Raw genomic sequence first — 56,797 nt, 5'->3', positions numbered from 1 at the left:
CAAAGCCTGGTCAACCTGGGCTTGGACGGCCATGAGGTGATCGATATTCAAGGCATCGATGACAATCTCAAACCGGGCCAGACGCTGAAGGTTACAGCGCTCACCAGCAAGGGCGATAAGGTCAACTTTGAGGTGCTTTGCCGGATTGATACCGGTAATGAAATCGACTATTTCAAGGCCGGCGGTATTCTGCACTATGTGCTGAGGGATTTGATTGGTTCTTAGCCGCTAACCGAAGTTGAATCGAGGAAAATGAAGCCACCTGTTTGCATCGGTGGCTTCACTCAAGCCCCGCTTATCAAGTGGGGCTTTTTAAAATGTATACGTGATGCTAATGGCTGGCGGTTGAACTGAATCGACGATACTTCTGGTTAGGTTCTCCGACCTGCTTGCTGTTGTTGTATTTTAGGTCGCGCGTTAGCTTTGAGGAAGCTGCGCAAATTTGCGCATCAACTTGCGTAAGTGTTAGGAATGTAATATCCATTTGATACTGCTATGGCTGCGAGGACGACGATGGTTTTAGGGCATGCAGGTGCGCCTTACCCTGAACATGAAAGTGACAGGCAGAGGCGAGTGAATGATCTTTGTCTTACCAGTCATGATCAGGACCCGGTCTTTGACAGGCTGGTACAGCTTGCTGCCACCTGTTTGAATGTACCCATAGCATTGGTGTCGATACTGGATAACCAGCGCCAGTGGTTTTTGGCCCACGTAGGTATGGGCGTCAGGGAAACCCCACGCAGTCAGTCATTTTGCGCTTACGCGGTTCTTCAGACGTTCCCGCTGCAGGTGACAGATGCTCTTGAGGATCCTCGATTTCGAGATAATCCGCTGGTAACCGGGCCGCCCGGAATCCGCTTTTACGCCGGAGTACCGCTGGTTACCGATGATGGTCTGGCGCTTGGCTCTCTGTGCGTGATAGATACCAAGCCGCGTGCGCAACTCAATGAGTCTGAATTGGCTATTTTGCAGCAGTTGGCAGACTTGGTGATGTCACGGATTACATCGTTGCGCGATAGCAGCTTTACTGACGCGACGACTAAGTTGCCCAATGAGGCGCGGCTTGGTAACGATATTTTCGTATTGCAGCAGCGCACCACGCAGGGCAATTTGATAGTGGTCGATGTGTTCTCGCTGCTGTACGTCAAAGACGTGGTGAAAGCACTGGGATACGCTTTCTTTAATCAGCTGCTGGTCGAAACCACGCGCACGCTGCAGGCGCTTCTGCCCTCTGGCGCTAGCCTATACAAGGCTAGCCCCACCCGCTTTGCGATTCTGCTTGAATATGCATCTGCCGAGAGCTGTGAAGCCCTGGGCTGTCGACTTTTGGATGCATTAAAGCAATCCGTTTTTTGTCAGGGTATTCCGGTTCATACGCAGGTGGCGATTGGCATTTTGTCGTTGCGCCCTGGCGTTGCTGATCACGCCAACTGGTTACGGCTAAGTATTGGTGCGGCTGATTACGCGCGTAGTCTGAGTGAGAAATGGGCTTGGTTCAGGCCGGAGCTGGATAGCGCTCATCAAAGGTCGTTCGCGTTGCTGAGTGGCATTTCCGCCGCGCTGTTGGCACGTGATCAGTTCAGCCTGGAATATCAGCCAAAACTCAATATGCAGAGCGGTCGCTGCACCGGAGTAGAGGCGCTTTTGCGTTGGAAGCATCCGGAGTTAGGGCACGTCGGCCCTGCCGAGTTTATTCCACTTGCCGAAAAGACCGCGTTGGTGAGCGCCCTGACCTTGTGGGTGATGCACGAAGCGCTGCGGCAGTTAAGCGAGTGGCGAGCCCAGGGGATCAACCTGGTTGTATCAATTAATATCTCTGCGGGAGACCTTGAGACACCGGTGTTTGCGGAGCAGTTACTGGCGCATATGCAAGGTTATGGAGTTCAGCCGCAGGAGCTAGAACTGGAGTTCACCGAGAGCGTGCTGATAAGTAATCCGCTTGCGGTTAAAGAGCAGCTATTACGCCTGAGAGGTCAGGGTTTAGAGGTTGCCATTGATGACTTTGGGACTGGCTACAGTAATTGGTCGTATCTGCGCGAAATACCCGCCACGGCATTGAAAATTGACAAATCATTTGTAGATGGTCTGCAAGAAAACGCCGTTGAGCGGCGCATGGTAAAAACCATCATCGAACTCGCACACAAGCTTGAGTACCGGGTTATCGCCGAAGGCGTTGAAACACAAAAAGATTACGACCTGCTTAATGCGTGGGGCTGCGATGAGGTTCAAGGCTATTTGATAGCCAGACCCATGCCGCCGGCCGCGCTGGTTGAATGGCTTGAACAACGAACTGAGTTGATTTGAGCCGCGAGTCAGCTTAAGGCTGTTTTCTCCTGCGGCGCGATGTCACAGGTATTTCCGGTTAATACACATTTTGTAACATGTTATGATTCTCATTCGTTATCAGATTTTCTCTGACAAGGTTGAGACTCATGCTCGTTCCCTTTCTGATCATGCTACGTGAAGGCCTTGAGGCCGCGCTGATTGTCGGCATCATCGCCAGTTATTTGCGCCAAACCGGGCGCGGGGCCTGGATGCCCGCTGTCTGGATCGGTATTTTTCTGGCGACCACATTGGCCTTGCTGGTGGGCGCTGGGTTGCAAATGGTTAGTGCCGAGTTCCCGCAGCGACAGCAGGAAATGTTCGAGGCAGTGGTCGGCTTGATTGCTGTAGGCGTACTGACCTGGATGGTGTTCTGGATGCGCCGGGCGGCACAGGGGCTACGCAGCGAGCTCACTGGCGCGCTGGACAGTGCCTTTGCTAGCGGCCACAGCCACACCTATGCATTGATCGGTATGGTGTTTCTTGCTGTAGCCCGTGAAGGGCTCGAATCGGTTTTCTTCCTATTGGCGGTATTTCAGCAAAGCCAGGGTACTGCCGCTCCGCTGGGCGCACTTTTAGGTGTCATCTGCTCTGTATTCGCGGGCTGGGCCTTTTATCGCGGCAGCTTACGCCTGAATTTAAAGCATTTTTTCAGGATCACCGGTCTGTTTATTTTGCTGGTGGCGGCAGGCCTGCTTGCTGGCTCTGTACGCGCCTTGCATGAGGCCGGTTGGTGGAATCATGCCCAGCAAATCCTGTTTGATCTAAGCAACTGGCTACCACTGGACACGCCCTTGGGTAGTGTTTTCGCCGGCGTTTTTGGCTACCAACCGGCGCCTAGCCTCAGCGAAGTAGTGGCTTATGTTGGCTTCCTGACGATCACCCTGTTGCTGTTCTTTCGCCCCCGTCGTCTCGCGCCTTCGTTGGTGCGGGTCGAGCCTGCTCGCTAAAACCCGAAACGAGTTTTTTATGTCTGATTCGTCAACTTCTTCCCGGCCGCCTTCTTCCAGGTTGCTGCGTATTTGCATGGTCTTGGCTGCTGTATTGATGCTGGTAGCGCTTGCGCTGTTCTATTTTTCATTGAGCAAGCGTTCGGCCTCAGATGAGCAGGGCACTCGCGTGACCATTACCGCTAAGGGCTGTGAGCCGAATGCGCTCAGCGTGCCGGCAGGGCGCCACCGATTTATTGTCATCAACCAATCCGAACGGGCGACCGAGTGGGAGATTCTCGATGGTGTGATGGTGCTGGAGGAGCGCGAGAATATCGCGCCACAGATACAACAGCAGATCACTACCACGCTGGCGCCGGGTGAATACCAGATGACTTGCGGTTTGCTGAGCAATCCGCGCGGCACGCTGACGGTAACGGCCGTTGAAGGCCAGTCGGCGGTTGCCAAGGTATCGGCCAAAGCCTTTATTGGCCCGCTCGCCGAGTACCGGGTTTATCTCATCCTGCAGGGTAGGCAGTTGCAAAAGGCAGTAGACACGCTGCAAAGCGCTATTGCCGAAAACGATCTGACCGCCGCGCAGCGGGCTTACCAGGAGGCTCGTACAGCAGATCAGCACATGGCGCTTGCGGTTGGGATGTTCAGTGATCTGGATCAGCGTCTGAATGCGCGGGCTGACTACTTTGCCGAGCGCGAGCGAGATGCGGATTTTATTGGCTTCCACCGTCTCGCCGAAGGGTTGTTTGTGCAGCAGAGCATCGACGGACTGGCTCCAGTGGTGCAGCAGCTGAACACCGACGTGCAGCTGCTGCGCGAACGACTCAGCAACGATGGCGTTCCTGCCTCACAGTTGGCCAATGGCATGGCGCGGGTGCTGCAATCCTGGCACGACTATCAGCAATCGCAAACCCAGCTGAGTGACAGCGAGCTGGCTGATGTACGTGGGCTGCAGCAGGGCGCTGAGAAGGTGGTGTCGCTGCTCATGCCGTTGCTGCAAGGCTCGCCGAGCGAAGCTGCGCCGCTGCAGCAGTCCGCCGTGGCGCTGGAGCTGGCCCTGCAACAAGCGAACGTGAACAGAACGGAGTTGTTGCAGCAGACCCAAGCCTTGGCCAATGCGCTGGCGAAGGTCAATGAGACGCTAACGCCAGCCTACTAAGAACGCCGCTTTTCGGTTAACACAAGGTTAGATAGATGAGCGAGTACGACGAAATTCCTTCAGGTTGCCCGTTCGGCGGGCTGAACCGCCGGCGCTTTTTGCAAGGCCTTGGCGCCGCCGGTTTGGGTGCAGCGGCAGCAGGTGTCGGTGGATCGGCATTGGCTGGGCAGGCTGGTAAAGCGGCGGAAGTCACCGACGCGCCTTCTAGCCCGGCGACTCATCAATCGCACGACTTTTTTGGTGAGCACCAACAGGGCATTACCACGCCCCGTCCCGCCGTGGGCATGTTGGTTGCCTTTGATGTGCTGGCGCGTGATCGCGAAGGCCTTGAGCGCTTGTTGCGTGTGTTGACCGAACGTATCGCTTTTCTCACTAACGGCGGTACCTATGAGCAGCGCGATGCGCGTTTCCCACCGGTTGATTCGGGCATTCTTGGGCCGACCATCGCGCCGGATGCGCTGACCATTACCTTGTCGGTCGGTGCTTCGTTGTTTGACCAGCGCTTTGCTCTGGCTGCGGCTAAGCCACGCCACCTACAACGCATGGCGGGATTTCCTAATGACGCATTGAATGCCGCACTTTGTCATGGCGATCTCTCGCTACAGTTTTGTGCCAACACCGAAGGCACCACCATCCATGCCCTGCGCGATATCATCAAAAACACCCCTGGCCTGCTGATGGTGCGCTGGAAGCAGCAGGGCACCGTGCCGGTAATGGCACCCCGTGCGGATGGCTCTACCGAGAGTGCCCGCAACTACTTGGGCTTTCGTGACGGCACGGCCAACCCACAAACTGATGATCGTAAGTTGATGCAAGACGTGGTGTGGGTTGACGGCAGCGAAGGTGAGCCTGAGTGGGCCAAGCACGGTAGCTATCAAGCGGTGCGCATTATTCGTAACTTCGTCGAGCGTTGGGATCGCACGCCGCTGCAGGAGCAACAGGCGATCTTTGGCCGCTTGCGCGACAGCGGCGCGCCGATGAGCGGCGGCGTAGAGCACGATGAGCCGCAGTACGCGAATGACCCCAAGGGTGAAATTACCGCCCTGGATTCACACATTCGCTTGGCCAATCCGCGCACCACAGACAGTCAGAGAAATCTGATTCTGCGTCGCCCATTCAATTATTCCAACGGCGCTGAAGCCAATGGCCAATTGGATATGGGCCTGCTGTTTATTGCCTATCAGGCAAACCTTGAAGCGGGTTTTATCACGGTGCAGAAACGCCTCGATGGTGAGCCGCTTGAGGAGTACATAAAGCCGATTGGTGGGGGCTATTTCTTTACCCTGCCGGGCATCCAACAAGGGGACTTTCTCGGTAGCAGCATGCTGGCTGCCAGCTAGCCATGCGCACGAGCCCTGCAATTCGTAGATTAGTACTTACCTCACCGCCTATTTCGGCAGGAGACATACAATGGCATTACCACGCACTCTCTTAATTGCCGCCAGCGCTTTTGGCTTACTCGGCCTACAAGCAACCGCACAGGCCGCGGTTGCGCCGCAGGAATTGGTCGCACCGATCACCGATTACAAACTCTATGTGCTGGATAACCTTGAGCAGTTCACCAGCCATAGCCGTGAATTTACCGATGCGATCAAGGCTGGTGATTTAGCCAAAGCTCAAGAGTTGTACGCGCCATCGCGTGTGTATTATGAGCGTATCGAGCCGATCGCCGAGCTGTTTGCTGATCTGGATGCCAGTATCGATGCCCGCGAAGATGATTACGAGAAAGGTGTTAAAGATCCGGTGTTCACCGGGTTTCATCGATTGGAATACGGCCTGTTTCACGACCAAAGCACTGACGGTATGCAGCCCTTTGCTGAACGGTTGATGAGCGATATTGAAGACCTGGATCAGCGCGTCCAGGGCCTGACCTTTCCGCCGGAAACCGTGGTTGGGGGAGCCGCAGCGCTGATGGAAGAAGTCGCCGCCACCAAGGTGTCGGGTGAGGAAGACCGCTACAGCCGAACCGACCTCTGGGACTTTCAGGGTAACGTGGATGGCGCGAAGAAAATCTTTGAACTGGTTAAGCCGCTGGCGAGTAAAGAAGATGCTGCTTTCGTGGCGCGTGTAGAAGAAAACTTCGCGTCAATGGAAGCAACCCTGTCTCATTACTATGTGGAAGAGGGCAATGTAGAGAGCGGTTTTGTTACCTATGACAAGGTCAGTGATGCGGATCGTCGTGCGCTGGTTGGCCCGGTTACCGTGTTGGCTGAAGAGCTCTCTACGCTGCGTGGTCTTCTGGGTCTGAACTGATTCTTGTGCTTGCCGGCTAGGCCGCTGGTCGAGATGGAACTCGACCTTCCATGGGATAGTGCTGTTGTGTGGCCAGCGATGCCTTAGTCGCGCACGCGGCGAATGGCGTCCAGCCAGCCGTCGTATAACTCATCGCGCTGTTCTTCGCTCATCTGAGGACTGAAGGTGCGCTCGCAGGCCCAGTGCTTGGCGATGTGCTCCAGGCTGTCGAAGATGCCTAGCTGTAATCCTGCCAGGTACGCCGCGCCCAACGCGGTGGTTTCGGTCACTTCTGGACGGTCTACGGTCACGCCGAGGATGTTCGCCAACTCCTGCACTACCCAATTATTGATCACCATACCGCCGTCTATTCGTAGCGCGGCGGTACTGTGCGCGCCATCGGCAGTCATGGCATCCAGTAGGTCACGGGTCTGGAAACAGACTGACTGCAGACCCGCGGTAACGATCTGCGCGATGCCAGTATCGCGGGTCAGGCCGAATATGGCGCCACGGGCGGCGGGATCCCAATAGGGTGCGCCCAGCCCGGTAAAGGCTGGGACCAGATACACACCGGTATTGCCACCGGCTTCGCGTGCCAACGCTTCAGTCTCACCGGCGTTTTGGATCAGCTTGAGACCGTCGCGCAGCCATTGAATTGCCGCACCAGCCACAAAAATACTGCCTTCCAATGCATAGGTGGTCTCGCCGTTCAAACGGTAGCCAACGGTCGTCAGTAGACGATTTTGCGATCGCACCGGTTGCTTACCGGTGTTCATCACCATAAAACAGCCGGTACCGTAGGTGCTCTTGACCATGCCGGGGGCGAAACAAGCCTGGCCTATCAACGCCGCTTGTTGGTCGCCGGCGATCCCGCATACGGGGATGCTGGCGCCGAGTACCGCAGGGTCTGTGGTGCCGAAGTCGGCAGCGCTGTCCATCACCTCCGGCAGCAAGCTGGCGGGGATATCGAGCAGGGCTAGCAGTTCTTTGTCCCAGCTTTGCTGATGGATGTTGAACAGCATGGTGCGCGATGCGTTGGTGGCGTCAGTGCGGTGTACTTTGCCGCCAGTCAGGCGCCAGAGCAGAAAGCTGTCTACTGTGCCAAAGCGCAGTTCACCGCGTTCGGCACGCTCGCGTGCGCCTGCAACGTTTTCAAGTAACCAGCGCAACTTGGTAGCAGAAAAGTAGGGGTCGATCAGCAGGCCCGTGAGCTCGGTTACCTTATCTTCGTGGCCGGCGGCTTTAAGCTCAGCGCAGAAGTCGGCGGTGCGACGGTCTTGCCAAACGATAGCCCGGTGCAGCAACTCGCCGGTTTTAGCATCCCAGAGTAGGGTGGTTTCGCGCTGATTGGTAATACCGATTCCGGCAACTTGTTCGGCGCTGATACCGGCCTTTTCGAGTACTTCACGGCAAACCGCCAGGGTGCTATTCCAAATATCTTCGCCGTCGTGCTCTACCCAGCCGTCTTGTGGGAAGTGTTGAGCAAATTCTTGCTGCGCAGTGAACTGGGGTTTGCCTTCGGCGGAAAAAAGTATCGCGCGGCTGCTGGTCGTGCCCTGGTCGATGGCGAGAATTGGGTTGGCCATAGCGCTGAAATCCTGTGGTTGTCGGTCTTGTTATACGAGTGTGCGCTCAGTCGCGGCAGAGCTCATTTAGCTGCGCGCTGGTGTGCTGGCGCAAATCATCGGCGGTCAGCTCTATTTCCAACCCACGGCGCCCGCCGCTGATGTACACAGTAGGCCAGTTTGTTGCGCTGGCATCAATAAAGGTGCGCAAGCGCTTCTTCTGCCCCAGTGGGCTAATGCCACCGACAAGGTAACCGGTGCTCCGCTGGGCTGCTGCTGGATCGGCCATGGCTGTTTTCTTTACCTTGGCCGCCGCAGCGAGCGCCTTCAGGTTGAGCTTGTCGCTCACGGGCACCACAGCGACCAACAGTTCGCCGGTCTCCGTTGCGGCCAGCAAGGTCTTGAACACGCGGCCGTGTACCAAACCGAGCTTGTCAGCCGCTTCAGTGCCGTAGGACTCGGCCTGTGGATCGTGGGTATAGCGATGCAGCTGGTAGCTGACGCGGGCTTTGTCGAGTAATTTTGTCGCGGGAGTCATGGCGCTTCACCAACGGGTAACGGGCCACAGATTAAACTGCGTAACGGGCTACGCCAAGCTGAGTGCTGGTTATTCGTGTGGCGCTTGCGGGCGGCGCGGCTACGTTGTAAAACAAGCGGGCGCGGGATTGCGCAGGTTTTCGGAGATGTAGATGTTGAAGCCCCATCCAGAAGAGCGTCGTATTGCCCGACCTGCAGGGCAAGCCCCGATATACGATTTGGTGGTTATTGGCGGTGGCGTGAACGGCGCAGGGATCGCCAATGATGCAGCTGGTCGCGGGCTCTCTGTACTGTTGTGCGAACAACATGACCTTGGTTCGCATACGTCCTCCGCCAGCAGCAAACTGGTGCACGGCGGGCTGCGTTATCTTGAGCACTATGAGTTCAGGCTGGTGCGCGAGGCGCTGGGTGAGCGCGAGGTCTTATTGAATAAGGCCCCGCACATTATCTGGCCGCTACGTTTTGTGTTGCCACATAGGCCCCATCTGCGGCCGCGCTGGATGTTGCGTGCCGGATTGTTTCTTTACGATCACCTAGGCAAACGTACTACCTTGCCGGGGTCCACCGGCGGCCCGCTGAACGGCCAAGGGCCGCTCAACCCCGAGATCAACTACGCGTTTGAGTATTCCGATTGCTGGGCCGATGATGCCCGCCTGGTGGTGCTCAACGCAGTGCAAGCGGCCAGCCTGGGCGCAGATATACGGCCTTACACCTGCTGCGAGTCTGCGCGCCGTGAGGGTGATCTTTGGCAGGTCGACCTGCTGGTAGGTGATGACGTCCGTGAGACCGTGCAGGCTCGTGCACTGGTGAATGCTGCAGGCCCTTGGGCCGCACGAGTGATGGAACGGGTGGTGTCCACGCGCTCGCCCTATGGTGTGCGCTTGGTACAGGGCAGCCACATTGTGGTGCCACAACTTCATCACGGGCGTCAGGCCTATATTCTGCAGAATGAAGATGATCGCATCGTGTTTGTGCTGCCCTATGAGGGCGAGTACTCATTGATCGGCACTACCGATGTCGATTTTCAGGGTGACCCTTCTCAAGTGCAACCGACGGAGGAAGAGATCGACTATCTGTTGCAGGTGGTTAATGCGCACTTCAAGCGGCAATTGAAGCACGCAGATATCCGCCATCGATTTTCCGGTGTTAGGCCGTTGATCAGCGATGCCAGTGAAGACGACCCCTCAGCGGTCAGCCGTGATTACAGCCTCACGCTGGAAGGTGCGCCAGGAGAAGCGCCGTTGCTAGCGGTCTACGGTGGCAAACTGACGACTTACCGACGCCTTGCCGAAGCGGCTATGGAGAAGCTCAAACCCTGGTTTCCTGCGGCCAACCCGAGCTGGACCGCGCGATATGCCTTGGCGGGTGGTGACTTTGAGTCGCATGACAGCCTGAGTGGTGAATTGAAGGCTGAATATCCTTGGCTTACCGATCAGCAGATTGAACGTTTCGTACACTGCTACGGCACGCTGAGTCGGGTTTTTCTGCGCGGTATACGTTCGCAGGCAGATATGGGTGAGCAGTTTGGCGCGGGGCTAACGGAGCGCGAGATCAAGTACTTGCGTGAACGTGAGTGGGCGCGCGACCTTGAGGCGATTCTCTGGCGGCGGACCAAGTTGGGGCTGCATTTGAGTGCTGAGCAGCAAGCGCGGCTGCAGGCGTATTTACTGGAATTGGCGGGTGAGATTTTAGCGGTGTGACTTGGGGATTGTTAAGGTGGGCATGGCCAAGCATGCCCCCCTAAACTCGCCTAAAGCCTACAATGCTGTCGATCTGCGTCACAAGTTTGCTTCACACTCCATGTTGAAGCGTTAATCACTGCGCTTGGCACTAACCCCTTCAAGCGTCGCAAACGACGTATCCTTGGCCGTCAGCAAAAAATCCTGCAGGTAAGACATCTCCAGCATGTCTTCACGCACGGCCGCGTAAAGCGTGCCGAATAAACCCTCTGGCCCTAGTTTGCGAGCGCTGACGTAACCCTTGTTCAGATATTCGGCCATAGCCCAGTTAGGCAAACAACAAACGCCCCGGCCGGAAGCAACCAGCTGCATCATCATTACCGTCATCTCAGCTGTGCGCAGGGTCGCGGGTTCGATACCGGCAGGGTCGAGAAATTGTTTGAAGATGTCGAGTCGCTCGCGGTCCACGGGATAGCTGATCAGGGTTTCACTGGCCAAATCCTCAGGGCGCACGTAACTCTGGCCGCTCAGCGGATGCTGATTACTCACGGCCAAGAGCGCTTCGTAAGTGAATAGCGGTACATAGCTGATGCCGGCGATATCCAGCGGGTCTGAGGTCACTACCAAATCGAGATCACCGCGCGCCAAGGCTGGCAGCGGGGCGAAAAAAAAGCCGGAGGCAAAATCCACTTCAACATCGGGCCAGGCATTGCGGAACTGGTCAATGGTTGGCATCAGCCATTGAAAGCAACTGTGGCACTCAATCGCCATATGCAAGCGCCCGGCCTGGCCACCGGCTAAGCGCTGAATATCTCGTTCGGCTTGGCGCACTTGCGGCAGCACGTTGTCGGCGAGGCGCAGCAAGCGCAGCCCAGCACTGGTAAAACGCACCGGTTTGCTCTTGCGCACGAACAGGCTCATGCCGAGCTTTTCTTCTAAATCTTTCAGTTGATGTGACAGCGCCGATTGCGTCAGGTGCAAGCGATCCGCGGCTTCCACCAAACTTTCGGCTTCGCGCAGGGTAGCAAGAGTGCGCAGGTGGCGAATTTCCAGCACGGCAGTGGCCTCTGTCTGTATGAGTAGAATTGAACTATAGCATGAGAAAGATGAGTTTGATTCAGCAGGGCTCGAGGCTCAGCATAGCGCCATTGATTCATATACAGGAGAACATCATGGCGCTGGCACACAATCTGGGCTTTCCTCGCATCGGCAAGCAACGCGAACTTAAGAAGGCACTTGAAGCCTATTGGGCAGGCAATAGTGATCTGGCAACGCTGCAAGGAGTTGGTCGCGATCTACGCAAAACCCATTGGCAGTTGCAGGCTGACGCCGGCGTGCAACTCCTACCAGTAGGAGACTTTGCCTGGTACGACCAAGTGCTGACCCACAGTTTAATGGTCGGAGCGATACCGCCGCGCTTTGAAGAGAATGCAGCGCCCAGCATGGACACCCTGTTTGCCATGGCGCGCGGTGTGAACCATGCAGGCAAGAGCACCTTCGCCTGCGAGATGACTAAATGGTTCGATACCAACTATCACTATCTTGTGCCTGAGTTTACTGCCGAGCAAATCTTCAGTCTGCAATGGACCCAGTTGTTTGAAGAGGTAGCTGAGGCGCAAGCGCTGGGCCATGCGGTTAAGCCAGTGGTGCTTGGCCCGCTGACGTATTTGTGGCTGGGTAAGGTCAAAGGCGAGAGCTTTAATCGTCTGGATTTACTGGAGCGGCTGTTACCCGTTTACGATCAGCTGCTAGAGCGTTTGGCAGATCAGGGTGTGGAGTGGGTGCAGATTGATGAGCCTGCGTTAGTGATGGATTTGCCACAGGAATGGAAAGTAGCTTATGAGCGAGCCTATAACCAACTGCAACGCGCCCCGGTAAAACTGTTACTGGCTACCTATTTCGGCGGCCTGGAAGACAACCTTGGCCTCGCTTGTGCCTTGCCGGTAGACGGTTTGCACGTGGATCTAGTGCGCGCACCGGATCAATTATTGCTGCTGCTCGATCGCTTACCCGCATACAAGGTGTTGTCACTCGGAGTTGTTAACGGCCGTAACATTTGGCGTGCTGAGCTGACTGACCTCCTGGAGCTGCTGCGTAGCGCCGAGCAGCGTTTGGGCGAGCGCCTCTGGGTTGCTCCCAGCTGTTCATTATTGCACTGCCCGGTGGATCTGACGCAGGAAGATCAGCTAGACGCGGATCAACTGAGTTGGCTGGCCTTTGCACGGCAGAAAGTAGAGGAGGTCGGTTGTCTGGCGGCTGCGCTCAATCGTTCGACGGATAGAGATTGGGAGGCGGAACTAGGCGCTTCGGCAGCGGCATGTGCGGAACGTCGCAGCTCCGCGCGTCGACATAACCCGCAAGTGACGGCCCGCCTGGCAGGCGTTACCGCAGCACAGGCTAAGCGTAACTCGGCGTATCCACAGCGGGCGGCGGAGCAGCAACGCAAACTGAAGCTGCCCTTGTGGCCGACCACCACCATCGGCTCCTTTCCGCAGACCAGCGAGATCCGCGCCAGTCGCAGCGCTTATAAACGTAAGGAATTGAGCGAAGCGGACTACGTTGCTGCCATGCAGGCAGAGATCGCAGCGGTAGTTCGTGAGCAGGAAGCGCTCGGGCTGGATGTGCCGGTGCACGGCGAAGCCGAGCGTAATGACATGGTCGAGTACTTTGGCGAGCAGCTGGACGGTTACCTGTTTACCCGCTTTGGCTGGGTGCAGAGCTATGGCTCACGCTGTGTGAAACCGCCGGTGATCTTTGGTGATATCAGCCGGCCCAAGGCGATGACTGTAGAGTGGACGCGCTACGCGCAGAGCCTCACCGAAAAGCCCATGAAGGGCATGTTGACCGGTCCGGTAACCATTCTATTCTGGTCTTTCCAGCGCGAAGATGTCACCCAGGAAACCAGTGCACGGCAGCTGGCGTTGGCCATTGGTGATGAGGTGCGTGATCTGGAGCAGGCCGGTATTGGTATTATCCAGATCGACGAGCCGGCTTTCCGCGAAGGCTTGCCGTTGCGCAAGGCTGCGCAGCCTGCCTATCTAAACTGGGCGGCTGAGGTATTCCGCCTGAGTTGTGCGGGTGTAACGGATGAAACGCAGATTCATACCCATATGTGCTACAGCGAGTTCAACGACATTCTGGGTTCGATTGCCGACATGGATGCAGACGTAATTACCATCGAAACCTCGCGCTCGGACATGGAGCTGTTGGACGCTTTCGGTGAGTTTGCCTACCCCAACGCGGTAGGGCCGGGTGTGTATGACATTCACTCGCCACGCGTGCCCGACCGCGAAGAGATGCTGCGCCTGCTGCGTAAGGCGGCGGCCGTGGTGCCAGTGGAGCGCTTGTGGGTTAACCCGGATTGCGGTTTGAAAACCCGTGGTTGGCCCGAAACCCGCGCGGCTTTGGCAGCGATGGTCGGCGCTGCGCAGCAGTTGCGAGCGGAGGCGAGCTGACCGGCGGCAGCGGTTCTCCTGTGTTTTGCTTCAACCGGAACGCTGCAGCCTGTAGAGTAGCGGCCGGTTAACGAGCGGGAGCGCGTCATGCAAGAACTGTTGCTACATTGTCGTCCAGGTTTTGAAGGGGAAGCTGCCGCAGAAATGCAGGAGCTATCAGCCGAGCAGGGTATCGCTGGCTACGCTATCGCACAGGATGGCGCGGCCGTGGTGCGCTTTGTCTGCCCGCAGGCTGGCGATGCCGAGCAGCTGATGCGCGCCATTCGCTTCAGTCACCTTATTTTCGCTCGTCAATGGGCGGTAGGCAGTTGGCTGGACGTTGACCCTGAGGATCGCATTACCCCGATCATCACCGCTTGTGCGCAGGGGCCGATTGCCTCCGAGCTCTGGATGGAAACCGCCGACACCAACGACGGCAAGGCCTTGGCTGCCTTGACCAAAAAGTTGCGCGCGCCGCTCGAGCGCTCGCTCACCAAAACCCGCTTTGTGCGCCCCAACAAAACCGATCTGCCGCGCCTGCATCTGTGCTTTGAGAGCGGGCAGCGTATTTTTGTGGGTTGGTCCTGGGCAGATAACGCCGCGCCCTGGCCTATGGGTATTCCCCGTTTACGCGTTCCTAAAGATGCGCCTAGCCGCTCGACGCTCAAGCTCGAAGAGGCGTGGCACCATTTTATTCCGCGTGACGATTGGGATAGTCGTCTGAAGGCCGGCATGACCGCAGTAGATCTCGGCGCCGCGCCGGGCGGCTGGACCTGGCAGTTGGTTAATCGCTTGATGAACGTGATCGCCGTCGATAACGGCACCATGGATCGCAAGCTGATGGACAGTGGGCAGGTGGAGCACATTCAAGCTGATGGTTATATGTACAAGCCCAAGCATATGGTCGACTGGATGGTCTGCGATATTGTGGATAAGCCCGCCCGCAGCAGCGCGCTGGTCTCCAAATGGATTGGCCAACGGCTGTGCCGTGAAGTCATCATCAACTTCAAATTGCCGATGAAGCGCCGTTATCAGGAAACCATGCAGTGCCTTGAGCACATCCAGTTCGCGCTGGATGAGGCGGGCATCAAGGCGGAAATATCCTGCAAGCAGTTATATTCCGACCGTGAAGAGGTCACCTGCCACGTGCGCGCTACCCCACGGGGCTACTGACGCGGGGCTTGATTAAACGGCAGTTGAACTTAGAGCGGTTCGAGCAGGGTAATGCGCTCTTGTTCCAGCAGGATCGGTGCAAAAGCGCCGATGCTGTCCTTGCGCGCTGCTGACTTTTCCCAGCGCTCCCAGGAATGCCGGTTCTGCCAGGTCACCGTGATAATGCGATGATTTGATTGTTCCAGGTCCTTGAAGGACTCTCCGGAAATGAATCCCGGTGACTGAATCGCCGCAGACAGCACTTTGCGCGCGACTTCTTCATAGGGGCCTTCCAGGCCTTCTGCAATAACACGTTCAATCAACACTTTGATCATTCATCATCCCTTACTGTGGACGGGTGTAGGAGTATCGTCTTTTCGACTTGCCTTGTACCACTACCGTAAGTGTTGGCCCTGCGCGCGCGTCTGGCAAGCGCCAACTGAATTCTGGATAATCGGTACTTTCTTCCCGGGGCTATGATCATGACTGAGCAAAACACTCCTCCAATGCTGGATACGCAGGGCCTGATGTGCCCGGAGCCGGTGATGATGCTGCACAATGCGGTACGTGACATGGCAGTCGGTGAGCTGTTGCAAGTGTTGGCTACTGACCCTTCAACCCAACGTGATATTCCTAGATTTTGCGCTTTTTTGGGGCATGAGTTGGTGGAGCAAGGGGAAGCTGAAGGTGTGTATCGCTATGTGATTCGCAAAGTCGGCTAGTGCGCACAGCTTTAGATATCAGGGCCAGGGCGCCGACGTGGTCTGAATTTTCTGTGTCTGAGCACCTTGGTTATATAAAGAAAGTGGATTGATAGGTTGCCGTTGGTCGCGGTTAATTACCCTGAGTTGCACCTGATGGATGGGTAGTCCATGATTCTCAATCGCAGTTTCTGCCATTTGGCCATCACCTGGTCTATTCGCAGTCAAGTAAGGCCCTTGTAAAAAAGCCAACTACCTATAATTTTGCTCAGTATCTCCCTATCGAGATCTGTTTCTGGTTGCCTCCCGCCTTCGTTGGGACGCACCGTGTGTTTTTTAATATGGCTTTTTCAATGCGTGCTCAAAAATTCAGCTGGTTCGGTTCGTGCTTTATTGCGGGTGTTTTATTCGTCGTTTTTGCCTCCGCGTGGTGGCTTCATCCGCAACATGTTATCTCGGGTTTTGCAGTCTCGGCTCCGGCCAATGATCCACTCGTTGCTGCAGCTCAAGAACCCTTCTACCGCAGTCGATTTGCCTCTTCTGATCTGGAAGAGTTTGTTCATTCTTCGTCGCTGGCGCCGCTTCCCTCCGGCGCGCTTATGGCGGTCTGGTTTGCCGGCTCACGAGAAGGCGCGGCAGACGTGCAGATTCGCGCTTCACGTTACGACCCCAGCTCAGCGGAGTGGGGCGATGAGTTAGTACTCGCCACCCGTGATTCCACCAGCAAAGCTACACAAAGACATATCCGTAAGTTGGGTAACCCAGTTATTGCCCTGGCCCCGGACAACCGACTTTGGCTGTTCTACGTGTCAGTATCCATCGGCGGCTGGGCGGGTAGTGCGATCAATGCCATGTATTCTGATGATCTTGGCGAAAACTGGTCTTCACCCAAGCAGTTGATTACCACCCCTTTTCTGAATATCAGCACGCTGGTGCGCAACGCGCCGGTGTTTCATAGCGATGGCACCATCGGCTTGCCGGTTTATCACGAGTTTTTAGGCAAATTTGCCGAGTATCTGTATATCAGCCCGGAAGGCGAGGTGGTGGATAAAAGCCGCATCAGTAAAGGCAATCATTCGCTACAGCCTACCGTGGTCACCATGGGCGAGCAAAACGCAGTGGCGCTGTTGCGTTACGCCGGAGAGACTCACCACAAGGTATTGGCGAGCCGCACAGACGACGGCGGGCAAAGCTGGAGTGAGCCCTATCCGGTAGATCCGTCTAACCCTAACTCGTCGCTGGCGGCCGTTTCCATGCCGAATCACGGCTTGCTGGTTGCCTTGAACGATCTTGAAGACGGACGTTTTCGCTTGCGACTCATGGGCACCGACGCAGGTCTGGATTCCTGGAAACCAGTCATTGACCTGGACGAGTCGCCCGATCCGCTGGGTCATCCGTTCAGTCCTGAGGTGTATCGCGAGATCATCGGCAACAAGTTTCAGCTCTCTAGCGGGCCGCGGCGTCAGGCGCTGGTCGAGGAGTTTCTGACCAACCTGGATCAGCGTGTGTGCAGCGCCAATGGCTGTGACTTCGAGTATGAGTATCCTTATTTCATCAAGAGCGTCGACGGCCTCTATCACCTGGTTTACTCATGGAACAACACCTTCATTAAACATGTGACTTTCAATGAGTCCTGGTTGACGGGGCAATTATGATGGCTGATCTGTGGTTGTCGCATCTGACGTTGGCACTGCTTGCGTTTCTTCTTACGCCGGGCTTTGGTCTTGGCGCTGTATGGCAAGCTGGTCGCTTGATGGTATTGCTGGCCCTTAGCTTTGTACCTATAGAGGGCCTTTCGCTGGCCGCTTATACGCATAGTTTTACCGGCGATGCGGCGATCACTTCATTGGTCGCTCTGCTGTATTTGTCTGGGGTACGGGTTGGGTTTGTTCCGTGTATGGAACGGGCAAGGTCAATACAGATAGTCGTCGTGATGGCTGCCTTAGGACTTTTCCTCTATCCCGCGACGTTGGGGCTCTCCTACTTTGATCCCTATCGGTTGGGATACCAGCCGCGTCATCTGATCCTTTTTATTGGCGTGATCGCCTTCGCCTTGCTGGCGCTGGGTAACCGGCTGGGCGCTTGCATGCTCGGTTTTGCCACTCTGGCCTTTAGCCTGGGCTTTAAGTCTTCGCCCAACTACTGGGATTATCTAATTGACCCCTTCATCGCCTTGTATAGCTGTGTGGCTGTGATTGGGTACCTTGTCAAGATGGCTAGGGCCGGCAAGTCTGCAAAGCGTGAAACCAGGTTGCCCGCCCAAGCTTGAGGATGTGGCAGTGGTACTTTCTCTGTTCGATAGGTTGAGGTTTGGAATGATGGGTTGGCTTCACTCGCGGCGTTTGCATTACTGGTTTGGTGCGGTAGCGATCTTGTTTGTTGTGCTGGCAGTATTGCGGGGAGTGTTTTTTATTGGCTTCTCGGGGTTTGAACTCAGCGCATTGGGTGATGTTGATACTATTCCGGAGACCCTGGGTATAGGTTTACGCTTTGACCTTCGCTTGGCGATCCTGCTGATGCTGCCGGTTGCCGTGCTCGCTTGGCTACCCGTTTGGAACCTCACACGCTCACGGACTCTGCGTTGGCTGGCGCGGTTGTACCTTGTACTGGCCTTGGCCGCGGTGTTTCTGATCTACATTTTTGATTTTGGTCATTACGCCTATCTGGGTGTGCGCCTCAACGCGACCGCATTGCGTTTTCTTGAAGACGCGCAAATTTCCACCGATATGATCTGGCAAACCTATCCGGTTATCTGGATTACGCTCGGATGGTTGCTAGCGACCGCGCTGGTTAGTTGGTTGTTGCTGCGTCTTGAACGGGTAACGCTGGACCGTGCTGCAAAACCGATTAGCCGTCTTTCGCTGGTTTGGGGAAGCGTCCTGATGGTCGTGTTGGTGTTCCTGGGTCTTCTGGGGCGGCTCGAGAATATTAATCTGGAAAACCCGGTGCCGCTGCGCTGGAGCGATGCTTTTTACTCGGGCGATAATCAGGTCGCAGCGCTGGGCTTAAACCCGGTGATCTTCCTTTACGATACCTTGAAAGTGCCACACAAGCCCTATGACCGGGAACAGGTTGCCGCTCACTATGACGCGGTCAGCCGGTATCTGGGGGTTGATCAGCCTGATGCAGAGACGCTGAGTTTTATTCGTCACCAAGCTCCGCAGCCTTACGCCGTTGCTGCTAGCCAGCCACCGAACGTTGTTTTCATTATGCTTGAGTCATTAGGCACCAGTGCGGTAGGCGCCTATGGCAACCCGTTGAACCCAACGCCCAACCTGGATCGGCTGGCCAAACAAAGCTGGTTTTTCGAGCACTTTTACGTGCCGGTTACCGGCACCGCAAAAACGGTGTGGGCCAGTATCTCAGGGGTGCCCGACGTCTCGCGTGAAGAGACCTCTACACGTAATCCATTAATCACCCGCCAGCACAGCTTGATCAATGCATTAAAGGGCTACGACAAGTACTACATGATCGGCGGCAGCTCCGGCTGGGCCAATATGAACGGCCTGATTCGGCAAAGTATTGATGGTGTTCAATTGCTTGAGGAGGGCGATTGGAACTCACCCTTGGTGGATGTGTGGGGTATTTCGGACCTGAGTCTGTTCAAGGAGAGCGATCGCATCTTGCGCGCGCAGGCTAGCGGCAAGCCGTTCTTTGCCTATATCCAGACTGCCGGCAATCATCGGCCGTTTACTATTCCAGCGGAAAACGACGGCTTTGAGGTGCGGGACTTGCCACTGGAAGAGGTGCAGAACGCAGGTTCGCGCACGCTTGAACAATACAATGCCGTGCGCCTGCTGGATTTCAACATCGGCCGCCTGATGGAGATTGCTAAAGAGGGTGGTTGGTACGACAACACAATCTTTGTGATGTTTGGCGACCACAACACGCGCATCAGCCAAATCCCTCACTTGCCGCCCGCCTTTGAAAAACTGGGGCTGGAGAGTAACGCGGTGCCTATGTTGATCCATGCACCCAAACTGCTGCAGCCAAAAGTGATTGGAGAGGCCGTTGGCCTAGCCGATCTCCTGCCAACCGTGTTGGGTATGGTGGGTATGGCATTTGATAACGGCGCGATGGGTCGTGATATCCAACAGCCTGCCCCAGAGGGAGAACGTGTGGTCCCGCTCGTGCTGCGAGAGGGTACGTTCCCGCTGATCGGCGGAGTGACCAAAGACTTTCTGCTGCAGATGCAGCACGATGGCACTCAGCCGACATTGCATGACCTTGCATCGCAAACACCCTTGGACGATGTGGCTGACCAGCATCCTGAGGAGTTTAAGCGCATGGAAGAGTTGACGCGCGGGCTGCATGAGACCTCGCGATTGATGCTCTACCAGAACGTCCGAAAGGATTGATTCGCCCAGCGGAGGAGTGGGGGCTTGAGCCTTCAGCCCTCTGTTGTTGTTTGCCAACCGCTTTGCCCTGGTTGTGACTCGCATGCGCCCAGCAAGTCTTGCCAGGCCTGCGTGTGCTTTGTCAGCGCAGCCTGATACTCCTCCCAAAGACTGTTTTGTTCGCCGGCCAGGCGATCCAGCGAATGTGCTGTGGCATCTGGAATGTTGGGCACCGCGCGCAGTGCAATCACAGCCTCGGCCCAGGGCTGCCCCAGGCGTTGTAGCTGCGCCAGGTAGGGTTGGATCTCACCGGCATAAAACAGCACAAACACGTTCAGTAGAATCTTTGAGCGGGCAGAGGGCGCCTGCATGGGGCAAAGCAGTCGAGAGTCTGTCGCCTGCAGCATTTGTGTGGCTTGCTGCAAGCCGTGGGTGGTTTGCGCAAAGCTGGTGATCAGTTGGCTGCTGCGCTGGCTTTGCTGCAGCGCTTGTAACAGTGCATCAATGTGCGCTCTGTCTGGCGGTAATTGCTGGGGTAGTGCAGCGCCAATTTCAGTCAGCTTTCTCAACGCTGCAACGGCGTCCTGATCTGTTATTTGGCTGCTACTGATGGGTAACGGTTGATTGGCAAAGCGCAGATAATCTTCAAACTCCTCGCTGGCGTTCAAAGCATTCCAATAGGTTGCAGACAGGGTGGCGCGTTTGCTGGCTGCGAGGGCGGTCAGTTGCTCGCCAAGCGCTGGTTGATCCTCTTGCTGGTTGAGCAGGGTGGTGCAATGTTCCAGCGCCCTCAGCAACTCGCCATCATAGGCAAGTCGATGACTCCAGGGCATGACCTTGCCCAGCAGGCTGTTGCGTTCGCTGATGCGTTGCTGCAGCAGGCGGCAGTCGTTGGTATCCACAATCAGATCGAGCAGGCTAATACGCAGTGGCGGAATATCGATCATTCGCTCGCGGCGCGCAGGGAAGCGGTAATCGGCGAGTTGGTCGGGCTCGAATGGCTGCCATTGCTGCTGCAGTACGCGTGCAATCCGGTCGAGGTAGTTCTGCATTTGCCGCTCAGCCTCAGGCGCGCGCTGACAGCCTGCTAATGTAAGCAGCAAAACTAGCAGTAGAGTAACGGGCGTGTGGCTCGGGAATGCAGGCATGCGGGCAGTATGCCACGCATGCCGCTACAACTGGATCAGTGGGTGGCGCTATACGGGGTGCCCGTTGACGACAGCAGCGGACGTAGTTTTTCGCGTTTACCCACAACCGATAGACGCAGCCTGAGGAACAACGCCGCGCTACTCAGGCCGATGATCAACCCCATCCAGAAGCCCGCCGGGCCGCGCGGTGGGCCAAGCCAGTCGCTGATACCCAATACGTACCCGGCAGGCAGGCCGATCAGCCAATAGGCAATCATGGTCAACAGCATCGGTATGCGGGTGTCTTGAAAGCCCCGCAATGCGCCCGCACAGGCAACCTGGATGGCGTCTGAAAACTGGTATAGCGCAGCCAGTACAAAGAGGCTTGCGGCCAACTCGATGACTTGTGCGTCCTGGGTGTATAGCAAGGGGATTTGCGCAGCAAAAAAGTACATGCCGGCCGCCGCGATGGTGGCAAAACCCAGTGCAACCACCGTGCCCACCTTAGCGGCGAAGAGTGCAGCGCGCGCTCCGTTCCGTCCCAGGTTGTGGCCCACCCGGACTGTAATCGCGAGCCCAAGACTAAATGGCACCATAAAGGCCAATGAGGAAAAGTTGATCGCTACCTGATGGCTGGCGACCACGATCGCGCCCATGCCGCCAATCAATAGGGCAATCACACAGAACATGCTGGTTTCTGCGAATAGCGCGATACCGATAGGTAAGCCCAAGCCGAACAATTCGCCCTGGATGCGCGCCTTGGGCCAATCGAAACGATCAAATAATCCGCACTCGCGGTAAGTCGGTGAGCGCTTGAGGTGAATCAACAGGCAGAGCAGCATCGACCACATCACCAAGGCCGTGGCGACCCCGCAACCCACGGCGCCCATGGCCGGAAAACCGAGTTTGCCGTACACCAGTACATAATTGGCGGGTACGTTGATCGCCAGACCGATAAAGCCTACCAACATCGCTGGTTTGGTTTTCGAGAGGCCGTCAGATAAACCGCGTAAGGCGAGCATAATGCCCACTGCCGGAAAGCCGAGCGAGATAGCCAGCAGATAGTCCAGGGTGGTCGGAATTAGCTCATCGCCGATATTCATCACTATCAGAATCGGGCGCGTCAGATTCAGAAACACTGTGCAGGCCAAGCCGATGAAGAGCCCAAGCCAGACGCCCTGACGCACTAACGGCCCGGTGTCGGCCAGGCGACCAGAGCCGCTGCTGGCGGCGACCTTGGAGGTGATAATCATCATCACGCCGGTAAGAAATAGCAGGGTGGGAATCCAGAAGGAGTTGCCCAAGGCGACGGCGGCCAAGGCTTCGGCGCTGACGCGGCCCGCCATGGCGGTATCCACAAAGCCCAGCAGGGTATGTGACAGCTGGGCCGCCACGATAGGCAGCACGAGTACGATCAGCGCCCGCAACTCTGTTAGAATGCGCGGCCCGTTGAAGCGAGATGGTCTGCTGATCATTACCGAGTGTGCCTTGGGGAAAAGCGCTTCATCCTATCAACTTGCCAACTATTGTCTACCAGCCGATGCAACATCATTGCGACGATCTTGTAAGCCTGTTTGACCGCTGTTTTGCGGTTGATTTCAATACCCGGTTAGTGGGCGGCAACCCTGAGCCTGAATACCTGCCGGCGGGTGTAAACAATAGCGCTCATCGTATTTTATTTACCCGTGATTACTTCCGCAGCGCGCTGCATGAAACGGCGCATTGGTGCGTGGCTGGCGCAGATCGACGCTTGCTGCCGGACTTTGGTTATTGGTATGCACCCGACGGCCGCACGGCGGACCAACAAAGGGTGTTTGAGCAGGCAGAAGTAAAACCACAAGCGCTGGAGTGGATATTTTGTGCTGCCACCGGGCACCGTTTCGACGTGAGTACCGACAACCTCAGTGGCGAGGCGACAGACCCTGAACCTTTCCGCGCCAAGGTGCATGCACAGGCGTTGGCGTATCTGGATGCTGGCTTAGCCGAGCGCCCCCAGCGCTTTGCTTTAGCCTTGCTGGCTTTTTATCGGCCTGGTATGCAACTGAATGCGCAGCTGGTTATCTGAGTGACTGCACCGGCGCGGCATGCATTGAACCTTATCAACGTCTGTTGCGGTCATTAACGCGGCAATAGCCTTCGTTTTAAAAACCGATAACTGATGGGCGAACAATGGACTACAAAGCGTACGAGTGGCGAATTGCTTTCAGCCTGGTTGTATTGTTGATCCTGATTCAACTGGCAGGTTTTTTTTCGATGTTGCAGTCCAACCGCGCCATCGCGATTAGCGCGGTGGAAGTAGAACTGCAAACGGCCAGTCAGGTGGTGACTCGTTTGCTGAAATTGCGTCAACAGCAACTTGCTCAATCAACCGCTGTACTCGCGGCTGATTATGGCCTGCGGGAGACGCTATCAAGCGGTGATCGGCCCACTATCGAGTCGATGCTCGATAATCACGGCAAACGCATCGGCGCCGATCTAGGCGTAGTGCGTGGCCTTGAAGGACGGCTTATTGCCAAGGTAGAACCGGGATTGGACGAGTCGCCCGACGATTTGGATACGCGAAGACTGGTGAGTGAAGAGGGTGGTATGCACATCGAAAGTGCCGACTCCGATGGACAATCCGCCTTTCAGTTCGCCACCGTTCCGGTCATGACGCCACGCCCGAGTGCTCAACTGACGATGGGGTTCGCCGTAGATGAGGCCTTCGTCAAGGACCTTAGCGAGTTGAACGGCTTGGGGGTCAGCGTGTTATCTCGGGGTAAGGAGGGCGACTGGCAAATGCTGGCCAGCACGCTCGATGGCGACCAGAATCATTCGTTAGCCCAGCTTTTGCCCGCTCAACCGGACGATCAAGTACTGAGCGGCCAGCTGCATGGGGAAGAATATCAATTGCTCGCGTTGCCATTGTCGGAGACCCAAGGTGCCGATTTGCAATTGGTGCTTAGCGTACCGTTGCAACGCGCCATGGCGCCTTATCAGCGTATCGAGAAAGTCATCGCGGCGCTGATTTTGGTTGGCTTGGTACTCTCGGCTTTTGCCGTGCAATTAGTTATCCGGCGTTTGGTTGCGCCGCTGAATGCGATGGCGCACCTGGACAGCCTGACAGGGCTGCCCAACCGTCGAGTGCTGGATATGGCATTGCGCCAGGCGGAGTTGGCACGCCAATCCCGGGCCATACCTTACAGCCTGTTAATGATAGATCTGGACCGGTTTAAGTTACTTAATGATAGTTTCGGCCATGCTGCCGGTGATAAGGCGTTGCAGGTAGTCGCAGAACGGCTGCTCGCGTCAGTAAATAAAACGGACATCATTGCCCGCCAAGGGGGCGATGAATTTGCCGTGTTGCTCAATTGCACCGATCAGCCAGCTGCCGAGCGCGTTGCTAACACTATCCTGCAGGCGCTGGCAGCTCCCATCGACTACACCGGGGAATCACTGGATGTGGGCGGTAGCATCGGTGTCGCGGTCGCTGCGCCGGGTGAGCCATTGCCGGCGAGACAACTTATGATTTTGGCAGATAAGGCCATGTATGAAGCCAAGCGCAGCGCGAAGGGCTTTGTCACCACTCGCGCTTAGGCTAATAGCGGTGAGGGACGCACAGCGCCAATCAGGCAAGCTGGCGTACCTCATGCTCGGCGCCGGCCGCACTGTGGTGCTGGCCCTCTGCGAGAAACCCCAGCACGGCATTGCGCGTCTGGCCCCACGCCTCGCGGCTCTCCATGTCTAAAAAATGCCCCGCGCCGCGGACCGTTGCATAGCTGCAATCGGCTAAATAACGGCTGAAGTGGCGAGCGTCTGTTGGGCTGGTATAACGATCCAGGTCGCCGTTAACGAACAAGAGCGGCACATTGATGTTCGCACTGCCTGTCAGGTAGCAACGTGTGTCCTGCGTGAGCACTTGGCTCACGTGAAAGGCCATTTGCTGATACTCATGCTCATCCAGGCTGATGATGTGTCGGAAGTTGTAGCGTTTGACCAGCGAGGGCAGGTGCTCGCCAATCGTTTCGTTCAACAGCAGCCCCAGTTGGCGGCGCTCGCTATTGAGCAGCAGATCAATGCCCGATTCAAGATAGCTGCGCATCGCGCTGTTGATCAGCGGCGAGAAGGCCATGATCACCGCCTTGCGAATGGTCGGTGGGCGCTGCGCCAATGCCAATAATGCCGAGGCGCCGCCCCACGAGAACGACAATAAGTGATCGGCCTCAAAGTGAGCGATCAGCTCCAGCAGTATGCCGGCCTCCTGCTCCTTGGTAATCGGCCGCTGGTTGGCGTTGTAGTGCTTGGATTCACCCGAGTAGGGCTCATCAAACAGCACCACATTGAAATGCGGTTGTAAAAAACGCACGGTCTGTGCGAAGGCGGCCATGGTCGCAAGCGAACCATTGACCAGAATAACGGTGCCCTGTGGAGCAGGGCTGGCGTAGTAATGCGTGTGTATGCGGAACAGCCCTAAAGCTTCAACCACCTGGTGTTCTGGTTTCATATTCCCTGTCTCCGGTCTTGGCTAGACACGCCAATAGCGGCGCGTCATACAGGGCAGTTATCGGCAAAAAAGGCCTAAAGAAACTCAACGCGCCAAGGCATCGTCCGGTGCAGACAATGTTATTTATGGTTATGGCGACAGGGTGGTGAGGACAGTCTCAGGAGCAGCACAATGGGCGTTGTGCGAGTTGTCCGTCGACTCAGGCAGGTCCTGCAAAAGAGGGGTGGTGCCCCCTCATGAAACGCTTAGAATAATGTTTTGACCGTCAAGTCACATCCGGACTTGTTGCGTTTAGTAAAGCAGCGCCTTTAAGTCAGTGCAAGCGCATTCTTACAGTTTATTCACGGCCTGACGCAGCCCGGCTGGACAGCCCGCCAAGCACCGCTGACAATGCCCTCAAACCTCGATTCCGGAAGCTGCTGCATGCGTATTGTTGCCGACGAAAACATCCCCCTGCTGAACGCCTTCTTCGCCGATCAAGGCGAGATTAGCGTCTACCCCGGCCGCGAGATTCGGCGCGAGCACTTAATGCAGGCCGATGCGCTGCTGGTGCGTTCAGTTACCAAGGTGGACCCAGCGCTGCTCGCTGGCACGCCGGTGCGTTTTGTTGGCACCTGTACCATAGGCACAGACCATCTGGATCTGCCGGGTCTGCAAGCGGCGGGCGTGCACGTGTCCAGCGCGCCCGGCTGTAACGCGCGCGGCGTAGTCGAGTACGTACTGAGTTGTTTGCTCACACTATCCGAGCGCACCGGCAAAGACTGGCGCTCACAGCGCGTCGGTATCATCGGCGTGGGTGAAGTCGGCGGGCGTTTAGCACGCACGCTGCAAGCGCTGGGAGTGGATTGCCTGCTCTGCGATCCGCCGCGCGCGGAGCGGGGCGAGGGCGGTTTTGTGAGTCTGGATGAAGTGCTGGCGCAGGCTGATGTAATCAGCTGCCATGTGCCGCTGCAGCAAAACGGGCCGCACGCCACGCGCCACCTGCTGAACGCAGAGCGTTTGGCTAATCTGGCGCAGGGCACCTGGCTGATCAACAGCAGCCGTGGCCCGGTAGTCGATAACCAGGCGCTAGCTGCGCTCTTAACCCAACGGCCCGATCTGCAAGTGGCGTTGGATGTGTGGGAGCACGAACCGCAGGTTGATCTGGCCTTGGCGCGCCTGTGCGCGTTAGCCACGCCCCATGTTGCCGGTTACAGTCTGGATGGCAAGCTGCGCGGTACCGAGCAGATATACCAGGCGTTTTGTGCTCACTTTCAACTGCCAGCAACACTCAGCTTGACCGAGCTGGCACCCACGTCAGGATTGGCGAATTTAAGTTTGGATGAGCAGACACCAGCAGCCTGGGCGTTGGCCCGCGCGCTTCGTTGGGTATACGACGTACGCGATGACGATGCGCGCTTTCGCGCCGCCATGTTGAGCTTGCAGGAAGATCAGATTGCGAAGGTGTTTGATCAGCTACGCAAGCACTACCCGCTGCGGCGGGAGTGCTCACATCTGCAACTAGGCTGGTCGAATAACCAAGCCTTGCACGCAGACTGGTTAGCGGCGGGCTTTAGTGGCTAGCCTGGCGGGGCGCCGCCACCCATTGGCGCTCCAGTTCATTACAGGCGTGTTGAACCATCTGCTCCGTAATAGCAATTTCGTGGCCCTGCTCATCAAGCAGGTAACCACCGGTGCAAGACGACGGATGGATCAGAATTTCGGCACTTTCACGGCAAGTCTGCAAGGCATGTACACTCATGGTTATCTCCCATTATGGTGTCGCTGAATCGTGTCGCTGAGTCCGCTGGCTACCCCTCCCGGTAACCAGCTAAACGCAGGATATGGCAATGGCATGACGGCTTTGTTACAGCGCACAGGCCGCCTGCGCAATCACGCCACAGCGGCAACACGCACTGCATAAACAGACAAAACGGCTATTCGCAATGCAATCAGGTTTCAGGTTAGGTCTCATCATCAATCCCATCGCCGGCGTAGGCGGGCAAGCGGCGCTCAAAGGCTCCGATGGCGTTGCTGAGCAGGCGCTGGCGCAAGGCGTTTTGCCGCAAGCGCAACGCCGCGTCGCCATTGCGCTGGAGCAACTGCTGCCGCTGCGCGATCAACTGCAACTCTTTGCCGCGCCCGGCGCCATGGGCAGCGACCTGTTAACTGAGCTGGGTTTTGAGCACCAGGTGGTCGGCGAGCTGACTAACCCAAACCAGACCAACGCTGATGACACCGAACGCTGCGCCGCTGCCCTGCAAAAAACCGGCATAGACCTACTGCTGTTCGCAGGCGGCGACGGCACCGCCCGCAATATCTGTAACCAGATCAGCAGCAGTCAGTTGGTACTCGGCATTCCGGCAGGCGTAAAGATTCACTCGGGCGTGTACGCCGTGAACCCGCGCGCTGCCGGTGAGTTAGTCGCGCTACTGATCAAGGGCGATCTGGTGTGCCTGCGTGAAGCGGATGTGCGCGACATCGATGAAACCGCCTTCCGCCAGGGCCAGGTCAAAACCCGACACTACGGCGAACTCTCCGTACCGGAAGAGGGTCGTTTTGTGCAGCAGGTAAAGCAGGGCGGGCGAGAAGTCGAAACCATGGTGCTCGACGACATCGCCGCTTGGCTGCAGGAAGAACAAAGCGAAGAAACCGGCTGGATACTCGGCCCCGGCTCCACCAACCTCGGCCTACTGGAAGCCATGGGGCTGCAGGGCACTTTGCTGGGCGTAGACGTATTGCGCGGCGGCGAACTGCTTTTGCAGGATGCCACCGAGCAGCAACTCTGGGCCTTACTAGAGCAAGGCGGCGACTGGCGCATATTGGTCACCGCGATCGGCGGCCAAGGCCATATCCTCGGCCGCGGCAACCAGCAGCTCTCACCCCGCATCATCCGCGCCGTCGGCCTCAACAACCTGCTGGTGGTCGCCACCAAAACCAAACTCACCACCCTGGACGGCAGACCCTTTCTGATCGATAGCGGCGACGCCGAGCTGGACCAACAACTTACCGGTCTGCGGCGCGTGCTCAGTGGTTACCGCGAAGAGATGCTGTATCCGGTGAGCTGGAAGGCGGAGTAGGGCAGAGACGCAGCGCGTTAGAAGATTTGCTTTACCGCACATCGTCATAGCGCTATGTTGGCTTCACGGCAGTAAGCCAGTAAGCAGGAGCCCAAGGATGGCGCGCAGCACTAACCCAATATTCAAATACCAAAGCACAGCGTCTGCCCTAACGGGCCTGATGCTGTTCCGCTCGCGCGCCAATCCCGGCCCAAACGACTCCTATTTTTTAATCTCCAAATCCTTATTTTACTCAGCTGTAAACGCCACCAGAGCGGGACCAGTCCCTCTGAATATGCTGACTGACATGCCATACAGTATGATTGGATTCATGAAATGTGGAAGTCACGCGAATACGTCTTGAGTTTGGGCGGTGATGTTCAACGGTTTGAATTTTAATGTGTTTTCTATAGTACGCCTGCGGCGAGGAGTGTTGATATGCGGAAGTCACTGATATGCAATCATAACGCCGTCGGTCCAGTAAGCTGTTACATGCCAAGACCAGATAGGAGTCGAATTGGAAATCTATAACGTGAAATCAGAAGAGAGTGATGCAAAGTATTTTATCTCCTACATCAATGACGTTTTGATTCCGTCGTCTGAAGAATTTTTTGGCTTGTTGGATGACAATAAGGTTTTACTGCACCACGCTTTTTCTTTTAATGCCATCTTGGCTCACGCAATTGACTATATGGTCTTCATTACCAAGAAAGTAACCGAAGCGAATAGAAAAGATTTTATATCCCAATTTGACAATAGATATCATGTAGATGGATGTGACCACATAAACAATAAGTTCAAATTGCTAGATGCAATAAATAACTCGTTCAAACATGTGGAATTAGAACAAAAGAGATACTCTGACCTGATTGAAATATATGGAGATCTTACTTTCCACAGCCTAACACCGAGTGAGGGGAAAATATTTTTCAAATCCTCATCGTATAAATTTGATTATTGCAGGGTTGTAATGCGACCAATTGCTGCAATTTTTAATTGCGGCCTAAAAACCGTCAATGATGTAGATGACTTTATTAATGGCAGGATATGCGGCAGCACAGGGTATGGACATTTTGATTACGATTATCAACCGCACGATGCCATTGATCGAATGATTGGCGCGTGCAATCCCGAGTGCATGGATTGTGGTGAAGGCGAGAGTGACTGCGACTGCCCGAGCTTCATATACGGAGCTAGCCGAGGTGAGTTCTCATCTAATACAGATCCAAACTTTGATTTTGACGATGTGATGTCAAATATCAGTGGCACTCGTGAATGGAGTAAGTGAAAGTGCATGTAACAAATCAATCAACTTCGCGCCTTCGGCGCCGGACGCGCTAAAGCGCGCCGGTTATTGAAGCGTTGAGGCTGTAGAAAAACCCCTGATTTGGTAGTCTGGCACCAGACCAACAAAGGAGTGTTGCATGCCACGCTTCAAGCCCTACGACTACAGCCAGCACAGCATGGTAGTGATCAACTACCAGGAGCAGCTCCAGCCCGGTACGTTTGAGTACGCTGTTCATTATTTGATTGAGCACAAGCTGGACCTCTCGGTCTTCCACCCGCGTTATAGCAACGACGCCACAGGCCGGTTGGCCTACGATCCGGCCATCTTGCTGAAGATCATTCTGTTCGCCTATTCCAAAGGCATTACCTCCAGCCGCCAGATCCAGTGGTGCTGCGAGACCAACATTCTGTTCAAGGCACTCTCCTGCGATACGGTCCCGCATTTCACCACCCTGGCCAGCTTTGTCAGCGAGAACGCCACAGCCATCGAAGCGGTATTTGAGCAGGTGCTGCTGGTCTGTCATCAGCAGGGTTTGTTGGGTAATGAGCTGTTTGCTATCGACGGCTGCAAGACTTCATCCAATGCGGCCAAGGAGTGGTCCGGCACCTTTAAGGAGCTCAAGGGCAAGCGCGACAAGTTGCGCAAACTGATACGCCATCACTTGAATGAGCATCGCCAGCATGACGCTGCTGAGACCGAGGTGGACATGGAACGTGCGATCCGCCACGGCAACATGATCCTGTCACTGGATCAGGCCATGGAAAAGGTTGATCGCTTTTTAAAGACCCAGAGCCCAAGGATGGGCCAGGGTAAGCGCCGCAAGGAAGTGAAGAGCAATATCACCGATAACGACAGCGCGAAGATGACCACCAGCAAGGGGACCATCCAGGGTTATAACGGTGTTGCGATGGTAGACCGCAAGCACCAGATCATCATTGAAGCCCAAGCGTTCGGCGAAGGACAGGAACACCACACCCTCAAGCCCATGCTGGAGACCCTGGAGCAGCGCTATGCGCGGCTGAAGATTGCCGATGCTATTTATCAGCAAGGAGTGGTGGTCACAGCCGATACCGGCTTCGCCAACGAAGCCAACATGCAGTACCTGCACGACCGGAAGATCAACGGTTACATCCCGGATAACCGCTTTCGTAGCCGTGATCCGCGTTTTGCTCTGCAAAAAGACAAGTACGGCAAACGTCATCAGCCAGCTGATAGGCACACCCGCAAGGCTGTGATCCCTGCCAGTGCCTTTGCTTTTGACCCGATACAGATGACCTGCACCTGTCCCGCCGGCCAGCAACTTAACCACCGAGGAGTGCGGACGAATGACCTTGGTGTGCCGGTGGCCTATTTTGAAGGGCGCTTGCTGCAATGCCGACGTTGTCCCAAGCGCGAATCCTGTATGCACAACCCTCAGTCTGCAGACCACCGAAAGGGCGCTGGGCGGCAGGTCTCATTTCGATTGGAAGCCAACCGCCCACCGAGCTACACCGACTGGATGAAACATCGGGTAGACAGCCCCGAGGGTAAAGCGATTTACAGCCACAGAATGTCGGTGGTGGAGCCGGTGTTTGGGAATATAGGTACAAACAAGCGGTTGAACCGCTTTAGTTTGCGTGGTCGCAGAAAGGTGCAGGGGCAATGGCAGCTGTATTGCCTGGTACACAATCTGGAGAAGCTGGCGAATTACGGACAATGTGGCTGATAGCGTTGCTATAGCGCAGTCTGGCGATGAGCTATCGGTACGAACATGCTCTCTTCAAGGGCAGGCCAAAAATACGACCTCGATGACTCGGGGTCAGGGATGAACAAGAAAAAGGCCGAGGGATGAGCCCGAAATGGGTTTTTCTACAGCCTCGTTGGGCACCACAAGCCAAAGGGAGGTGGAATTCAGAATGCCAGCACCTGAAAAAGAATATTTCACCTTAACCGAAATAATTGACCGGTGGACACGATCAAAAGTTGATCAAGTAACACTGCTCGATTATGCACGCAGAGACCTTATAATTTATTCGGTTTACTTAAGAGATATTGGCAGCCACAAACGTGAAAGCGTTGAGCCTGATGGCGCAGTTAGCACAACAACTGTAAGCACCATGCAGTTTATCTCTCAAGGCTTTACTTACGAACCAATAAGATATTTGAAGGCTAATGATGCTCGGCGCGTGCTTGAGGCGAAAGACGGTGAGCAAGTAGCCGTATCAGTTCTGTATAAATCTAGAGAGAGGAATAAAGAAAGTGGCACAGGCTATATGCAGCCACATTATTTTGAGCCTAAAGACCTCTTGATCACAAAAGCAGAGCGAGACCGCTTTGAAAGCGAACACAAATTAAGCGTTGGAAGCAGAACAGAAGCCATATGGCAATGGCTAACAAATGCAAACAACCAGAAGGCACTAACACTGATCGGTAGCGCTATTTCAGTGGCTGGCTTTACTGCATGGCAACTATACGAGCGTTATTTCAGTAAATGAGGTGAATGTGATGCCCAACAAGGCGCTCAAATCGTTCGCTTCGCTCACTGGGACGGGCTAAAGCCCGCCCCTTAGCTTAATCGTTATACGGAAAACACATGAGTCTGTGGCTATACGAAAAAAAATGGTACTTACTAGCAAGCTTCATAGGGTTCGGAGTACTCTTCGCTGCAACAATACATTTCGATATTGAGGCAGGGAAAAATAGGCCGTCTGGATCAGATGTCTATATATTGTTGTTCTACTGGTGGGCTGCGTTAATAAGTCTATACGCATATTGGTTTGCTGACACAATGCACGGTAAATCAAAAGATAAAAGTAAACTGATAAAATCATTGATAATCGCATTTCCAACTATATTTGTGTTGCTGGCAGTCTTTGTGTCTTGCAAGTTCATTGGTAATGTATAACAAGTTGCTCAAGTTCACTCCGGCCGCTAAAAAGCGCGGCCTCCGCGGGACAACCTACACTGCGTTTCGGTTGCCCCTTAGCAAAGCGTTAAAAGGCAAAGCATGGCATACGCGATTCATATAGAAAGAGAGCCAAAAATTACGCTTGAAGAGTGGATCGAATCTGTCAATTCAACTGAAGGGTGTCGAATTAATAATAATGAAGGCGTCACTGCCATCAATCCCAATACTGGAGAAGAGATCCACATTTCGGGAAATGAAGGAGACGTTGATATTCTATTTCAAACGAAGGGATTCCTTGGTATTGGTAGAAGATCTTCATGGGAAATGTGCATCACCTTTTTCGAGGGGCGTGCGTCTTTCAACGCCACTGAGGATATTGAATCTGCAGAGAGTCCTGTGACGATAGTTGTTTCTAAACTGGCTAGAAAACTGTCAGCAAAAGTCGTCGGTGATGAAGGCGAGGTGTGCGAGTGGTAATGCCTTTTAACAAGCCAAGCCAGCAGGACTTATTTTGCTGTCGCTTCGCTCCAAAACACAAAATATGCCTCTGCTTGGGGCGTTAAGCATAAGGAATTGTAATGAAAAGAATCTATGAATCCTACTCTGAAGACGCCTTGTTACAGATCGGCACAAAGTTTGAGTATCTTACAGAAGAAGCACAGAAAGCTTATAATAAAGAAATAGATATACGCGGAATCGATAAATCTGCTGTCGAGAAATATAAAAATATAATAGTTAAACAAAAAACAGCCAGAATTCAGTTAGTCGATGAGCGGCTGAAAAATAAATATCAACTCCGGACCACTGTAACAAAAGCTTTGTGTTTTCTGGTGTTTTTATTCGGTGTATTATCTCTAATAACCCAAGATGACAAGGTAATGAGTTTGGCCTTAATTGTTGGCGCGCCAGTTTTTTATATTTGTTATTTATTTTTGACGATATTTCAGAAAAAAATTATTTCATCGATCCTCAAGGTGGGTAGCGAGTAGTCTTAACAAGTGCATCAAGTTCGGTCCGGCCCTTTGGGCCTCCACCGGGACGCCCTTGTCAGGGCGCCGCTTATGCAAGCGTTCAATTCATAAGGGAGTTCTATGCCATACCCCATAGAAAGGAAGTTAGTTGTAGCCGTTTCTTCAAGTGCTTTGTTCGATTTGTCAGAATCGCATTCGGTTTTTGTTGAAAAAGGGCCAAAAGCTTATAAAAATTTTCAAGAAGAAAATATTGATAAAGTCCTTGAAAAAGGAGTTGCTTTCCCTTTCATTAAGCGATTTCTAAAGATAAATAATCGGTTTCCTGAAAAACTTCCAGTGGAAGTGGTTTTATTGTCTAGAAACTCAGCAGCCACAGGAAAGAGAGTTTTTAGATCAATCAAACACTACGATCTTGATATTTCTCGAGCAGCGTTCATGGAGGGGAAGTCACCGTTCGAATATATCCCTGCTTTTAATGCATCACTATTCCTCTCTGCAAACGCAGAGGATGTGCAAAATGCTATTGATGCCGGCTACCCCGGTGGAGTAGTTTTACCTAGCAAAATCATTAATGATGACGAGAAGGATGAGCTAAGAATTGGATTTGACTTTGATGGCGTTATTGCTGACGATGAAGCAGAAACAATATTCAAAGACGGAGATCTTCCGGAGTTTCATGCGTATGAGGTGGCAAATTCTAATATTCCTCACAAGCCTGGGCCACTGGCAGACCTTTTTAGAAAGCTTTCTTTTTTGCAAAAGCTCGAAGATCGCGAAATTGAAAATGATCGGAATTACAAAAGAATTCTAACTACCGCCATCGTTACCGCGAGAAACGCGCCAGCTCATGAGCGTGTTATAACCACTCTAGAAGATTGGGGCGTAAGCGCCAACGAAATGTTTTTCGTTGGTGGTATACAAAAAAGCAGAATTTTATCCATCTTCAAGCCTCACATGTTCTTTGACGACCAAAGAAGCCATTTGGAGTCAAAAGCTGGTGATATACCAATGGTGCATATTCCATTTGGTATTGCGAATATCAAAATTGAACAAACAAAGGCAGCGGACAGCTAAAGCTACGCGCTGCTTTGGGCGTTAAGCACATCAATTGAAGGCCAGGAAGTGGAGTTACTTACAACGATTCTCGGCACAGCTCTCGGTGGACTAATTGGATATTTTTTCAGCAGGCTGCAGTGGAAAGAGGCTTTAGAGCACGATGATCGCGTATACAAGTTGGATAGCAAGCGAAAGCTAGTAGAGCTCTCTTATGAGGCTATCGAATACGTACGAGACTATTACTGTAACTCGAAGAATATGGAGGTCGGTGAGTTTATGGCCTGCATGTCTGGAAAAATCCTCTTAGAAAAATGTTAGCTGTGGTGGTTACTAGCGCTCCAGAACTAACGAGCGAAATCGACACGCTGAAAACCAAGATTGATCAGATGATGGGGCCAGAGTACCCGGTGCCAGAGGGAAAATATCGTGTTGCCATCGATGCAGCAAATCAGTTTGGTAGAACAACAGTTGCCCATGTGAAAATTCATGCTTAACCAATGCTGCCATGGTGACGCCCATTACATTGCGCCTTCGGCTCCATTCCATGGGCGCGCATGTGCGCGGCGCTAGCTAGAATTGCCATACCTGAGAAGTGCTACTATAGTGTCACTATTAGTCTGTTCGGGGTGAACCCATGAAAGTTGAGCTTGTTACCAACCTTAAACGCCAGGCCACAAAGATTCTGGCAGATCTGCACTTATCCAAAGAGCCGGTACTGATTACGGAGCATGGTAAGCCATCCGCATACCTTGTTGATGTGCAGGATTACGAGTTCATGCAGCGCCGACTTGAGCTGCTTGAGGGGCTCTCACGGGGAGAGCGAGCTGTACTTGAGGGAAGAACGTACAGCCAGAGTGAGGCCAGGGAGAAAATGAGTAAATGGCTGAAGTAATCTGGACGGAACCCGCCGTTCAAGAGTTGGATGCCCTCGCCGAGTACATTGCGCTGGATAATCCTGCCGCCGCAAGTCATCTGGTTCAGGATGTTTTCGATAAGATTGAGTGCTTGGCAGATTTTCTCCAATCAGGACGGATTCCTCCAGAACTCCCTAACTCCGTGTACAGGGAGGTAGTCGTTCCACCGTGTCGCATTTTTTATCGTGGGGATGAAAAGCGGGTTCTCGTTCTCTACGTCATGCGAGAAGAGCGGCAGCTTCGAGCGTACATGCTTGGAGGCTGCTAACCAGGTGCGTCACACGGATGCCTTTGTCTCGGCTTCGCTACGCCAAAGTCACCAGTGCGCTTCACGTAAGGATCAACTGACCTCACTATGCCGAAGATCATTCTAGAGGGTCATATCGTGGTTGCCGGCAGCGATCTGCCTGCAGTCACCTCAGCGCTGCCCACCCATATCCAACTCACTCGGCAGGAAGCAGGCTGTTTGTGCTTTGAAGTGACTCAGAACCCAAACGCAGAAAACATCTTTTTTGTGTACGAGGAATTTATCGACCGCGCCGCCTTTGAAAAGCATCAGCGTCGGCTCAGGTCGTCCGAGTGGGGTAGAGTGGCGGCGAATGTACAAAGGCACTATCAGGTGAGGGAGGTCGATTGAGGGCTCAAAGAGATGGCCCCCCGGTTTTGAAAGGCTATTTTTCACACGTGGCGAAATAAGATATCTGTGTGCTTTGCGCTGTGCATTAACAGAGGACCATAGGTTATGGCCAGGGTAATCATTGTCACCGGTCCTACCGGTGTGGGGAAAACCACGTATTCGCTGTCGTTATCCAAGGACATTGGCGCAGTGCGCTTTTCTATCGATCCGTGGATGCAGGCTTTGTTTTCCAAGGACATGACCTCACTCGACTACTCCTGGATGATCGAGCGGGTGAATCGCTGCTACGTGCAAATCTGGCAGGTTTGCGAACAGATTTTGCAGTTGAACGGCAATGTGGTCCTGGATCTGGGGTTCACCACCAAAGAGCAGAGAGCACGTTTCTCTGAGCTGGCAAGGGCGATGGGAGTGGAGCCCGAAGTTCATTATCTGAATGCGCCGAAGGGCGTGCGTAAGCAGCGTGTAGGAAAGAGAAATACTGAAAAGGACCCGGGCGTTTATTCCTTTGAGGTGACCGACTTCATGTTCAATTTTATGGAGCCACGATACGAGGTGCCAGATGCAAGTGAGTTGGCGAACGGTCTGACTGTCAATGCGTAACAGTTGCGTAATGCCGCGCCGATCCCTGGCTGAACGCGGGGTTTTCAATCGGGCTCATGCCGGCACCACTCAAGCATCCTTTCTCTATGCGATAAAAACCAAAGTCTGGGCGTTGCCGCCGGCTTCTGAGAATTTCGTTGCACTCTTTTTCCACCGGGCTGTGGTAGCCAGGCTGCGCGGTCTGAAGCAATACTGTGAGCGGAATGCCTAGTGACACTCAGCGGCTTCTGTCAGGCGGAAGCGGCGCTCCCTATTCCTTTTAAAAAGTCGGTGCTGCATGCAAAAGTTTCTGTATTACTGGTTGATGCTGGTGGGTCTTGGCCACTTTTTGCTCGGGCTGGTATTTATAGTGGTGGCCAAGACAAGCTTGATGACACCCTATGTGGCAGGCCTCTACGCTGCCTTTGATGTGGGTTTCGAGACTAATGTAGATCAGCTGATGCGCAGCATGTTGCAGCTGTTTGGCCCTACGGTGGCCAGCTGGGGTTTGCTGTTCTGTATGGCGGTTTATCACTATGTGGCCCAAGGCACCGCCGCAATCAAGCTGGCGCTGATCACGGCGGTATTGGTGTGGTTCTGCCTGGATACCGGGGTATCGGCGGCCAGCGGAATGTACAGCCATTTGTGGATCAACACCCCGGTGGTCGTGCTCATACTGTTGCCACTGTGGTTTTTGCAGCCCAGGGCCAGAGTGGCGACAGGCGCGCAGCTTTGATGCTGGCGGGCTTTATGAAGTATCAGGGCGAGCCGCGCAGCGTGCTGGTCACGGGCGGTTCGGGATTTATTGGTAAAAGGTTGGTGCCGATACTGCTGAGCCTCAATCACCGGGTCACGTTGTTGAGCCGCAATGTCCCGCGTGATGCTCAGTGCTTTGGCGATGCTGTCCAGTTTGTTACCGACCTGTCTGCTATTGAAGCGGCCGCCCGGTTTGAGGTGATCATCAACCTGGCCGGCGAGCCACTGGCGGGGCAACGCTGGACCGCACAGAGAAAGACGCGTTTTCTGCAAAGCCGCTTGGCCGTTACTGCGGCGCTCTGCCAGTTGATCGAGCGCCTTGAGCGCAAGCCGGACGTATTGATCAATGGTTCTGCAATTGGTTTCTACGGCCCCCAGGGCAGTGAGCCGCTGGATGAGGCGGGTGCGGCAGTACCGTCCTTTTCACATGAGCTGTGCCGGCAATGGGAGGAGGCGGCGCTCAAGGCAGAGCGGCTTGGTGTGCGGGTGTGTTTGCTGCGCATCGGCATTGTGCTGGGGCGTGATGGTGGGCCGCTTGCCGAGCTGCGCAGGCCCTTTGACTGCGGGGTAGCAATGCAGATTGCCGACGGCAGGCAGTGGATGTCTTGGATTCACCTGGATGACGTGGTTGCCATCATCCTGTATGTCATGCGCAACAGGGCGATAAGCGGAGCCGTCAATACGGTCGCGCCGCATCCCGTTAGCAACGCTGAGTTCGCCAACGCGTTAAGCGCTTACCTGCGGACCTACGCCAAAGTTCGCGTGCCGGCCTGGTTGCTTCGGCTGGTAGTAGGCGAAATGGCGGATGAGGTACTGGTCACCGGGCAACGTGTGATACCCGCCAAGCTGCAAGGCGCGGGCTTCGAGTTCATGCATCCGTCGTTGCCACTTGCGCTGGAAGATCTGGTCGGGCCGCCCATAAGCTGAATTTTTCTAGCGCGGCAGCTGTCTCTGCATGCCATGCGGGCCTTGAGTCCATCATCTACACTTTCCTGCCAATCCGTCTCTGTGCGTGCGGGGTAAAACTGACAGCTAGTCCCGCTGAGAACCGGGCAAATAATCACAGGAGGCAGTCTATGAACGCAGGAAGCGCTGATTCGGCTGCACAGCTATACGCGCAGGCGCAGCTGCAAAGCTATGCGGTAGAAGACGCTAGCATTGGCGTGAGGGTATTTGGCCAAGGGCCTGCCGTTGTGCTCATACATGGCTCCCCGTGCATGGTTATACCTGGCGAAAGCTTCTGCCAACATTAGCGCAGACCTTTAGCTGCTATGTGATCGATCTGCCGGGGCTGGGTGACAGCGACTGGTCGGCGAAAACGGACTTCAGCTTTGAAGCGCAGGCGCGACGTCTGTGCTTGCTGTTTACGCGGCTGAACCTGGATGATTACGCGATTGTTGCACATGACACTGGTGCAACCCGGGCCAGGATGGTGGCGCTTGAGCAGCCGGAGCGGATAAAAAAACTGGCGATAATCAATACCGAGATCCCGCAGCACCGCCCGCCGTGGATAACCTTTTATCAGCGGTGTGCCAAGTTGCCAGGTTCTGCCAGGGTGTTTCAGACGATACTGCGGTCGCCGGCCTTTCTGCGGTCATCTATGGGGTTGGGGCAGTTTTATAGCGATTCTGCTCTGTTGCGCGAGGCGGAAAATATCAGACCTTATATCGAGCCTCTCACCACATCAAACAAACGGATACGGGGCATGCTCGGTTATCTGATGGGCATTCAATGGTCTGTGGTGGATGGGCTGCAATCGCGCCACAGGGATATCCAGGCCGAGGTGCTTTTGCTCTGGGGGGAGGATGATAAGACTTTCCCGGTTGAGCTGGCGGAGGCCATGCGTCAGCAGTTTTCCGGTGGCTGTGCGCTGGTGCGGATAAAGCGCGCATCGTTGTTGCCCCACGAAGAACAGCCGGAGGTAGTGCTGGGTCACCTGATGCCCTTCCTGCGGTCGGCGCCGCAGTAGCGGTGCAAGCCCCAGACGGCGCTTCGATGAACTGGGGAAAGGGCGTTAGCATGCGGTATCAGGCTTGCCCCTACTCGTAGAACAGACTAGCCATTCTTCTCCAGTTTCAAATACCGCTCTATCCCCGTTATCCGATCTTCCGCATGGTGGTTCACATACAGCACCGTGGTTTCCGACCCTTGGCAGATCTTTTCGATTAAGGCCAAGACCAGCTGGCGATTCATGTCGTCCAGGCCCAGGCAGGGCTCGTCGAGGATCAATAGCGGCGGGTGCTTGACCATGGCGCGGGCGATGAGTAACAGGCGCTGATCGCCATAAGACAGTTTGTTAAACGGCTGATCGGCGCGGCTCTGCATGCCGAGCAGTGCTAGCCATTGGTCTGCGATCTTCTTCTGGTTGTCGGACGATTTGGTGTACATGCCGATACTGTCGTGAAAGCCGGAGATGATCACGTTTCTGCAGCTGGTACTAACGCGATATTCCCATTGCAACGCAGTGGATACGTAGCCGATAAATTGTTTGATCTGCCAGATGCTTTCACCCTTGCCGCGTTGGAATCCAAACACAAAAATATCGTTGGTATAGCACTGCGGATGATCACCGGTGATCAACGACAGCACGCCGGTTTTGCCACTGCCGTTTGGGCCGCTGAGCTGCCAGTGCTGGTCGCGTTCTATGGTCCAATCCAGTTTGTCGACAATGACGGTATCGCCGTACTTGATGCTGGCTGCTGTCAGCTTTACCAAGGGTTGGCTTGGATCAAGAGCAGGCAGCTTATGGCTTGCGTCCGCCTCTGGCACGGTCAGGTCGGTGCTTTTCAGGTGCAGTAACTGGTAAAGCTCGTTGAAGGCGGCTTGGTCGCTTTTATCGACAGTCAGCTTTAAGCGGCCTTGATTAGGTTTTTTTGGGTCCGAGTTGTCTTTATCCAGGTAGGCAACATGGGTGATGAAGTCGGGCATTTCATCAAAGCGGTTCAGCACCATGACCATAGGCACGCTATCGACGATGGACGCCAGGTGTGCCTGCAGCATGGCAAGCGTGTCTGCATCCAGGCCGTCGAATGGCTCATCGAGAATAAGCATGTCGGGTTTGTTGGCCAGCGCGCGAATCAGCATGACTTTGCGGGTTTCGCCGGTGGAGAGTTTGCGGAACGCGCGATCCAGCAGTTTGCTTAGGCCAAATTTCTCGACCAGTGCTTGGGCCAGCTCATGATCTTGGCAATGCTCGAAAATCATTTCATGCACCGGCGTACCGAGCGAAATCACGTCCATGATGTCGGCATCGTCTTTTTTCAGCTCTTTGGCAATAAGCTCCGCTTGCGCTTCAAACGAGACCAGGCCCACGCGTGCGGGTAAGCCCTCAACGCTTCCGGCGGTGATCTCGCCAACACCCGCTAATATCGCTGCGAGGGCGGATTTACCCGCACCGTTGGTGCCCGTGATGACCCAATGCTGGTCTGGCGTAATGCTCCAATCAATCTCACTTAGGGTGAAGCGATCATCAAAGTTAACGGTCGCCTTGGTTAATTGAATAGGGCCTAAACGAGTGGGAGCGTTCATTGATACATGCCTTTTGCTGTGCGGATGACAGGGGTTGCGAATAGCAGAGACAAAAAAGCCGGGCTTCTGGTTGGAAACCCGGCTTTTGAGGCTTAACGATTAACTAATCGATTAAACGATTTTCTTCATGTCAGCCATGTAGCCACGCAGAACCGAGCCTACTGCTTCTACTGGGTGTGAACGCAGTGCAGCGTTTACTTGGATCAAGCGAGCGTTATCAACGCCGTTGTCTTCCAGTGACAGACCCTTACCGATGACATCGGTCTTGATGTCTTTCATGAAGTCGGCCAGCAGGGGGACACACGCGTGGTTGTACAGATAGCAACCGTATTCTGCGGTGTCAGAAATGGTGGCGTTCATTTCATACAGCTTCTTACGCGCGATGGTGTTGGCGATCAGCGGCGTTTCGTGCAGAGACTCGTAATAAGCAGACTCGGCGATGATGCCAGCAGCCGTCATGGTTTCAAACGCTAGCTCAACGCCGGCTTTAACCATGGCAACCATCAGGATGCCGTTGTCGAAGAACTCTTGCTCGGAGATTTCTACGTCGCCAGCAGGCGTTTTTTCGAAGTTGGTTTCAGCGGTATCGGCGCGCCATTGCAGCAGGTTTTTGTCGTCGTTGGCCCAGTCTTCCATCATGGTCTTGGAGAAGTGACCGCTGATGATGTCGTCCTGGTGCTTGTTGTACAGCGGACGCATGATCTGCTTCAGCTCTTCAGCCAGATCAAAGGCTTTGATCTTGGCAGGGTTGGAAAGACGGTCCAGCATGTTGGTCACGCCGCCGTACTTCAGGGCTTCGGTGACTGTTTCCCAGCCGTACTGGATCAGGCGAGAGGCGTAGCCAGCGTCGATGCCTTCTTCAACCATCTTGTCGAAGCACAGGATGGAACCGGTCTGCAGCATGCCGCACAGGATGGTTTGCTCGCCCATAAGGTCAGATTTAACTTCGGCGATGAAAGACGACATCAGCACGCCGGCTTTGTGACCGCCAGTACCCACTGCGTAGGCTTTGGCCAGCGCCAGGCCTTCGCCTTTAGGATCGTTGTCTTCGTGAACAGCGATCAGGGTAGGTACACCAAAGCCGCGAACGTATTCAGCGCGTACTTCAGAGCCCGGGCACTTGGGGGCAACCATGATGACGGTCAGGTCTTCGCGGATTTTCATGCCTTCTTCGACGATGTTGAAACCGTGCGAGTAAGACAGGCAAGCGTCTTTCTTCATCAGCGGCATAACAGCAGTCACAACAGCGCTATGTTGCTTGTCTGGGGTCAGGTTCAGCACCAGATCTGCGGTTGGGATCAGTTCTTCGTAGGTGCCTACGGTAAAACCGTTCTCGGTGGCGTTCTTCCAGGACTGACGCTTCTGAGCAATGGCTTCAGGACGCAGGGCGTAGGAAACGTCCAGGCCGCTGTCCCGCAGGTTCAAACCCTGGTTAAGACCTTGTGCACCGCAACCGATAACAACCAGCTTTTTGCCTTTCAGCGCATCTACGCCATCAGCAAATTCAGCGGTGTGCATGAAGCGGCATTTAGCCAGTTCAGCCAGTTGCTCGCGCAGCGGTAAGGTATTGAAGTAATTAGCCATTTTTGAAGCCCTGCTTATATGTTTAAGGTATCGATGGGGGAGGCACACCGATCTTGAAAAGTGACACAGCCGCTACATCTGGGGTACAGCGTCATGTGAGTGCCGCTAATGTACAGAAAACTTACCTTTTCGGAAATTGATATATTTGCAACGAGACGTCCCGTTTTTTGCAAACATCCGCTATGCTCGCTTTTATGAATATCAAAATTCTGAAACAGTTTCTCGCCTTGGCGGAGACGCTGCACTTTGGCCGAGCCAGCGATGAATGCCATATCAGCATCTCGGCCTTGTCGCGCAATATCCGCCAACTAGAGGATGAGCTGGGTGTGTCGCTGTTTAATCGCGACAATCGTACCGTGGCGTTGACCCAAGAGGGACAAAAATTTCTACGTTATGCGCGCGAGACGAGCAGCCAATGGAACCTGATTCGGCATGAATTGACGGATAATTCTGATCAGCTAAGTGGTGAAGTCAGCCTTTATGGTTCGGTCACCGCGAGTTATAGCTTTCTGTACGAGTTACTGCGCCGCTTTCGGGTTGCTTACCCGGCTATTGAAATCAAACTGCGTACCGGCGACCCGGAGCACGCTATTGCGCATGTGCTGGATGGTAAAGAGGACATCAGCATTGCTGCCCGACCTGCGAGCCTGCCGCGCGGCCTGGCATTCCAGCCTATTGCCATTTCGCCCCTGCTATTTATTGCGCCGCTTGAGCAGCAAGTGCCGAATGTGCCGATTAGCACACCAGCGACAGCGCAAGAATGGGCGAGCATTCCTTTGATTCTCTCGGAAAGCGGTGTTTCCAGAACCCGTGTGGATGAATGGTTTAGCCAGCAAGACATCACCCCGCGCATTTACGCTCAGGTTACGGGTAACGAGGCTATCGTCAGCATGGTGAGCCTAGGCTTTGGTATTGGTGTGGTGCCAAAGATCGTGCTCGACAATAGCCCATTGAGGGATCGTATCCGCGTGCTTGCAGTGACGCCTGAGCTGGAGCCTTACGACATTGGTTTGTTTGTCTTAAAGAAAAACCTGAAAAACCCGTTGGTCGATGCGTTTTGGAGTTTGATGTAAACCGGCATGGCCAAGCGCATTGAGATCAGTCAGGAATGCAGCAACAAAAAAGCGGAATCAGGCCTAAACCCGATTCCGCTCTGTTTCACTTCCAGCTTTAAGCTCTCAGCTTCCAGCTAGCCACCCCAGCGTCTTACCGGTAATTCCCGGCCTTGAGCGCGGCAATCCGTACATCCAGCGGCGGGTGGCTCATTAGTAGGCCAGCTAGGCCGTGCTTCAGGCCGCCGTTGATGCCAAAGGCGGTCATTTCGCCGGGCAGTTCGACGGGAATGCCTTGTTCAGCCTTCAAGCGCTCTAGTGCGGCGATCATTGGGCCTGCTCCAACCAGTTGAGCGCTGGCGGCATCTGCGCGAAACTCGCGTTGACGCGAGAACCACATAACGATGGTGCTAGCGAGGATGCCTAGGACCATTTCGGCGAAGATGGTGGCGATGAAGTAACCGATACCGGGGCCGCTACCTTCATTGCGGAATAGGGTGCGGTCGACAAAGTTGCCGATGATGCGAGCGAAGAACATGACGAATGTGTTCACTACGCCCTGGATCAGGGTGAGGGTGATCATATCGCCATTGGCGACGTGGCCAATTTCGTGCGCCATAACGGCTTTAACTTCTGACTGGCTGAAGCGTTGCAGCATGCCTTCTGATACCGCCACCAAGGATGAATTTCTGTTCCAGCCGGTGGCAAAAGCGTTGGGCGCGCGTGATGGGAAGATGGCGACTTCGGGCATGCCGATGCCGGCGTTGCGCGCCAGTTCTTCTACGGTTTTGACCAGCCACTGTTCCTGTTGGGTCTGCGGCTGTTCAATCACGCGCGCGCCAGTGCTGCGTTTGGCCATCCATTTGGACAGAAACAGCGAGATAAACGAGCCGGCAAAGCCGATGACCGCGCAGAAGATCAACAGCGCCTGCAGGTTCATGCCGCCTTGGCCGTCGTGGATATTTCCCACGCCCAGCAGGCTCAGGGTAATGCTGGCAACCAGCACGACCGCGATGTTGGTAGCCAGAAATAATAAAATGCGCATCATGTTTTCGATCGTTCCTGTGTAGAGATATATCTGCTCGCGCGGCATTGCGCTGCGAGGTTCTATTCTGAGCCTATATTGGGCGAGCGGGGCGGGCTTTCAATGCTGACTCTATGACAAAAGATGTCATGGTCCGGTTTCGCAGGAGAGGCGCTGGGCGCTGTGGTTATTTGTCGCGGGGTAAAAAGCAGTATTGAACGGTGTCGTAAAGGTGGCTGCTAGAGCCACTGCTGAGTGCATCGCGCAGGCGCTGGGCGAGTGTGGCGCGTTGGCGTGCAATGCTGGCCGGCAGGCTTGGGTCGCGTTGCTCGGGGTCTATTTTGGATAGCAGCACAAAGGCGCGTTCGCTTAGGCAGGCTTGATCTATAGCTTCTTGGCGGATGGTATCGCTATAACGCAGAAACCCCTCATCGGCGAGCCACACCATGGCGCCAAAACAGGCCAATTGGCGCGGCGCGGGTACGCCAAACGCATCAGGCTCGTGCTCGCCAATCAGATCGCTGACAAAGAGCGCTGCCGGCTGCGGGAAGCGGTTGTACAACGCCACCAGGATGCGGGCGACATCCTGGTGAAAGTCTTCGATATGCAAATCAGCCAATGCGCTGCGCCCTTACTGCTTGTAGGTCTTGAGGAAGTTGGCGATGCGCCCGATGGCCATTTCCAGATCATCCTTGCGCGGCAACGAGACAATCCGGAAGTGATCAGGCCATGGCCAATTGAAAGCGGTACCCTGCACGACGAGGATCTTTTCTTTCAATAACAGGTCGAGCACGAACTTCTCGTCGTTATGAATCGGGTAGACCTTGGGGTCCAGTCGAGGGAACAGGTAGAGCGCGCCTTTAGGCTTAGTGCAGCTGACCCCGGGGATTTCATTGAGCAATTCCCAGGCGGTATCGCGCTGCTCCAGCAGACGGCCGCCGGGCAGAATTAAGTCGTTGATGCTTTGGTAGCCGCCAAGCGCAGTTTGAATCGCGTGCTGAGCCGGCACGTTGGCGCACAAGCGCATGGAGGCCAGTATTTCCAAGCCTTCCAGGTAGCTAGTGGCGTGCTGCTTAGGCCCACTGATGATCATCCAGCCAGAACGGAAACCCGCAATGCGGTAGGACTTGGACAGGCCATTGAAGGTCAGGCAAAGCAGGTCTGGCGCGACAGCTGCGACGGACTCGTGCTCGACGCCGTCGTACAAAATCTTGTCGTAAATTTCATCGGCAAACAGGATTAGGTTGTGCTCGCGAGCCACCTGCGCCATTTGCTCCAACACCTCGCGCGGGTACACAGCGCCGGTGGGGTTGTTGGGGTTAATGATCACCATGGCTTTGGTGTTACTGGTGATCTTACTGCGAATATCGGCGATGTCGGGATACCAGTCAGATTGCTCGTCGCATAGGTAATGCACCGGTTTGCCGCCTGATAGGCTAACTGAGGCAGTCCACAGCGGGTAGTCCGGCGCCGGGATCAGTACTTCATCGCCGTTGTTCAGCAGGCCTTGCATGGCCATGACGATCAGCTCGGATACGCCGTTGCCAAGGTAGATATCATCGATGCCGACGTTGGGGATGTTTTTGGTTTGGGTGTAGTGCATGACTGCTTTGCGGGCGGAGAACAACCCGCGCGAGTCGCTGTAGCCCTGGGCTGTCGACAGGTTGAGGATAACGTCCTGCAGAATCTCTTCCGGCGCTTCAAAACCAAAAGGCGCGGGATTGCCGATGTTCAGCTTGAGAATGCGGTGGCCTTCTTCTTCGAGGCGCTTGGCGTGACGCAGCACAGGGCCGCGAATGTCGTAGCAGACGTTGGCCAGTTTGTTGGACTTGTTAACCTGCATGGTGCTTACCTTGTGGATCCAGGGCTGATGAGCACGTCAGGGAGGAGGGTGATAGCAGTCATCCCTGAGCGATTGTAAAACGACCATCATACGTCTTGCGTGGCTCCCTGTGAAAGCCTGTGTTGGTGATTCCTGGTGGGGAAAATGCAGAAAATGTGTAGCTGTACTGGTGTTTTTGGGTTTTCACCGAAATGCATAAAGACACTTAGGCTACGAGGCCCTGTATTGAGTTGCTGCAGTCGCCTCACTACCGCAGCAGGTGGCAATGTGTTGCTGATGGGGCGGCGTTACAGCTAAATCTATGCTAGCTAACGAGGCTGTAGAAAAACCCATTTCGGGCTCATCCCTCGGCCTTTTTCTTGTTCATCCCTGACCCCGAGTCATCGAGGTCGTATTTTTGGCCTGCCCTTGAAGAGAGCATGTTCGTACCGATAGCTCATCGCCAGACTGCGCTATAGCAACGCTATCAGCCACATTGTCCGTAATTCGCCAGCTTCTCCAGATTGTGTACCAGGCAATACAGCTGCCATTGCCCCTGCACCTTTCTGCGACCACGCAAACTAAAGCGGTTCAACCGCTTGTTTGTACCTATATTCCCAAACACCGGCTCCACCACCGACATTCTGTGGCTGTAAATCGCTTTACCCTCGGGGCTGTCTACCCGATGTTTCATCCAGTCGGTGTAGCTCGGTGGGCGGTTGGCTTCCAATCGAAATGAGACCTGCCGCCCAGCGCCCTTTCGGTGGTCTGCAGACTGAGGGTTGTGCATACAGGATTCGCGCTTGGGACAACGTCGGCATTGCAGCAAGCGCCCTTCAAAATAGGCCACCGGCACACCAAGGTCATTCGTCCGCACTCCTCGGTGGTTAAGTTGCTGGCCGGCGGGACAGGTGCAGGTCATCTGTATCGGGTCAAAAGCAAAGGCACTGGCAGGGATCACAGCCTTGCGGGTGTGCCTATCAGCTGGCTGATGACGTTTGCCGTACTTGTCTTTTTGCAGAGCAAAACGCGGATCACGGCTACGAAAGCGGTTATCCGGGATGTAACCGTTGATCTTCCGGTCGTGCAGGTACTGCATGTTGGCTTCGTTGGCGAAGCCGGTATCGGCTGTGACCACCACTCCTTGCTGATAAATAGCATCGGCAATCTTCAGCCGCGCATAGCGCTGCTCCAGGGTCTCCAGCATGGGCTTGAGGGTGTGGTGTTCCTGTCCTTCGCCGAACGCTTGGGCTTCAATGATGATCTGGTGCTTGCGGTCTACCATCGCAACACCGTTATAACCCTGGATGGTCCCCTTGCTGGTGGTCATCTTCGCGCTGTCGTTATCGGTGATATTGCTCTTCACTTCCTTGCGGCGCTTACCCTGGCCCATCCTTGGGCTCTGGGTCTTTAAAAAGCGATCAACCTTTTCCATGGCCTGATCCAGTGACAGGATCATGTTGCCGTGGCGGATCGCACGTTCCATGTCCACCTCGGTCTCAGCAGCGTCATGCTGGCGATGCTCATTCAAGTGATGGCGTATCAGTTTGCGCAACTTGTCGCGCTTGCCCTTGAGCTCCTTAAAGGTGCCGGACCACTCCTTGGCCGCATTGGATGAAGTCTTGCAGCCGTCGATAGCAAACAGCTCATTACCCAACAAACCCTGCTGATGACAGACCAGCAGCACCTGCTCAAATACCGCTTCGATGGCTGTGGCGTTCTCGCTGACAAAGCTGGCCAGGGTGGTGAAATGCGGGACCGTATCGCAGGAGAGTGCCTTGAACAGAATGTTGGTCTCGCAGCACCACTGGATCTGGCGGCTGGAGGTAATGCCTTTGGAATAGGCGAACAGAATGATCTTCAGCAAGATGGCCGGATCGTAGGCCAACCGGCCTGTGGCGTCGTTGCTATAACGCGGGTGGAAGACCGAGAGGTCCAGCTTGTGCTCAATCAAATAATGAACAGCGTACTCAAACGTACCGGGCTGGAGCTGCTCCTGGTAGTTGATCACTACCATGCTGTGCTGGCTGTAGTCGTAGGGCTTGAAGCGTGGCATGCAACACTCCTTTGTTGGTCTGGTGCCAGACTACCAAATCAGGGGTTTTTCTACAGCCTCAACGTTCAGGCTCTCTAGAAGCGCGAAACACTATGGTTTGTCGTTCGAGCGGCCGATAGTGTTGTCGCGAATTTTTAAATTGCGCGCAAATAAATTGCATGCAAATTAATATCCGCTAAGCTTGGCATTACTGAATGCAACTGACTCAAGGAGTATCTTCGTCATGGCCGATCAACTGTTACAGATCCCCTGTACTACCATCGATAATCGTGAAAGCAACCTCGGTGAGCTGGATGGCAAGGCGTATCTAGTGGTGAATACTGCCAGCAAGTGTGGCTTCACACCCCAGTACAAAGGATTGGAAGCTTTGTGGGTGGAGTATCAAGCAAAGGGGCTTCGGGTGGTGGGCTTTCCGTGTAACCAGTTTGGTGGTCAAGAGCCCGGCGAGAGCGGCGAGATCAGTGAGTTCTGCGAATTAAACTATGGCGTTAGCTTTCCGCTGTTCAAGAAGATTGAGGTAAACGGCGATAAGGCGCACCCGCTGTTTGTGCAGCTGAAGTCCGAGGCGCCCGGCTTGCTGGGCAGTAAGCGGATCAAGTGGAACTTCACCAAGTTTTTGGTCAATGGGCAGGGCAAGGTAGTTAAGCGTTACGCACCTACTACCAAGCCAGAAGATCTGCGCGCCGATATTGATGCGCTGCTGGCGTGACCGTTAGGCCCGGTCTGTTGGTTATTCTGCTGGCTGATTGCTCAGCCAGCGCTGCAGAATGGCTTGCAGATCTTCTCGTTTGAAAGGCTTGGCTAGGTAGTCACTCATGCCGGCGTCCTGGCAGCGCTGTCGATCTTCATGTAGCGCATTGGCGGTCAGGGCAATGATGGGCAGGGTTTGCCAGCGTAGGTCGGCGCGTATGCGTCGACTGGCCTCGTAGCCGTCCATTACCGGCATGTTGCAGTCCATCAGCACTAGAGCGTAATCATTCTCTGCCAGCATATTCAGGGCGATTTCACCGTGCTCGGCTAGGTCTACCTCGTAGCCCAAGCGGCTGAGCATGCCTTTGGCCACCATTTGATTGACCGCATTGTCTTCGACTAACAAGAGTCTTTGACCTGCCGGCAGAGTGATGTGCTCGGCGGGAATCTGGTTATAGGTAACCAAGCCAAAAAGCTCATCTATCGCTTGCGCGAGACGGCGCCGCGACGGCGGTGCGGCGACCTGTTGTTGTATTCCTAGCTTCTGTGCCTTCTCTGCAGACAATAGACGACTGTAGCCACAGACCAGCAAGCGCGGTGTGCTTGGTTCTAACGCTTGTAGTCGTTGCGCTATTGCTGGGCTGTCGAGTAGCCAGAAATCAATATTTTCTGGCACCTGTGGTAAAGGGTTGAGCAATTGATAATCGATTATTTGGCAGGTCATGCCCCAGCTGCGCAGCAGTTCGTTTAGCACTTCACCTTGCAGATGACCGCTTTGATTCCAAATGAGTACCGAGCGCGGTGTGGGTTTGGGGAAGCCCGGTTGTTGGTCGTGGGTGGCCAGTGGGATTAGCACGCTGAAGCTGCTGCCTTGCCCTGGAGTTGAGGTGACGGTGAGTTCGCCGCCCATCGCATCACTCAAACTTTTGCATAACGCCAATCCCAAGCCGGTACCGCCAAAGCGACGAGAGATATGCGCATCGGCTTGAGTGAACGGCGAGAAAATACTTTCCAGGGCATCGTCGGCTATGCCGATGCCAGTATCGGATACGCTGATGCGCACGTGCTGATCAGTACTGCCGCCGCGCTCCAGGCCGAGCGTTAGCGCCACATGCCCTTGCTCAGTAAATTTGAGCGCATTGGACAGCAAGTTGCTGACGATCTGTCGAATACGGGTAGGGTCGCCCAGCAGCATGCCGGGTAGACGCGGGTCAATCCGGCAGGTCAGCTCAATGTCTTGCTTGCCGGCGTTCTGCGAGAGCAGGCTGGCGGTCTCTTCCAGTAAGGCGCTGAGGTCAAAGGGGATACGCTCAAGCTGTAGTTTACCGGCTTCGAATTTAGATAAGTCGAGGATGTCGTTGAGCAGCGCAACCAGCACCTTGCCAGAGTCGTAGGCGATGGAAAGCTGTTGCTGCTGTTCGTTGTTCAGTGGGCTATCGAGCGTCAGGCCGATCATGCCCAGCAAGCCGTTGATCGGTGTGCGGATCTCGTGGCTCATGTTGGCGAGGAAAGCCGAGCGCGCGCGCGCCATGTCGAGTGCTTCTTCGCGAGAGTATTCCAGGTCTTGATTTGAGCGCCGCAATTGAGCGTTGGTTTCCTGCAGTTCGTTGGTGCGCGACTCGACGATATTTTCCAGCTCTTCCAGATATTTACGCAGACGTTCTTCGGCCCGCAGCTTCTGGCGCATGTTGACGTCGATGCTTTGCAATTGTCGGTTAATTACCTCTACCAAGGCGCCGATCTCGTCGCGCTCATGGCCGTCGGGGCAGGGTAGACGGCTGCGCTCACCCTCGGTCTTCATGTTCAGTAGATCGTTGATCAAGCGCACCAGCGGCTTGGTCAGCATGCCGTAGAACAACACCATAAGAATCAGTGAAAGCACCAGGCTCAGAATAAAGCCGGAGAGCATCGTCAGGCCGGCGCGGCGCAAGAAGCTAGCGCCCTGGTGGAAGGTGTCTACTTCGATGACCAGATGACCGAGCAGTTCGTTGGGGGCATGCTCGACATAAAGGGGGTGGGAGTAGTCGCGGCGACGTTTGAACAGGGCATCACTGACCACGCGGTAACGGCTGTTTGCCATGGGGCGGCTGACGCTGGCCAAAGCTATGCCGTTGTTATCGATGATCTCGGCGCGAATAACCGGGGGGGCTTGCAGTAAACCGTTGACCAATTCCAACGCCAGTTCGGCATCAATGTTGTAAGCGATGCGCGAAGCGGGGCCCAAGCTTACGTTGATTTGCGCTTGCACTGCCTCGTCTATGGCGGCGTCTTCGGAATGGTAATCGACCATCACCTGAATCAGCCCCAGCAGGGTGCCTAGAGTGAAGGCCGCAAGTACCCCGAGACGGGTCTGTTTGAACGACAGGCGGTTAGTCAGGCGGATGTCCATACGTGCTTGGTGCGGTCCTTTGTGCAGTCTTATGGCAGAAGCTTAGCGCACTATCGCTGTGGAGGTGGCTATCAGCTAATAGGTTCTGCGGTAGCGAGGCATTTTTGCATAATTTGGCGCTATGGGAGAGTGGGATGTCTGAAGTGGCTGCCCGAGCCCAGGTGAAGAGCGGCTGAGGTCGTTGGTTGAATTGACAGCGCTGTGCCGACTGCGGCTGACTAGTTTGATCTGGGCACGTCAAAACGTGCACAGATTCAGGAATACCTAAATACGCCCAGTCAGCTTGGCAACCATCTGGTGCTCCACTGGCAGCATCGCCGAAACGCTAGACCGCGAGGTGACCCGGCTAAGCAGCGATGACAGGCCAGGCCAGCGATATTCGTCAATCAGCTCGCCTGCGTGTGCCATGTTGATTAGCTGAGTGCATACGGCTATATCGGCCATGCTGAATTGCTGGCCCAAAAAGTAGGGGCCTTTACCTAGTTCAGCTTCAAGGTAGTCGAACATGGGTGGCAAATGCTGTTCCAGTGCGGCCTTAATCATGGCTTCATCAGGCTTTTCGCCATAGCTGGGTGCCACCACGCGCTGAAAGAACAGCGAAAAAGTGCTGTAAGGCGCTAGCTCGTAATCTGCGTATTTCTCCAGCCAGCGTACCCGTGCGCTTTGTTCCGCATTGCTGCCGTAGAGTGATTCGCCGCCGCGGCTCTCTTGCAGATACTGCGCAATCACGGCGGAGTCGGCGAGCTTGAAATCGCCGTCTTGTATTGCCGGTATGCGGCCCAGCGGGCTTATATCTGTATACCATTCAGGCTTGTCGCGTGGCGGTATGTGTTTGTGTTCATACTCGATCTGTTGTTCTGCGAGTTGGATGCGAATCTTGCGTACATAAGGCGACAGGATGGCGCCATAGAGGGTCAGTGCCATTGGTTTTTCCGTATAGGCTATAGACAGATAGTTGCGCGGTGGGTGCTTACCTGCCGCGCGTAAGAATTAGTCGTCGTAGACGGCTTTCTTTTTCCACTGCTCATCGGCGCTTTCGAGTTGTTCCAGGCCGACATCCAGCTCGCTGGGTGCGCCGGTGCTGGCTTGGTTCTGCTCCACCACCGCGCTCTCTGAGCGCAGTAGCAACGCTTTGTACTGCGCAAGGTGCTCACTGAACGCAGGGTCGTTGAGCTTGGTTAGGTAAGCAATGGCGCGCTCGTATTGCAGCTTGGCGATACGCGGGTTGCCTTGTTGCATGCCTTGCGCTGCGGTGGCGTTGAAGGTGTCGAGTGTGGCGGCGACCAGATACTGGCGAATTTGGTCGGACCATTGCTTGAGCGTGGCCTTGTCGATCAGACCGTCGGCTTGAGCCTGCTGTAGTTGCTTGTGCAGGTTCTCCAGCTGAATGCGCGCGTCGTTCCCTTTGACTTCGGTATCCAGCGCAACAGGTGCATTGCTCGGTGGCTGATTTTGCTCAAGCTGCGCACGGGACGCATCGAGTCGCTTCTGAGCGTCGGGTGCGTTCTTATTTATACGTACCAGCTTCTCAAGCAGCTTAACTTCAATGCCCAGCAATAGGATGCTGAGCTCAGGGGGGAGAAACTGGCCGGGCAGAGTCGCCATGACGCCGTTGCCGATCTTGATACGCGCGGAGATTTCAGCTGACTGTCTGGCGCGTTCCAAGCGGGCGCGCTCGAGGCCGTGACTGATGAATCCAATGCTGACTAAGACCACGAGGCCGGCGGCCAGTAAACCGCCAATAAGGAGTGGGGACACTTGGTTATCTCTCTTGTTGTGTGTCTGATCGTCCTGAGCTGGCCTGAATAAAGCAGTTTATCTATATAGCTGCTACATCAGCGCTCCCTGGTTTATGCTCACAGTACATGCTATGCATACTCTGCCTAAGCTGTGGAGCATCACTTTAGCATCATGGCTGAGACTGCTGAACGCGACAAGCTTTTTTCTGCCGTTGGTCAGCTAACGGCAAGATGTCTTATTCTTGAGTCTAGGCCTCGGTTCATAGGCCTTTGCCGGCCAGCAGCATCTCCGCTAGCAGCCGTTGGTGAAAAAAACCTGAAAAAAGATTGGGTTGAGGGGTTGACGATATTTCAGACCATGCATAAAATGCGCGCCACTTGCAGCGAACAATGTTCAGCAAGGAGCCAAGGTTAATAGCCTTAGCGATGTGAAGTCCGGATGTGTCCCCTTCGTCTAGTGGCCTAGGACACCGCCCTTTCACGGCGGTAACAGGGGTTCGAGTCCCCTAGGGGACGCCAATTACGGCGTCAGTTTTGCGGGAATAGCTCAGTTGGTAGAGCACGACCTTGCCAAGGTCGGGGTCGCGAGTTCGAGTCTCGTTTCCCGCTCCATAAGTAACAAAAAAACCGCTCACGTAGCGGTTTTTTTGTGCCTGTAAGAAAAGTGGTTTGGCTGGTACGGCGAAGTTGCGGTCTGCTGTTGGCTTCGTTGGAACGGCCGTGTTCCTTCCGGCCTGCGGTGGTGCGGCTGATGATGGAACTCGACCTTCCCAGGGTCGTGCGCGGCGTGCTGGTCCGGCTTTGCTCGGGTGCTTAGTTTGGTCTTGATCTGGGAGGGCCGGGTTCCATCCCGGCCTGCGGTGACGCAGGTGAGACTGCTGGTCGAGATGGAGCTGGAGCTTTCCGTGGGCGAGAGCGGTTTTTCAGTTGCTCTGAATAAGCTGCCGCGCTTGCTGCCAATCAAATACTTCGCCGTTGGCTTCAGCCGTGGCGCGGTGCTCGTCTAGCAGTTGATACTGGGCGATCTCATCGTCGGGCATGAAGTGCAGGCAGTCACCGCCAAAGTACCAAAGCAGGTCGCGAGGGATCATATGACCGATCTGCGGGTAGCGGCTGATGATCTGGCAGAGGATGTCCTGTCCCAAGTACAGGCTGTCATGATCTTCCTGTTCCAGCTGCGCTAGCAGCTCGTCAAAGCGCTCTATGAAGAGCTCGTTGCTTTCTTCAGGCACTTGCTCAAGCAAGGCGGATTGAGCGCGCAGCGTGTCGTAGAGGCTTTGTAGCAGGGCGAGGTGATAAGCGTGATAGCTGAGAGGGGTATTCATGGTGGACTCCTGATTTCTCTGGCGCGGGAGTCTAACAGAAAGCATGGCTGCCGAAAGCTAGGCCGCAGAAAGTAAGGCTGAGGGTGTCGATGCTGCCGACACCCTCAGCTACGGGTTTACTCCTTAGCCGCTGGCGGCGGGAATGGCTGATTTTCCAGCACACCCTCTTTTTCCAGCGTTTCTTTCTTTCCCTTGGAGTTGTCCGCTTTCTTGGCGGCGTTGCGGCTCTTGCGTGCGGTAGGGTCCATTTCTTCCTTGGAGAAATCATCCACGTCGATCACCTTCCGGCGTGCAATGCGTGCTTCACGTACCAGCTCGGCTTCATCCGGGCTAATAACGCCGGATTCGGCGGCAACGTTGAGCATGTCAGCATCGCTGTCGTGTTCCAGTTCACCGTTGTGCATTGCCTTGGCCAGGCGCGCTTCAATCGGATCAGTCAGCAAGACTTTTTCCAGCGTGCTGTTAACCAGGCCGGTGGCGTCGTCCGGGTCCTTGCTTTGATAGCAGCCTTTCAGCAGGCGATCGCGTGCCGCGCCAGGTGTCATCAAGCGGCGTGCAATCTCTGCACCCACGATATCGGCAGGTGGGGTGAGGCGGCGACCCAGTGGGAAGACAACAACGCGCAGCAGGCAACCTACGCGTGGATCTGGGAAGTTCAACAGTACCTCATGCAGGCTTTGTTCGATCTTGAACAGCAGATCTTCTACGCCCCATTGCACAAAAGGTAGATCTTCTTCGTGGCGGCCCTGGTCATCAAAATGCTTAAGGGTCGCGCTGGCCAGATAGAGGTAACTGAGCACGTCGCCGAGACGGGCAGAGATACGCTCACGACGCTTCAGTTCGCCGCCGAGCATTAGCATGGTGCTGTCGGTCACGGTGGCGAAGGCCGCTGCCAGACGTGAAAGCTGACGGTAATAGACTTGAGTCGCCGGATAGTCTGGCGTGTCCGCCAAGCGACCACCGGTGAGTCCCAGCAGCAAGCTGGCTGAAGCGTTACTCAGCGAGAAGCCGATATGCCGAAACAGCAGGTCGTCGAATTCCTTGAGTGCGGCGTCTTGATCGGGGTTTTGGGTGGCGGCCATTTCTTTCAGTACAAAAGGATGGCAGCGAATTGCGCCCTGACCAAAGATCATCATGCTGCGGGTGAGAATATTCGCGCCTTCAACGGTGATCGAGATCGGGATCGACTGGTAACCGCGACCAAGGTAGTTGCTTGGCCCCATGCAGATGCCCTTACCGCCGTGTACGTCCATCGCGTCGTTGATGGTCTGACGCATGCGCTCGGTAACGTGGTATTTGACCACGGCCGAAAGTACTGAGGGCTTCTCGCCCAGATCGACAGCGCCCACGGTCATGGTGCGCGCAGCATCCATCACATAGGTATTGCCGCCGATGCGTGCGAGGGCTTCTTGAATACCTTCAAACTCACCAATAGGCAGGTTGAATTGACGGCGGATTACGGAGTAGGCGCCGGTGGTCATGCTGGCCATCTTTGCCGCGCCGGTACCGCCGGCTGGCAAGGAGATGGAGCGACCAACGGAGAGGCAGTTCATCAGCATCATCCAGCCTTGGCCGATGCGCTCTTGTCCACCAATCAGGTAGCTCAGGGGAATGAAAACGTCCTTGCCTGAGTTAGGTCCATTCATAAAGGCTGCGTTGAGTGGGAAGTGACGGCGACCAATTTCGACGCCTTCAGTATCCGTGGGAATCAACGCGAGGGTGATGCCCAGTGATTCTTCCTCGCCCAGCAGGTGCTCAGGGTCATAAGCTTTGAAAGCCAACCCGAGTAC

52 protein-coding genes and 2 tRNA genes (2 of these 54 running past the window's edge) are annotated in these 56,797 nt (G+C 54.9%); 35 read left to right on the top strand and 19 right to left on the bottom strand.

The genetic code is table 11. The annotated features are described in order from the left end of the window. The 6 genes from acnA to efeO form a co-directional block, all read left to right on the top strand. Positions 1-225, top strand: partial view of an aconitate hydratase AcnA gene (gene acnA, locus AC1XYH_RS10175; protein WP_483323086.1) — the end only. Its footprint begins 2,508 nt before the window's first position; the window shows 225 of its 2,733 coding nt (coding positions 2,509-2,733); its start codon lies off the left edge, out of view; its stop codon occupies positions 223-225. 348 nt (positions 226-573) lie between these two features. Continuing rightward, a complete protein-coding gene (locus AC1XYH_RS10170) occupies positions 574-2,304 on the top strand; it encodes a sensor domain-containing phosphodiesterase (protein ID WP_483323085.1) in 1,731 nt (576 codons plus the stop codon). 128 nt (positions 2,305-2,432) lie between these two features. Then, on the top strand, positions 2,433-3,272 hold the full coding sequence (gene efeU, locus AC1XYH_RS10165) for an iron uptake transporter permease EfeU (protein WP_483323084.1): 840 nt from the start codon (positions 2,433-2,435) through the stop codon (positions 3,270-3,272). A gap of 19 nt (positions 3,273-3,291) precedes the next feature. Continuing rightward, positions 3,292-4,425, top strand: a complete 1,134-nt coding sequence (locus AC1XYH_RS10160; RefSeq protein WP_483323083.1) for a cupredoxin domain-containing protein — start codon at positions 3,292-3,294, stop codon at positions 4,423-4,425. A gap of 35 nt (positions 4,426-4,460) precedes the next feature. Further along, positions 4,461-5,765 carry an iron uptake transporter deferrochelatase/peroxidase subunit gene (gene efeB, locus AC1XYH_RS10155; RefSeq protein ID WP_483323082.1) on the top strand — a complete coding sequence of 435 codons (1,305 nt, stop codon included), beginning with the start codon at positions 4,461-4,463 and terminating at the stop codon, positions 5,763-5,765. 70 nt (positions 5,766-5,835) lie between these two features. Then, the gene (gene efeO, locus AC1XYH_RS10150) at positions 5,836-6,678 is read left to right on the top strand and encodes an iron uptake system protein EfeO (protein WP_483323081.1); all 843 of its coding nucleotides are present in this window, start codon (positions 5,836-5,838) and stop codon (positions 6,676-6,678) included. An 83-nt stretch (positions 6,679-6,761) separates the two neighbouring features. On the opposite strand, the gene glpK is transcribed toward efeO, so the two are convergent. Next, entirely contained in the window at positions 6,762-8,243 is a 1,482-nt protein-coding gene (gene glpK, locus AC1XYH_RS10145) for a glycerol kinase GlpK (protein ID WP_483323080.1), read from the bottom strand. A gap of 46 nt (positions 8,244-8,289) precedes the next feature. Further along, a complete protein-coding gene (gene ybaK, locus AC1XYH_RS10140) occupies positions 8,290-8,760 on the bottom strand; it encodes a Cys-tRNA(Pro) deacylase (RefSeq protein ID WP_483323079.1) in 471 nt (156 codons plus the stop codon). 151 nt (positions 8,761-8,911) lie between these two features. Between ybaK and glpD the strand changes: the two genes are divergently transcribed. After that, complete coding sequence (gene glpD / locus AC1XYH_RS10135; RefSeq protein ID WP_483323078.1) at positions 8,912-10,459, top strand: glycerol-3-phosphate dehydrogenase; 1,548 nt, start codon at positions 8,912-8,914, stop codon at positions 10,457-10,459. 111 nt (positions 10,460-10,570) lie between these two features. On the opposite strand, the gene AC1XYH_RS10130 is transcribed toward glpD, so the two are convergent. Further along, positions 10,571-11,494, bottom strand: coding sequence for a LysR family transcriptional regulator (locus tag AC1XYH_RS10130; protein ID WP_483323077.1), 924 nt, complete (start codon positions 11,492-11,494; stop codon positions 10,571-10,573). Positions 11,495-11,610: 116 nt separating this feature from the next. Between AC1XYH_RS10130 and metE the strand changes: the two genes are divergently transcribed. Together metE and rlmM are read left to right on the top strand one after the other, a co-directional pair. After that, positions 11,611-13,893, top strand: coding sequence for a 5-methyltetrahydropteroyltriglutamate--homocysteine S-methyltransferase (gene metE, locus AC1XYH_RS10125; RefSeq protein ID WP_483323076.1), 2,283 nt, complete (start codon positions 11,611-11,613; stop codon positions 13,891-13,893). Between the two features lie 87 nt (positions 13,894-13,980). Continuing rightward, positions 13,981-15,045 carry a 23S rRNA (cytidine(2498)-2'-O)-methyltransferase RlmM gene (rlmM, locus tag AC1XYH_RS10120; protein WP_483323075.1) on the top strand — a complete coding sequence of 355 codons (1,065 nt, stop codon included), beginning with the start codon at positions 13,981-13,983 and terminating at the stop codon, positions 15,043-15,045. A 29-nt stretch (positions 15,046-15,074) separates the two neighbouring features. On the opposite strand, the gene AC1XYH_RS10115 is transcribed toward rlmM, so the two are convergent. Further along, positions 15,075-15,359, bottom strand: coding sequence for an antibiotic biosynthesis monooxygenase family protein (locus tag AC1XYH_RS10115; RefSeq protein ID WP_483323074.1), 285 nt, complete (start codon positions 15,357-15,359; stop codon positions 15,075-15,077). A 147-nt stretch (positions 15,360-15,506) separates the two neighbouring features. Here AC1XYH_RS10115 and tusA point away from each other — a divergent pair, with 147 nt between their 5' ends. From tusA to AC1XYH_RS10095, 4 genes are all read left to right on the top strand, one after another. Then, positions 15,507-15,746: a sulfurtransferase TusA gene (gene tusA, locus AC1XYH_RS10110; RefSeq protein ID WP_483323073.1), complete on the top strand. Its 240-nt coding sequence runs from the start codon at positions 15,507-15,509 to the stop codon at positions 15,744-15,746. A 332-nt stretch (positions 15,747-16,078) separates the two neighbouring features. Next, the gene (locus AC1XYH_RS10105) at positions 16,079-17,380 is read left to right on the top strand and encodes a sialidase family protein (RefSeq protein ID WP_483323072.1); all 1,302 of its coding nucleotides are present in this window, start codon (positions 16,079-16,081) and stop codon (positions 17,378-17,380) included. Then, entirely contained in the window at positions 17,377-17,994 is a 618-nt protein-coding gene (locus tag AC1XYH_RS10100) for a hypothetical protein (RefSeq protein WP_483323071.1), read from the top strand. The genes AC1XYH_RS10105 and AC1XYH_RS10100 overlap by 4 nt, the downstream gene beginning before the upstream one ends. A 49-nt stretch (positions 17,995-18,043) precedes the next feature. After that, positions 18,044-20,083: an LTA synthase family protein gene (locus AC1XYH_RS10095; RefSeq protein WP_483326349.1), complete on the top strand. Its 2,040-nt coding sequence runs from the start codon at positions 18,044-18,046 to the stop codon at positions 20,081-20,083. A 32-nt stretch (positions 20,084-20,115) separates the two neighbouring features. Here the strand turns inward: AC1XYH_RS10095 and AC1XYH_RS10090 are convergent, their stop codons facing one another. Continuing rightward, positions 20,116-21,114, bottom strand: a complete 999-nt coding sequence (locus tag AC1XYH_RS10090; RefSeq protein WP_483323070.1) for a DUF3080 family protein — start codon at positions 21,112-21,114, stop codon at positions 20,116-20,118. Between the two features lie 131 nt (positions 21,115-21,245). Continuing rightward, positions 21,246-22,664, bottom strand: a complete 1,419-nt coding sequence (locus tag AC1XYH_RS10085) for an MATE family efflux transporter (RefSeq protein ID WP_483323069.1) — start codon at positions 22,662-22,664, stop codon at positions 21,246-21,248. 65 nt (positions 22,665-22,729) lie between these two features. Here AC1XYH_RS10085 and AC1XYH_RS10080 point away from each other — a divergent pair, with 65 nt between their 5' ends. Beyond that, a complete protein-coding gene (locus tag AC1XYH_RS10080; protein WP_483323068.1) occupies positions 22,730-23,254 on the top strand; it encodes an elongation factor P hydroxylase in 525 nt (174 codons plus the stop codon). 104 nt (positions 23,255-23,358) lie between these two features. Then, positions 23,359-24,765, top strand: a complete 1,407-nt coding sequence (locus tag AC1XYH_RS10075) for a GGDEF domain-containing protein (RefSeq protein WP_483323067.1) — start codon at positions 23,359-23,361, stop codon at positions 24,763-24,765. Between the two features lie 31 nt (positions 24,766-24,796). Here the strand turns inward: AC1XYH_RS10075 and AC1XYH_RS10070 are convergent, their stop codons facing one another. Continuing rightward, positions 24,797-25,672, bottom strand: a complete 876-nt coding sequence (locus AC1XYH_RS10070; protein ID WP_483323066.1) for an alpha/beta fold hydrolase — start codon at positions 25,670-25,672, stop codon at positions 24,797-24,799. Between the two features lie 423 nt (positions 25,673-26,095). Here AC1XYH_RS10070 and pdxB point away from each other — a divergent pair, with 423 nt between their 5' ends. After that, the gene (gene pdxB, locus AC1XYH_RS10065) at positions 26,096-27,235 is read left to right on the top strand and encodes a 4-phosphoerythronate dehydrogenase PdxB (RefSeq protein WP_483323065.1); all 1,140 of its coding nucleotides are present in this window, start codon (positions 26,096-26,098) and stop codon (positions 27,233-27,235) included. On the opposite strand, the gene AC1XYH_RS10060 is transcribed toward pdxB, so the two are convergent. Further along, entirely contained in the window at positions 27,225-27,413 is a 189-nt protein-coding gene (locus AC1XYH_RS10060) for a PA1571 family protein (RefSeq protein WP_483323064.1), read from the bottom strand. The two genes, pdxB and AC1XYH_RS10060, sit on opposite strands and share 11 nt — an antisense overlap. Positions 27,414-27,597: 184 nt before the next feature. Here AC1XYH_RS10060 and AC1XYH_RS10055 point away from each other — a divergent pair, with 184 nt between their 5' ends. The 15 genes from AC1XYH_RS10055 to AC1XYH_RS09985 all read left to right on the top strand — a co-directional run bounded on the left by AC1XYH_RS10055 (position 27,598) and on the right by AC1XYH_RS09985 (position 39,767). Beyond that, positions 27,598-28,731: an ATP-NAD kinase family protein gene (locus AC1XYH_RS10055; protein WP_483323063.1), complete on the top strand. Its 1,134-nt coding sequence runs from the start codon at positions 27,598-27,600 to the stop codon at positions 28,729-28,731. 496 nt (positions 28,732-29,227) lie between these two features. After that, the gene (locus AC1XYH_RS10050) at positions 29,228-29,998 is read left to right on the top strand and encodes a hypothetical protein (protein ID WP_483323062.1); all 771 of its coding nucleotides are present in this window, start codon (positions 29,228-29,230) and stop codon (positions 29,996-29,998) included. A gap of 136 nt (positions 29,999-30,134) precedes the next feature. Next, on the top strand, positions 30,135-31,703 hold the full coding sequence (locus AC1XYH_RS10045; protein ID WP_483323044.1) for a transposase: 1,569 nt from the start codon (positions 30,135-30,137) through the stop codon (positions 31,701-31,703). A 190-nt stretch (positions 31,704-31,893) separates the two neighbouring features. Beyond that, positions 31,894-32,472 (top strand): hypothetical protein, encoded by a 579-nt coding sequence (locus tag AC1XYH_RS10040; RefSeq protein ID WP_483323061.1) that lies wholly within the window; start codon positions 31,894-31,896, stop codon positions 32,470-32,472. Positions 32,473-32,984: 512 nt separating this feature from the next. Next, positions 32,985-33,362 (top strand): hypothetical protein, encoded by a 378-nt coding sequence (locus tag AC1XYH_RS10035; protein WP_483323060.1) that lies wholly within the window; start codon positions 32,985-32,987, stop codon positions 33,360-33,362. 101 nt (positions 33,363-33,463) lie between these two features. After that, complete coding sequence (locus tag AC1XYH_RS10030; protein WP_483323059.1) at positions 33,464-33,874, top strand: hypothetical protein; 411 nt, start codon at positions 33,464-33,466, stop codon at positions 33,872-33,874. Positions 33,875-33,976: 102 nt separating this feature from the next. Beyond that, on the top strand, positions 33,977-34,930 hold the full coding sequence (locus AC1XYH_RS10025; protein ID WP_483323058.1) for a 5'-nucleotidase: 954 nt from the start codon (positions 33,977-33,979) through the stop codon (positions 34,928-34,930). A gap of 616 nt (positions 34,931-35,546) precedes the next feature. After that, positions 35,547-35,804: a type II toxin-antitoxin system Phd/YefM family antitoxin gene (locus AC1XYH_RS10020; RefSeq protein ID WP_095603088.1), complete on the top strand. Its 258-nt coding sequence runs from the start codon at positions 35,547-35,549 to the stop codon at positions 35,802-35,804. After that, positions 35,792-36,094, top strand: a complete 303-nt coding sequence (locus AC1XYH_RS10015) for a type II toxin-antitoxin system RelE/ParE family toxin (protein WP_483323057.1) — start codon at positions 35,792-35,794, stop codon at positions 36,092-36,094. Before AC1XYH_RS10020 ends, AC1XYH_RS10015 begins: the two co-directional genes overlap by 13 nt. An 87-nt stretch (positions 36,095-36,181) precedes the next feature. After that, entirely contained in the window at positions 36,182-36,463 is a 282-nt protein-coding gene (locus tag AC1XYH_RS10010) for a putative quinol monooxygenase (protein WP_483323056.1), read from the top strand. A gap of 105 nt (positions 36,464-36,568) precedes the next feature. After that, positions 36,569-37,063, top strand: a complete 495-nt coding sequence (locus AC1XYH_RS10005) for a P-loop nucleotide/nucleoside kinase family protein (protein WP_483323055.1) — start codon at positions 36,569-36,571, stop codon at positions 37,061-37,063. A 277-nt stretch (positions 37,064-37,340) separates the two neighbouring features. After that, complete coding sequence (locus AC1XYH_RS10000) at positions 37,341-37,778, top strand: hypothetical protein (RefSeq protein ID WP_483323054.1); 438 nt, start codon at positions 37,341-37,343, stop codon at positions 37,776-37,778. Positions 37,779-37,792: 14 nt separating this feature from the next. Beyond that, on the top strand, positions 37,793-38,725 hold the full coding sequence (locus AC1XYH_RS09995; RefSeq protein ID WP_483323053.1) for a TIGR01777 family oxidoreductase: 933 nt from the start codon (positions 37,793-37,795) through the stop codon (positions 38,723-38,725). A gap of 149 nt (positions 38,726-38,874) precedes the next feature. Then, entirely contained in the window at positions 38,875-39,051 is a 177-nt protein-coding gene (locus AC1XYH_RS09990; protein ID WP_483323052.1) for a hypothetical protein, read from the top strand. A 20-nt stretch (positions 39,052-39,071) separates the two neighbouring features. Further along, entirely contained in the window at positions 39,072-39,767 is a 696-nt protein-coding gene (locus AC1XYH_RS09985) for an alpha/beta fold hydrolase (RefSeq protein ID WP_483323051.1), read from the top strand. Positions 39,768-39,853: 86 nt separating this feature from the next. Here the strand turns inward: AC1XYH_RS09985 and modF are convergent, their stop codons facing one another. Then, on the bottom strand, positions 39,854-41,326 hold the full coding sequence (modF, locus tag AC1XYH_RS09980; protein ID WP_483323050.1) for a molybdate ABC transporter ATP-binding protein ModF: 1,473 nt from the start codon (positions 41,324-41,326) through the stop codon (positions 39,854-39,856). 111 nt (positions 41,327-41,437) lie between these two features. Continuing rightward, positions 41,438-42,910, bottom strand: a complete 1,473-nt coding sequence (gene ilvC, locus AC1XYH_RS09975; RefSeq protein ID WP_483323049.1) for a ketol-acid reductoisomerase — start codon at positions 42,908-42,910, stop codon at positions 41,438-41,440. A 194-nt stretch (positions 42,911-43,104) separates the two neighbouring features. On the opposite strand from ilvC, the gene ilvY reads away from it, so the two are divergent. Beyond that, on the top strand, positions 43,105-43,983 hold the full coding sequence (gene ilvY / locus AC1XYH_RS09970) for an HTH-type transcriptional activator IlvY (RefSeq protein ID WP_483323048.1): 879 nt from the start codon (positions 43,105-43,107) through the stop codon (positions 43,981-43,983). Between the two features lie 133 nt (positions 43,984-44,116). Here ilvY and htpX read toward each other — a convergent pair whose 3' ends face one another. From htpX to AC1XYH_RS09950, 4 genes are all read right to left on the bottom strand, one after another. Next, on the bottom strand, positions 44,117-45,010 hold the full coding sequence (gene htpX / locus AC1XYH_RS09965) for a protease HtpX (RefSeq protein WP_483323047.1): 894 nt from the start codon (positions 45,008-45,010) through the stop codon (positions 44,117-44,119). A gap of 163 nt (positions 45,011-45,173) precedes the next feature. Further along, the gene (locus AC1XYH_RS09960; protein WP_483323046.1) at positions 45,174-45,605 is read right to left on the bottom strand and encodes a hypothetical protein; all 432 of its coding nucleotides are present in this window, start codon (positions 45,603-45,605) and stop codon (positions 45,174-45,176) included. A 12-nt stretch (positions 45,606-45,617) separates the two neighbouring features. Then, positions 45,618-46,829 (bottom strand): pyridoxal phosphate-dependent aminotransferase, encoded by a 1,212-nt coding sequence (locus tag AC1XYH_RS09955; protein ID WP_483323045.1) that lies wholly within the window; start codon positions 46,827-46,829, stop codon positions 45,618-45,620. Positions 46,830-47,295: 466 nt separating this feature from the next. Further along, positions 47,296-48,864 (bottom strand): transposase, encoded by a 1,569-nt coding sequence (locus AC1XYH_RS09950; RefSeq protein ID WP_483323044.1) that lies wholly within the window; start codon positions 48,862-48,864, stop codon positions 47,296-47,298. A gap of 223 nt (positions 48,865-49,087) precedes the next feature. Between AC1XYH_RS09950 and AC1XYH_RS09945 the strand changes: the two genes are divergently transcribed. Then, a complete protein-coding gene (locus AC1XYH_RS09945; RefSeq protein WP_483323043.1) occupies positions 49,088-49,573 on the top strand; it encodes a glutathione peroxidase in 486 nt (161 codons plus the stop codon). A 21-nt stretch (positions 49,574-49,594) separates the two neighbouring features. On the opposite strand, the gene AC1XYH_RS09940 is transcribed toward AC1XYH_RS09945, so the two are convergent. From AC1XYH_RS09940 to AC1XYH_RS09930, 3 genes are all read right to left on the bottom strand, one after another. After that, positions 49,595-51,943, bottom strand: a complete 2,349-nt coding sequence (locus AC1XYH_RS09940) for an ATP-binding protein (RefSeq protein ID WP_483323042.1) — start codon at positions 51,941-51,943, stop codon at positions 49,595-49,597. A gap of 264 nt (positions 51,944-52,207) precedes the next feature. Then, positions 52,208-52,867: a glutathione S-transferase family protein gene (locus tag AC1XYH_RS09935; protein WP_483323041.1), complete on the bottom strand. Its 660-nt coding sequence runs from the start codon at positions 52,865-52,867 to the stop codon at positions 52,208-52,210. Between the two features lie 66 nt (positions 52,868-52,933). After that, entirely contained in the window at positions 52,934-53,701 is a 768-nt protein-coding gene (locus tag AC1XYH_RS09930; RefSeq protein ID WP_483323040.1) for a hypothetical protein, read from the bottom strand. Positions 53,702-54,125: 424 nt separating this feature from the next. On the opposite strand from AC1XYH_RS09930, the gene AC1XYH_RS09925 reads away from it, so the two are divergent. Then, positions 54,126-54,201 (top strand) — tRNA-Glu (locus AC1XYH_RS09925). A gap of 17 nt (positions 54,202-54,218) precedes the next feature. After that, positions 54,219-54,294, top strand: a tRNA-Gly gene (locus tag AC1XYH_RS09920). Positions 54,295-54,605: 311 nt separating this feature from the next. On the opposite strand, the gene AC1XYH_RS09915 is transcribed toward AC1XYH_RS09920, so the two are convergent. After that, the gene (locus AC1XYH_RS09915; protein ID WP_483323039.1) at positions 54,606-55,007 is read right to left on the bottom strand and encodes a PA2817 family protein; all 402 of its coding nucleotides are present in this window, start codon (positions 55,005-55,007) and stop codon (positions 54,606-54,608) included. A gap of 116 nt (positions 55,008-55,123) precedes the next feature. Beyond that, positions 55,124-56,797 carry the 3' portion of an acyl-CoA dehydrogenase gene (locus tag AC1XYH_RS09910; protein ID WP_483326348.1) on the bottom strand. Its footprint extends 873 nt past the window's final position, so only the last 1,674 of its 2,547 coding nucleotides appear in the window; its start codon lies beyond the right edge, outside the window — the gene reads right to left on this strand; it ends in the stop codon at positions 55,124-55,126.

Source organism: Pseudomonas sp. GW-45 (genome assembly GCF_056896675.1).
The sequence above is the reverse complement of the archived record's forward strand: the minus strand, read 5'-3'. Positions and strand labels throughout refer to the sequence as shown.

Bases quoted from the DNA above. Each gene is read 5' to 3' on its own strand.
- efeU (WP_483323084.1), top strand. From the start codon at position 2,433: ATGCTCGTTCCCTTTCTGATCATGCTACGTGAAGGCCTTGAGGCCGCG.
- AC1XYH_RS10160 (WP_483323083.1), top strand. From the start codon at position 3,292: ATGTCTGATTCGTCAACTTCTTCCCGGCCGCCTTCTTCCAGGTTGCTG.
- efeB (WP_483323082.1), top strand. From the start codon at position 4,461: ATGAGCGAGTACGACGAAATTCCTTCAGGTTGCCCGTTCGGCGGGCTG.
- efeO (WP_483323081.1), top strand. From the start codon at position 5,836: ATGGCATTACCACGCACTCTCTTAATTGCCGCCAGCGCTTTTGGCTTA.
- glpK (WP_483323080.1), bottom strand. From the start codon at position 8,243: ATGGCCAACCCAATTCTCGCCATCGACCAGGGCACGACCAGCAGCCGC.
- ybaK (WP_483323079.1), bottom strand. From the start codon at position 8,760: ATGACTCCCGCGACAAAATTACTCGACAAAGCCCGCGTCAGCTACCAG.
- glpD (WP_483323078.1), top strand. From the start codon at position 8,912: ATGTTGAAGCCCCATCCAGAAGAGCGTCGTATTGCCCGACCTGCAGGG.
- metE (WP_483323076.1), top strand. From the start codon at position 11,611: ATGGCGCTGGCACACAATCTGGGCTTTCCTCGCATCGGCAAGCAACGC.
- rlmM (WP_483323075.1), top strand. From the start codon at position 13,981: ATGCAAGAACTGTTGCTACATTGTCGTCCAGGTTTTGAAGGGGAAGCT.
- AC1XYH_RS10115 (WP_483323074.1), bottom strand. From the start codon at position 15,359: ATGATCAAAGTGTTGATTGAACGTGTTATTGCAGAAGGCCTGGAAGGC.
- tusA (WP_483323073.1), top strand. From the start codon at position 15,507: ATGACTGAGCAAAACACTCCTCCAATGCTGGATACGCAGGGCCTGATG.
- AC1XYH_RS10105 (WP_483323072.1), top strand. From the start codon at position 16,079: ATGCGTGCTCAAAAATTCAGCTGGTTCGGTTCGTGCTTTATTGCGGGT.
- AC1XYH_RS10100 (WP_483323071.1), top strand. From the start codon at position 17,377: ATGATGGCTGATCTGTGGTTGTCGCATCTGACGTTGGCACTGCTTGCG.
- AC1XYH_RS10095 (WP_483326349.1), top strand. From the start codon at position 18,044: ATGGGTTGGCTTCACTCGCGGCGTTTGCATTACTGGTTTGGTGCGGTA.
- AC1XYH_RS10090 (WP_483323070.1), bottom strand. From the start codon at position 21,114: ATGCAGAACTACCTCGACCGGATTGCACGCGTACTGCAGCAGCAATGG.
- AC1XYH_RS10085 (WP_483323069.1), bottom strand. From the start codon at position 22,664: ATGATCAGCAGACCATCTCGCTTCAACGGGCCGCGCATTCTAACAGAG.
- AC1XYH_RS10080 (WP_483323068.1), top strand. From the start codon at position 22,730: ATGCAACATCATTGCGACGATCTTGTAAGCCTGTTTGACCGCTGTTTT.
- AC1XYH_RS10075 (WP_483323067.1), top strand. From the start codon at position 23,359: ATGGACTACAAAGCGTACGAGTGGCGAATTGCTTTCAGCCTGGTTGTA.
- AC1XYH_RS10070 (WP_483323066.1), bottom strand. From the start codon at position 25,672: ATGAAACCAGAACACCAGGTGGTTGAAGCTTTAGGGCTGTTCCGCATA.
- pdxB (WP_483323065.1), top strand. From the start codon at position 26,096: ATGCGTATTGTTGCCGACGAAAACATCCCCCTGCTGAACGCCTTCTTC.
- AC1XYH_RS10060 (WP_483323064.1), bottom strand. From the start codon at position 27,413: ATGAGTGTACATGCCTTGCAGACTTGCCGTGAAAGTGCCGAAATTCTG.
- AC1XYH_RS10055 (WP_483323063.1), top strand. From the start codon at position 27,598: ATGCAATCAGGTTTCAGGTTAGGTCTCATCATCAATCCCATCGCCGGC.
- AC1XYH_RS10045 (WP_483323044.1), top strand. From the start codon at position 30,135: ATGCCACGCTTCAAGCCCTACGACTACAGCCAGCACAGCATGGTAGTG.
- AC1XYH_RS10040 (WP_483323061.1), top strand. From the start codon at position 31,894: ATGCCAGCACCTGAAAAAGAATATTTCACCTTAACCGAAATAATTGAC.
- AC1XYH_RS10035 (WP_483323060.1), top strand. From the start codon at position 32,985: ATGGCATACGCGATTCATATAGAAAGAGAGCCAAAAATTACGCTTGAA.
- AC1XYH_RS10030 (WP_483323059.1), top strand. From the start codon at position 33,464: ATGAAAAGAATCTATGAATCCTACTCTGAAGACGCCTTGTTACAGATC.
- AC1XYH_RS10025 (WP_483323058.1), top strand. From the start codon at position 33,977: ATGCCATACCCCATAGAAAGGAAGTTAGTTGTAGCCGTTTCTTCAAGT.
- AC1XYH_RS10020 (WP_095603088.1), top strand. From the start codon at position 35,547: ATGAAAGTTGAGCTTGTTACCAACCTTAAACGCCAGGCCACAAAGATT.
- AC1XYH_RS10015 (WP_483323057.1), top strand. From the start codon at position 35,792: ATGGCTGAAGTAATCTGGACGGAACCCGCCGTTCAAGAGTTGGATGCC.
- AC1XYH_RS10010 (WP_483323056.1), top strand. From the start codon at position 36,182: ATGCCGAAGATCATTCTAGAGGGTCATATCGTGGTTGCCGGCAGCGAT.
- AC1XYH_RS10005 (WP_483323055.1), top strand. From the start codon at position 36,569: ATGGCCAGGGTAATCATTGTCACCGGTCCTACCGGTGTGGGGAAAACC.
- AC1XYH_RS10000 (WP_483323054.1), top strand. From the start codon at position 37,341: ATGCAAAAGTTTCTGTATTACTGGTTGATGCTGGTGGGTCTTGGCCAC.
- AC1XYH_RS09995 (WP_483323053.1), top strand. From the start codon at position 37,793: ATGAAGTATCAGGGCGAGCCGCGCAGCGTGCTGGTCACGGGCGGTTCG.
- AC1XYH_RS09990 (WP_483323052.1), top strand. From the start codon at position 38,875: ATGAACGCAGGAAGCGCTGATTCGGCTGCACAGCTATACGCGCAGGCG.
- modF (WP_483323050.1), bottom strand. From the start codon at position 41,326: ATGAACGCTCCCACTCGTTTAGGCCCTATTCAATTAACCAAGGCGACC.
- ilvC (WP_483323049.1), bottom strand. From the start codon at position 42,910: ATGGCTAATTACTTCAATACCTTACCGCTGCGCGAGCAACTGGCTGAA.
- ilvY (WP_483323048.1), top strand. From the start codon at position 43,105: ATGAATATCAAAATTCTGAAACAGTTTCTCGCCTTGGCGGAGACGCTG.
- htpX (WP_483323047.1), bottom strand. From the start codon at position 45,010: ATGATGCGCATTTTATTATTTCTGGCTACCAACATCGCGGTCGTGCTG.
- AC1XYH_RS09955 (WP_483323045.1), bottom strand. From the start codon at position 46,829: ATGCAGGTTAACAAGTCCAACAAACTGGCCAACGTCTGCTACGACATT.
- AC1XYH_RS09950 (WP_483323044.1), bottom strand. From the start codon at position 48,864: ATGCCACGCTTCAAGCCCTACGACTACAGCCAGCACAGCATGGTAGTG.
- AC1XYH_RS09945 (WP_483323043.1), top strand. From the start codon at position 49,088: ATGGCCGATCAACTGTTACAGATCCCCTGTACTACCATCGATAATCGT.
- AC1XYH_RS09940 (WP_483323042.1), bottom strand. From the start codon at position 51,943: ATGGACATCCGCCTGACTAACCGCCTGTCGTTCAAACAGACCCGTCTC.
- AC1XYH_RS09935 (WP_483323041.1), bottom strand. From the start codon at position 52,867: ATGGCACTGACCCTCTATGGCGCCATCCTGTCGCCTTATGTACGCAAG.
- AC1XYH_RS09915 (WP_483323039.1), bottom strand. From the start codon at position 55,007: ATGAATACCCCTCTCAGCTATCACGCTTATCACCTCGCCCTGCTACAA.